This is a genomic window from Cryobacterium sp. TMT2-18-2 (assembly GCF_004402245.1).
GTDB classification, from domain to species: domain Bacteria; phylum Actinomycetota; class Actinomycetes; order Actinomycetales; family Microbacteriaceae; genus Cryobacterium; species Cryobacterium sandaracinum.
Genome location: NZ_SOFU01000042.1, coordinates 1 through 57,671 on the forward strand (window position 1 = coordinate 1; position 57,671 = coordinate 57,671).

The 57,671-nt window shown below is 68.7% G+C and carries 48 protein-coding genes (1 of these 48 running past the window's edge); 24 read left to right on the forward strand and 24 right to left on the reverse strand.

The annotated features are described in order from the left end of the window. The coding region (locus E3O22_RS14815) for an SbcC/MukB-like Walker B domain-containing protein (protein WP_304988790.1) at window positions 1-1,649 on the forward strand (1,649 nt) is incomplete at its 5' end. Between the two features lie 36 nt (window positions 1,650-1,685). Here E3O22_RS14815 and E3O22_RS16785 read toward each other — a convergent pair. Both E3O22_RS16785 and E3O22_RS16505 read right to left on the reverse strand, forming a co-directional pair. After that, window positions 1,686-1,817 (reverse strand): hypothetical protein, encoded by a 132-nt coding sequence (locus E3O22_RS16785; protein ID WP_347232329.1) that lies wholly within the window; start codon window positions 1,815-1,817, stop codon window positions 1,686-1,688. Continuing rightward, complete coding sequence (locus E3O22_RS16505; RefSeq protein WP_347232328.1) at window positions 1,796-2,170, reverse strand: HNH endonuclease family protein; 375 nt, start codon at window positions 2,168-2,170, stop codon at window positions 1,796-1,798. The genes E3O22_RS16785 and E3O22_RS16505 overlap by 22 nt, the downstream gene beginning before the upstream one ends. 267 nt (window positions 2,171-2,437) lie before the next feature. Here E3O22_RS16505 and E3O22_RS14825 point away from each other — a divergent pair, with 267 nt between their 5' ends. After that, entirely contained in the window at window positions 2,438-2,800 is a 363-nt protein-coding gene (locus E3O22_RS14825) for a DUF2834 domain-containing protein (RefSeq protein ID WP_134396477.1), read from the forward strand. 131 nt (window positions 2,801-2,931) lie between these two features. On the opposite strand, the gene E3O22_RS14830 is transcribed toward E3O22_RS14825, so the two are convergent. Then, complete coding sequence (locus tag E3O22_RS14830) at window positions 2,932-3,483, reverse strand: cupin domain-containing protein (RefSeq protein WP_134396475.1); 552 nt, start codon at window positions 3,481-3,483, stop codon at window positions 2,932-2,934. A gap of 232 nt (window positions 3,484-3,715) precedes the next feature. Here E3O22_RS14830 and E3O22_RS14835 point away from each other — a divergent pair, with 232 nt between their 5' ends. Both E3O22_RS14835 and E3O22_RS14840 read left to right on the forward strand, forming a co-directional pair. Continuing rightward, on the forward strand, window positions 3,716-4,807 hold the full coding sequence (locus E3O22_RS14835) for a TerC family protein (protein ID WP_134396473.1): 1,092 nt from the start codon (window positions 3,716-3,718) through the stop codon (window positions 4,805-4,807). Continuing rightward, window positions 4,804-5,160, forward strand: coding sequence for a winged helix-turn-helix domain-containing protein (locus tag E3O22_RS14840; RefSeq protein ID WP_134396471.1), 357 nt, complete (start codon window positions 4,804-4,806; stop codon window positions 5,158-5,160). Before E3O22_RS14835 ends, E3O22_RS14840 begins: the two co-directional genes overlap by 4 nt. 13 nt (window positions 5,161-5,173) lie before the next feature. Here E3O22_RS14840 and E3O22_RS14845 read toward each other — a convergent pair whose 3' ends face one another. After that, the gene (locus E3O22_RS14845; protein ID WP_134396469.1) at window positions 5,174-5,866 is read right to left on the reverse strand and encodes a Pr6Pr family membrane protein; all 693 of its coding nucleotides are present in this window, start codon (window positions 5,864-5,866) and stop codon (window positions 5,174-5,176) included. A gap of 168 nt (window positions 5,867-6,034) precedes the next feature. On the opposite strand from E3O22_RS14845, the gene E3O22_RS14850 reads away from it, so the two are divergent. Then, entirely contained in the window at window positions 6,035-7,063 is a 1,029-nt protein-coding gene (locus E3O22_RS14850; protein WP_134396468.1) for a TerC/Alx family metal homeostasis membrane protein, read from the forward strand. Between the two features lie 60 nt (window positions 7,064-7,123). On the opposite strand, the gene E3O22_RS14855 is transcribed toward E3O22_RS14850, so the two are convergent. Genes E3O22_RS14855 through E3O22_RS14865 form a run of 3 tightly spaced genes read right to left on the reverse strand, consistent with a single transcriptional unit; the run spans window position 7,124 to window position 9,419 of the window. After that, window positions 7,124-7,939 (reverse strand): amino acid ABC transporter ATP-binding protein, encoded by an 816-nt coding sequence (locus E3O22_RS14855; protein ID WP_134396466.1) that lies wholly within the window; start codon window positions 7,937-7,939, stop codon window positions 7,124-7,126. Next, a complete protein-coding gene (locus E3O22_RS14860) occupies window positions 7,926-8,594 on the reverse strand; it encodes an amino acid ABC transporter permease (RefSeq protein ID WP_134396464.1) in 669 nt (222 codons plus the stop codon). Before E3O22_RS14860 ends, E3O22_RS14855 begins: the two co-directional genes overlap by 14 nt. A 12-nt stretch (window positions 8,595-8,606) precedes the next feature. After that, window positions 8,607-9,419: an amino acid ABC transporter substrate-binding protein gene (locus E3O22_RS14865; RefSeq protein WP_134396462.1), complete on the reverse strand. Its 813-nt coding sequence runs from the start codon at window positions 9,417-9,419 to the stop codon at window positions 8,607-8,609. A gap of 259 nt (window positions 9,420-9,678) precedes the next feature. Between E3O22_RS14865 and E3O22_RS14870 the strand changes: the two genes are divergently transcribed. Next, entirely contained in the window at window positions 9,679-10,689 is a 1,011-nt protein-coding gene (locus tag E3O22_RS14870) for an ADP-ribosylglycohydrolase family protein (protein ID WP_134396460.1), read from the forward strand. Window positions 10,690-10,721: 32 nt separating this feature from the next. On the opposite strand, the gene E3O22_RS14875 is transcribed toward E3O22_RS14870, so the two are convergent. Then, on the reverse strand, window positions 10,722-12,869 hold the full coding sequence (locus tag E3O22_RS14875; protein WP_134396458.1) for a RecQ family ATP-dependent DNA helicase: 2,148 nt from the start codon (window positions 12,867-12,869) through the stop codon (window positions 10,722-10,724). A gap of 66 nt (window positions 12,870-12,935) precedes the next feature. Then, on the reverse strand, window positions 12,936-13,415 hold the full coding sequence (locus tag E3O22_RS14880; protein ID WP_134396456.1) for a PPOX class F420-dependent oxidoreductase: 480 nt from the start codon (window positions 13,413-13,415) through the stop codon (window positions 12,936-12,938). 81 nt (window positions 13,416-13,496) lie between these two features. Here E3O22_RS14880 and E3O22_RS14885 point away from each other — a divergent pair, with 81 nt between their 5' ends. Beyond that, window positions 13,497-14,219, forward strand: a complete 723-nt coding sequence (locus E3O22_RS14885) for a hypothetical protein (protein ID WP_104099656.1) — start codon at window positions 13,497-13,499, stop codon at window positions 14,217-14,219. Window positions 14,220-14,279: 60 nt separating this feature from the next. Here E3O22_RS14885 and E3O22_RS14890 read toward each other — a convergent pair whose 3' ends face one another. Genes E3O22_RS14890 through E3O22_RS14905 form a run of 4 tightly spaced genes read right to left on the reverse strand, consistent with a single transcriptional unit; the run spans window position 14,280 to window position 19,439 of the window. Further along, on the reverse strand, window positions 14,280-15,071 hold the full coding sequence (locus tag E3O22_RS14890; RefSeq protein ID WP_134396454.1) for a DUF6671 family protein: 792 nt from the start codon (window positions 15,069-15,071) through the stop codon (window positions 14,280-14,282). Between the two features lie 47 nt (window positions 15,072-15,118). Next, window positions 15,119-15,436: a DUF190 domain-containing protein gene (locus E3O22_RS14895; RefSeq protein ID WP_104099654.1), complete on the reverse strand. Its 318-nt coding sequence runs from the start codon at window positions 15,434-15,436 to the stop codon at window positions 15,119-15,121. Then, complete coding sequence (locus E3O22_RS14900; RefSeq protein WP_134396452.1) at window positions 15,433-17,916, reverse strand: DUF2309 domain-containing protein; 2,484 nt, start codon at window positions 17,914-17,916, stop codon at window positions 15,433-15,435. Before E3O22_RS14900 ends, E3O22_RS14895 begins: the two co-directional genes overlap by 4 nt. Then, complete coding sequence (locus E3O22_RS14905) at window positions 17,913-19,439, reverse strand: proton-conducting transporter membrane subunit (protein WP_134396451.1); 1,527 nt, start codon at window positions 19,437-19,439, stop codon at window positions 17,913-17,915. The genes E3O22_RS14900 and E3O22_RS14905 overlap by 4 nt, the downstream gene beginning before the upstream one ends. 106 nt (window positions 19,440-19,545) lie before the next feature. Here E3O22_RS14905 and E3O22_RS14910 point away from each other — a divergent pair, with 106 nt between their 5' ends. Further along, window positions 19,546-19,854: a winged helix-turn-helix domain-containing protein gene (locus E3O22_RS14910; RefSeq protein WP_134396449.1), complete on the forward strand. Its 309-nt coding sequence runs from the start codon at window positions 19,546-19,548 to the stop codon at window positions 19,852-19,854. 28 nt (window positions 19,855-19,882) lie between these two features. On the opposite strand, the gene E3O22_RS14915 is transcribed toward E3O22_RS14910, so the two are convergent. Continuing rightward, on the reverse strand, window positions 19,883-23,071 hold the full coding sequence (locus E3O22_RS14915; protein WP_134396448.1) for a beta-phosphoglucomutase family hydrolase: 3,189 nt from the start codon (window positions 23,069-23,071) through the stop codon (window positions 19,883-19,885). An 86-nt stretch (window positions 23,072-23,157) separates the two neighbouring features. On the opposite strand from E3O22_RS14915, the gene E3O22_RS14920 reads away from it, so the two are divergent. Further along, a complete protein-coding gene (locus E3O22_RS14920; protein ID WP_134396446.1) occupies window positions 23,158-24,432 on the forward strand; it encodes a M18 family aminopeptidase in 1,275 nt (424 codons plus the stop codon). Window positions 24,433-24,555: 123 nt separating this feature from the next. On the opposite strand, the gene E3O22_RS14925 is transcribed toward E3O22_RS14920, so the two are convergent. The 3 genes from E3O22_RS14925 to E3O22_RS14935 form a co-directional block, all read right to left on the reverse strand. Next, a complete protein-coding gene (locus E3O22_RS14925; RefSeq protein WP_134396444.1) occupies window positions 24,556-24,759 on the reverse strand; it encodes a hypothetical protein in 204 nt (67 codons plus the stop codon). Between the two features lie 71 nt (window positions 24,760-24,830). Further along, entirely contained in the window at window positions 24,831-25,562 is a 732-nt protein-coding gene (locus E3O22_RS14930) for an SGNH/GDSL hydrolase family protein (RefSeq protein ID WP_134396442.1), read from the reverse strand. A gap of 9 nt (window positions 25,563-25,571) precedes the next feature. Beyond that, complete coding sequence (locus E3O22_RS14935; RefSeq protein ID WP_134396440.1) at window positions 25,572-26,474, reverse strand: oxygenase MpaB family protein; 903 nt, start codon at window positions 26,472-26,474, stop codon at window positions 25,572-25,574. Between the two features lie 75 nt (window positions 26,475-26,549). Here E3O22_RS14935 and E3O22_RS14940 point away from each other — a divergent pair, with 75 nt between their 5' ends. Further along, window positions 26,550-28,013: a cryptochrome/photolyase family protein gene (locus tag E3O22_RS14940; RefSeq protein ID WP_134396438.1), complete on the forward strand. Its 1,464-nt coding sequence runs from the start codon at window positions 26,550-26,552 to the stop codon at window positions 28,011-28,013. Between the two features lie 344 nt (window positions 28,014-28,357). Here E3O22_RS14940 and E3O22_RS14945 read toward each other — a convergent pair whose 3' ends face one another. Next, window positions 28,358-28,648, reverse strand: coding sequence for a hypothetical protein (locus E3O22_RS14945; protein WP_134396437.1), 291 nt, complete (start codon window positions 28,646-28,648; stop codon window positions 28,358-28,360). 121 nt (window positions 28,649-28,769) lie between these two features. On the opposite strand from E3O22_RS14945, the gene E3O22_RS14950 reads away from it, so the two are divergent. Further along, window positions 28,770-29,792, forward strand: a complete 1,023-nt coding sequence (locus E3O22_RS14950) for a Pvc16 family protein (RefSeq protein WP_166784671.1) — start codon at window positions 28,770-28,772, stop codon at window positions 29,790-29,792. Window positions 29,793-30,003: 211 nt separating this feature from the next. Next, window positions 30,004-30,294 (forward strand): hypothetical protein, encoded by a 291-nt coding sequence (locus E3O22_RS14955; RefSeq protein ID WP_134396434.1) that lies wholly within the window; start codon window positions 30,004-30,006, stop codon window positions 30,292-30,294. Here E3O22_RS14955 and E3O22_RS14960 read toward each other — a convergent pair. Continuing rightward, on the reverse strand, window positions 30,266-31,129 hold the full coding sequence (locus tag E3O22_RS14960; RefSeq protein WP_134396432.1) for a DUF429 domain-containing protein: 864 nt from the start codon (window positions 31,127-31,129) through the stop codon (window positions 30,266-30,268). The two genes, E3O22_RS14955 and E3O22_RS14960, sit on opposite strands and share 29 nt — an antisense overlap. A gap of 107 nt (window positions 31,130-31,236) precedes the next feature. On the opposite strand from E3O22_RS14960, the gene E3O22_RS14965 reads away from it, so the two are divergent. Continuing rightward, on the forward strand, window positions 31,237-32,724 hold the full coding sequence (locus E3O22_RS14965; RefSeq protein WP_134396497.1) for a sugar porter family MFS transporter: 1,488 nt from the start codon (window positions 31,237-31,239) through the stop codon (window positions 32,722-32,724). Here E3O22_RS14965 and E3O22_RS16790 read toward each other — a convergent pair. Further along, complete coding sequence (locus tag E3O22_RS16790) at window positions 32,690-33,400, reverse strand: RNase H family protein (RefSeq protein ID WP_134396430.1); 711 nt, start codon at window positions 33,398-33,400, stop codon at window positions 32,690-32,692. The two genes, E3O22_RS14965 and E3O22_RS16790, sit on opposite strands and share 35 nt — an antisense overlap. A gap of 331 nt (window positions 33,401-33,731) precedes the next feature. After that, window positions 33,732-34,913 carry a MarP family serine protease gene (locus tag E3O22_RS14975; protein ID WP_134396428.1) on the reverse strand — a complete coding sequence of 394 codons (1,182 nt, stop codon included), beginning with the start codon at window positions 34,911-34,913 and terminating at the stop codon, window positions 33,732-33,734. Between the two features lie 162 nt (window positions 34,914-35,075). Between E3O22_RS14975 and E3O22_RS14980 the strand changes: the two genes are divergently transcribed. After that, a complete protein-coding gene (locus E3O22_RS14980) occupies window positions 35,076-36,272 on the forward strand; it encodes a DUF4192 domain-containing protein (RefSeq protein WP_134396427.1) in 1,197 nt (398 codons plus the stop codon). A 68-nt stretch (window positions 36,273-36,340) separates the two neighbouring features. On the opposite strand, the gene E3O22_RS14985 is transcribed toward E3O22_RS14980, so the two are convergent. Beyond that, window positions 36,341-37,846: an aspartate aminotransferase family protein gene (locus E3O22_RS14985; protein WP_134396425.1), complete on the reverse strand. Its 1,506-nt coding sequence runs from the start codon at window positions 37,844-37,846 to the stop codon at window positions 36,341-36,343. Window positions 37,847-37,850: 4 nt separating this feature from the next. Then, window positions 37,851-38,330, reverse strand: a complete 480-nt coding sequence (locus E3O22_RS14990; protein ID WP_134396423.1) for an Lrp/AsnC family transcriptional regulator — start codon at window positions 38,328-38,330, stop codon at window positions 37,851-37,853. A gap of 526 nt (window positions 38,331-38,856) precedes the next feature. Between E3O22_RS14990 and E3O22_RS14995 the strand changes: the two genes are divergently transcribed. The 10 genes from E3O22_RS14995 to E3O22_RS15040 all read left to right on the forward strand — a co-directional run bounded on the left by E3O22_RS14995 (window position 38,857) and on the right by E3O22_RS15040 (window position 57,209). Beyond that, entirely contained in the window at window positions 38,857-39,951 is a 1,095-nt protein-coding gene (locus E3O22_RS14995; RefSeq protein WP_166784672.1) for an FHA domain-containing protein, read from the forward strand. 28 nt (window positions 39,952-39,979) lie between these two features. Further along, on the forward strand, window positions 39,980-40,786 hold the full coding sequence (locus E3O22_RS15000; protein ID WP_134396419.1) for a PP2C family serine/threonine-protein phosphatase: 807 nt from the start codon (window positions 39,980-39,982) through the stop codon (window positions 40,784-40,786). Between the two features lie 118 nt (window positions 40,787-40,904). Beyond that, complete coding sequence (locus E3O22_RS15005) at window positions 40,905-42,359, forward strand: serine/threonine-protein kinase (RefSeq protein ID WP_134396417.1); 1,455 nt, start codon at window positions 40,905-40,907, stop codon at window positions 42,357-42,359. Further along, a complete protein-coding gene (locus E3O22_RS16000; protein WP_166784673.1) occupies window positions 42,356-48,286 on the forward strand; it encodes an Ig-like domain-containing protein in 5,931 nt (1,976 codons plus the stop codon). The genes E3O22_RS15005 and E3O22_RS16000 overlap by 4 nt, the downstream gene beginning before the upstream one ends. 21 nt (window positions 48,287-48,307) lie before the next feature. Next, a complete protein-coding gene (locus tag E3O22_RS15015) occupies window positions 48,308-49,279 on the forward strand; it encodes a MoxR family ATPase (protein ID WP_134396416.1) in 972 nt (323 codons plus the stop codon). Beyond that, window positions 49,276-50,649 (forward strand): DUF58 domain-containing protein, encoded by a 1,374-nt coding sequence (locus E3O22_RS15020; RefSeq protein WP_241976680.1) that lies wholly within the window; start codon window positions 49,276-49,278, stop codon window positions 50,647-50,649. Before E3O22_RS15015 ends, E3O22_RS15020 begins: the two co-directional genes overlap by 4 nt. Next, a complete protein-coding gene (locus tag E3O22_RS15025; protein ID WP_241976681.1) occupies window positions 50,646-53,042 on the forward strand; it encodes a transglutaminase domain-containing protein in 2,397 nt (798 codons plus the stop codon). Before E3O22_RS15020 ends, E3O22_RS15025 begins: the two co-directional genes overlap by 4 nt. Next, window positions 53,039-53,743, forward strand: a complete 705-nt coding sequence (locus E3O22_RS15030; RefSeq protein WP_134396414.1) for an FHA domain-containing protein — start codon at window positions 53,039-53,041, stop codon at window positions 53,741-53,743. The genes E3O22_RS15025 and E3O22_RS15030 overlap by 4 nt, the downstream gene beginning before the upstream one ends. Window positions 53,744-53,841: 98 nt before the next feature. Beyond that, the gene (locus tag E3O22_RS15035) at window positions 53,842-54,054 is read left to right on the forward strand and encodes a hypothetical protein (protein WP_134396412.1); all 213 of its coding nucleotides are present in this window, start codon (window positions 53,842-53,844) and stop codon (window positions 54,052-54,054) included. A 122-nt stretch (window positions 54,055-54,176) separates the two neighbouring features. Then, on the forward strand, window positions 54,177-57,209 hold the full coding sequence (locus tag E3O22_RS15040; RefSeq protein ID WP_134396410.1) for an FtsK/SpoIIIE domain-containing protein: 3,033 nt from the start codon (window positions 54,177-54,179) through the stop codon (window positions 57,207-57,209). Window positions 57,210-57,304: 95 nt separating this feature from the next. Here the strand turns inward: E3O22_RS15040 and ald are convergent, their stop codons facing one another. Then, window positions 57,305-57,671, reverse strand: the 3' end of a protein-coding gene (gene ald / locus E3O22_RS15045) for an alanine dehydrogenase (RefSeq protein WP_134396408.1). The gene runs 749 nt beyond the window's last position; the window shows 367 of its 1,116 coding nt (coding positions 750-1,116); its start codon lies beyond the right edge, outside the window; the stop codon is at window positions 57,305-57,307.

Sequence of the window (57,671 nt, forward strand, 5' to 3'; positions counted from 1 at the left end):
CGGAGCGGCTGCGGGCGGCCGAGGACGCGGCCGGCCAGGTGCGGCGTCTCGACGCGGAGCTGGAGGTGGCGCACCGGGCCGACGCGGCCGCCGCCGGCGAGAACGCGGCGGCGGCGGTGCGCTACCAGACCCTCGTGGACCGGCGGCTGGCCGGCCACGCCGTCGAGTTGGCCTCGCACCTCGTGGCGGGGGAGCCGTGCGAGGTATGCGGCTCGACCGCGCATCCGGCTCCCGCCACCGGCGACGATGAACCGGTCACCGAAGCCGACATCGTGGCGGCACGGGCACGCCTGAAGCAGGCGCAGACCCGACTCGATCAGACGCATTCCGCCGCAGGCACCGTGGCCACCGACCTGGCCCGGGCCCGGGCCCGGGCCGGGGAGCGCACCATCGACGAAATCGTCGCCGAGATGGCCGCGTCCGATGTGGCCCTGGCCGCGGCCGTGAACGCGGGCGTGCGGGCGGCAGCGCTCGGCCTCGACAAGAGCCGGCTGCGGGCCGAACTCGACGAGGCCGGCCGTGCCCTGGCAGACCTCTGCTCCGCCCGCGATGAGGCGGCCGCGCAGCTCGCCGAGCGCCGCAGCGCCCGACAGGCCATCGACGACCGAGTGTCCGCCCTGCGCGGCGACTTCGCCTCGGTGGGCTACCGGGTCGATCGGCTGCGGGCCGAGCTGGTCTCCGCGCGGGCCCTCGACGAGGCCCTCGACCACAGCCGTGAGCGCCGGAGCCTGCGAAACGCCGCCGGCGCATCCGTTCAGGCCCAGCTGGACCGCGAAGGTTTCGTCGACGAGCAGGACGTGGCCGCCGCCCACCGGGACGACGCCGACGTGCGGCAGCTGGAAGAGCTGATCCGCGGCCACGACGATTCGCGCGCGGCGGCGCGCTCGCTGCTGGCCGAACCAGCGCTCACGGGTCTTCCCGCCGGCCTGACCGATGTCGGTCCGGCCCGGGAAACCCTGGTGAGGGCGGCGGCGGAACGGGATGCGGCGCTGGCCGAACGCGGCTCTCTGGGGGAGCGGGTGGCTGTCATGACCGGCCTGGTCACGGATGCCCGCGTGCACTTCGACGCCGGCGCGGAGCTTCTGTCCACGCAGACGCAGGTTCGGGAGTTGGCGGCGGCCGTGCACGGTGACGAACCCAACACGAAACGGATGCGCCTGGAGACCTACGTTCTCGCCGCGCAGCTCGAGCAGATCATTGCGGCGGCCAACAACCGGCTACGCACCATGACCGGCGGCCGCTACACCCTCGAACACGACGACTCGGTGCAGTTCCGTGGTGGTCAGTCCGGGCTCGGGCTGATGATCCGGGACGCGCACACCGGGCGGGCTCGCCCCACCCAGTCGCTCTCCGGCGGCGAGACGTTCCTGGCGTCACTGGCCCTCGCCCTCGGGCTGGCGGAGATCGTGTCGAATCAGGCCGGTGGCATCGCCCTTGACACCCTGTTCGTCGACGAGGGCTTCGGGTCCCTCGACGGCGCCACCCTGGAGACGGCGATGAGCACCCTGGACGGCCTCCGCGCCGGCGGCCGCACCATCGGTCTGATCAGCCACGTCGACTCCATGAAGGAGCAGATCCCGGCCAAGCTGGTCATCACCGTCACCGACCAGGGCTTCAGCGAGATCGGTGAGGTCCTCGTGTCGGTGTAGCCGGGCTGTGCCGGTTCGTGCTGTGCCGGCGCGGAACTAGCCCAGACCGGGCGCGGCCGAGTAGGCAGGCTGGCCGGGGCAGGTCGCGAGCACGCGGGCCATGGCGTCGTGCTCGGCCGGGGCCACCCGCAGGCCGTAGGTGGCCTTCACGGAGATCTGGCGGGCCACATATTCAAAGCGGAACGACTTTCCGCGGGCAGCCAGGTGGCGGCGTCCCCGTCGCCCTTCTGCGAGTTGGAGACACCGTCGGAGGCCCGCAGGTTCAGCGGGTCGTTGGCCAGGGCTATCCGCTCCTCCCGGGTCAGTTGCGCGGCGCCGGTTTGCCAGGCGTTCGACAAAGCGACCAGGTGGTCGATCTGCACGAGCATCGAGGTGGTCTCGCCGCGCTCGAACGACACCGATTCGCCCGTGTACGGCGCCAGCAGCTCGCCGCTCAAGACCCGGCAGGACACCTCGGTCACGATCGCGGTCAGGTCACGGGCCAGGATATCGTTGCGGGTGTCGCAGCCGTTGTCGTCCACGTCGCGCCAGGCGGAGCCGAATTCGCCGGGGCCGGGGCCGCGGCCGCGGATCCGACCGAGAAGGGGACGGATGTCTCGCCCGGCGTGACGCCGGGCACGCCGACCACGATCGCCCAGATCAGAGCCAGGAGCGGCAGGACCACCATCAGGGCGGTGACGGGCCGTCGTCTGGAACGCCGGCTGCGGGTTGACGCAGGCGTGCGAGATGCGTGTGGCATGGTGCTCCCAGGGTCGGCTTTCGACCCTACCGGGCGGCAATAATGACGTATGACCAAAAACTGGACCCCGCTCGCCGCCGTCTACCTGGCGCTCAGCCTCGGCGGCCTCGGGGGCACCTGGACCTTCAACCTGCTGGCGATCGTGCAGCTACGCGACTTCGTCGGCGACTGGGTCAACAGCGGTCCGGCGGTGTCGTCACTGACCGTTGACCTGCTGGTGGTGGCGGTGGCCGGCAGCATCCTGATCATCGTCGAGGCCAGGCGGATCGGGATGAAGCGGGGCTGGCTCTACGTGGTGCTCTCGGGTCTGACAGCGTTCGCCTTCACCTTCCCGCTCTTCCTCGCGATGCGGGAACGCACCCTGCAGGCGCAGCGGGTGCGGGCGGCGAACGCCGGAGCCCGGACCCGCTAGGCGCCAGCCAGGCGGACCAGCCCGGCGGTCTCGAACCAATACGACGGAGATTTTGCTCACAACCGACCCCGAACATCCATTTCAGCCCGAAACGCTTAAAATCTCCCTCGCATTCGTTAGGCCGCACTCGGCTAGTTGGTGTCGGCGGACCGCGCCCTCGTCGAGGGGCGCTTCTTCGCCGGCTTGCGTGGTTTCTTCGCGGCGGGCTTGGCGGCCGTCTTCGACGTCGGCTTTGCCGTAGCCTGCGCGGCGGCCGGCTTCACCTGGCGTGATTTCTGCTTCTGCTTCGGCTCCGTGACGGTGCCGTCGAAGTGTTCCGCTGACGCCTGGGCGTCCGCCTTGGTCAGGTGCACGACGGCGTCCTGATGCTCCGGCGGCGCGTAGATCGTGGCGAGCCGCAGCACCTTGCCGCCCGTGTTGAGCACATTGTGCCGAGCGCCGGCCGGCACGACCATGGCCGAGTTCTTCCTGATCTTCGTCTTGGTGCCGTCGATCCAGATCTCGCCCTTGCCCTTCTCCACCCGAAAGTACTGGTCTCGATCCGGGTGCACCTCTTCTCCGATGTCCTCGCCCGGCTCCAGCGCCATCACGACCAGCTGCAGCCCCCGGGCGGTGTAAAGCACTTGGCGGAAATTCGAGTTGCGGATGGCCGCGTCCTCGATGTTGTCGACAAAACCCTTCATGGGATCCTCCATTGTTCCAGTGCACGGTAGTCGCGGCGGCGGAAGTGCTCAACCGCCTCAGTCAACCCCGCGGTTTGCCCCAAAGGGTGAAGTATGCTTCACTTGTTTTCGGAGGGGAGTAATCCCCAGCGTGTGGTCGTCATTACGGTTCCGTCATCGGAGCCCGGCCGCAGGAACCCGATCCGGGTTGGACCAGACCTCCAGTCGCAGCACTGACTGGAAGGCATCATCCATGAACGTTCCCCTCTACGCCTGGCTGGCGGTGTTCGGTGTGATCGCCGTCATGCTGGCTGTCGACCTGTTCGCTCACCGCAAGGCCCATGTGATCGGGGTACGCGAGGCCGCGATCTGGTCCGTGGTCTGGGTGGTGATCGGCATCGCCTTCGGCGTCGTGATCTGGATCACGGCCGGCGCCGAGTTCGGGCAGCAGTACTACGCCGGCTACCTGATCGAGAAGTCGCTCGCGGTCGACAACGTCTTCGTCTGGGCGATTATCTTCGCCGCCTTCGCCGTGCCGCGCCAGTACCAGCACCGGGTGCTGTTCCTCGGTGTGCTTGGCGCGCTCGTGCTGCGCGGTATCTTCATCGCCGCGGGCGCCGTGCTGATCGAGAACTTCTCCTGGATCCTCTACGTCTTCGCCGCGTTTCTGATCTTCACCGGCTACCGCATGATCCGCACCCGCAACGAACACGCGCACCCCGAGAAATCCCAAGTGCTGCGCCTCTTCCGCCGCTTCATCCCGATGACCGAGACGTTCCACGGCCAGCGCTTACTCGTGCGCAAGAACGGCATTCTGCTCGCCACACCGCTGCTGGCGGTTCTCGTGCTCGTCGAGGTGACGGATGTCGTGTTCGCCGTGGACTCCATCCCGGCCATCTTCGCGGTCACCAGTGAACCGTTCATCGTCTTCACCGCCAACGCCTTTGCAATCCTCGGCCTCCGGGCGATGTACTTCCTGCTCGCCGACCTCATGCACCGATTCGTCTACCTGAAGATCGGTCTCTCGCTGGTGCTGATCTGGGTGGGCGTCAAGATGCTGCTGCTCGACGTCTTCTACATCCCGACGACCCTTTCCCTCTCTGTGATCGCGCTGATCATCGCGGTGTCGGTCATGCTCAGCCTCCGGGCCACGCGGGGCCAGGGGCGGCGCGAGTTCGAGGCCGCTCCCGTCGGCTCGTTCCGCGAGGCCACCCCTGAGGAACTCGCCCAGATGGAGCCGGTCTGGCGCCGATCGGCCCGCACGCCCGAGCAGAAGGCACAGAAAGCCGTGCAGAAGGCCGAACAGAAGGCCGAGCAGAAGAAGGTGAACGAGACCCTCCGATGACCGAGATGCTGCCCGAACCGCTGCCCGTTCCGCCGCCTGGACCGACGGATGCCCCCGGCAAGCCGTGGACGTTCCTCACCCACCACGCGCACCTGCTCCTGGCCATCGCGGGGAACCCCGATGCGCGGGTGCAGGAGCTCGCCGACACGGTGGGGGTGTCGTCCCGGGCGGCGCTGAGCATCATGGCGGACCTGGTCAAGGCCGGCTACATCCGGCGCGAACGGGTGGGGCGGCGCAATCACTACAGCATCGAGCGGAACCGGCCGTTCCGGCATCCGTCGACCGCGGCGCACAGCGTCGACGAGATGATCGCCGCGTTCAGCACATTCGCGCCGCCGCCGCGATCGGTCTGACCGCGAGAGCGGATCAGGCCACGGGTTCGGTCGTCAGAACCTGTGGCCGGAGGCGGCTCGCGGCGATTGCGGCCGCGGCGAGACCGGTGATGAAGGTCGCGATGCCGAGCACGTAGAAGATCACGGTCACGTAGCCGCCCGGCTGGGCAGGTTCGAGGAAGGGATAGGTGTAGAAGCCGGTCAGGGTGCCCCGCACCACGGCGTATGCCACCCAAGCCAGCGGGTAGATCAGGGCCACACCGAGGCGCTTCCAGGCCAGGGCCGGGCGCCCCGGCGAGAGGATCCAGTCCAGCGCGATGAAGATCGGCGCCCAGACGTGCAAGACCTCGTTGGGCCAGCCGACACCGATGAAGCCATCGGAGACGACGTTGCGCAGCAGCGCGTTGTAGACGACCCCGGTGACGACCGCGTAGGTGAGTACCGACATTCGCACCCCGGTGAGGAGCTGGGAATCCGTGCCTCGGCGCAGGGCGAGGGAACCTCCCACGAGCAACACGACCACGTTCATCAGGCTCGACTGGATGGTGAAGTAGCCGAAGTACTCGGTCGCCACGAAGGCGTCGTTCCAGAGCTGGTCGGTGATCTGCGTAATGATGCTCGCGAAGAGCAGCAGTCCTATGCCGATCCGCAGCAGACCGGAAAGACGCCGGAAGGTGGAGGGCGATGCTGAGTCGGAGGCCACCGGAGAAATCGCTGTTGAAGTCACTGGAAAAGAATAGTGCTGACGAGCTGGGGATTCAGCAGGGCAGGCCGCTTGCCCGGAAGGGGGTCAGCAGCAGAGGCAGGATACTGTTGACGTTCATGCTTATTTGGTTCCTCTTATGAGTAGGCTTACGCTGAAATTCTCGCTGAGGACACGACAGGAAGGTCACAGTTGCTGGAAGTAACTGCGCTCCGCTGGACGCTCACCATCGCCGTCATTCTGGGTCTGCTCGCGTTGGACCTGGGGTTGGCCATCGCTCGGCCGCACGTCGTTAAGTTTCGGGAGGCCGCACTCTCGTCGGTGCTGTACATCGCGGTCGCGATCCTGTTCGGCCTCGTTTTCGCGGCGCAGGTGGGCTGGGGGTTCGGCGCGGAATACTTCGCCGGGTACATCGTTGAGAAGAGCCTGTCCATCGACAACCTCTTCGTTTTCGTGATCATCATGTCGACCTTCGCGGTCCCGGAGAAATACCAGCAGAAAGTTCTCATCTTCGGGATCCTGCTGGCACTCATTCTGCGGGCGATCTTCATTGCACTGGGTTCCGCCCTGCTTTCGCTGTTCTCCTTCATGTTCCTGATCTTCGGTCTGGTGCTGATCTTCACAGCCGTACAGCTCTTCCGGCACCGTAACGTCGACCCTGACGTGCAAGACAACGTACTGGTTCGGGTGGCCCGTCGGGGCCTGACCGTTACCGACGACTATGTCGACGGTCGAATGTTCACGCGGAGCGCCGGCCGCCGCGCGGTGACACCGCTGTTTATCGTTCTGATTGCGATCGGCAGCACCGATCTTCTGTTCGCACTCGATTCGATCCCGGCGATCTTCGGAATCACCGATGAGGCGTACATCGTCTTCACCGCCAACGCCTTCGCACTGCTCGGGCTCCGGGCGCTCTTCTTCCTCGTCAAGGGGCTCCTCGACCGGCTGGTCTACCTGTCGACCGGCCTGTCCCTCATCCTGGCCTTCATCGGTGTGAAACTCGTTCTGCATTGGGCGCACGGCCTTGATGGCCGAGTGCCGGAGATCAGCACGAATCTCAGCCTGATCGTCATCGGTGTGGTCTTGACCGTGACCACGGTTGCCAGCCTGATCAAGACACGCCAGGATCCCACGGTGCGAGCTCATGCCGGCTCACTCCGGGCAGCGGATCATTCCGAGACTGAACCAGCGGATCAGCCCGACTCCGGGCGCAAGAGTTGACGGGCGGGTGAGGGGCTGAGCCGCTGCCCGGCGAGGTCGGCCCCACGCCTGGAGGTGCACCTAGAAGGGGAACAGCAGCCGGTGCAGGAACTGCCGGGTGCGTTCCTCCTTTGGGTGGCGCAGCATTTGATTCGGGTCGCCGTGCTCGACGATCCGGCCACCGTCGACGAAGGCCACCTCGGTGGCTACCTCGCGCGCGAATTCGAGTTCGTGGGTCACGATCACCATGCTCCAGCCCTCCACCGCCAGTTCCTTGATCAGGCGCAGAACATCGCCCACGAGTTCCGGGTCGAGGGACGACGTGGGCTCGTCGAAGAGCAGCAGCTGCGGGCGCAGGGCAAGCGCGCGCACGATGCCCACACGCTGCTGCTGGCCGCCGGAGAGCTCGAACGGGTAGCTGTCCTTCTTGGCGCTGAGGCCCACGCGGTCGAGCAACGCGAGCGCCTCCGCTTCGACCTCCGCCTTCGGGCGGCGCTGCACCACCACGGGCCCCTCCAGCACGTTCTCCAGTACGGTCTTGTGCGGGAACAGGTTGTAGTGCTGGAAGACCATGGCCGACCGGTCGCGCAGAGCCGCACGCTGATTCTTCCCCGGTATGGCTGCGAAGTCGACCGACAGTTCGTCGTTCACGTCGATCGTTCCGCCGTCGGCCAGTTCCAGGCCGTTCAGGCAGCGCAGGATGGTGGTCTTGCCGGAACCGGAGGGTCCGATCAGGGCGAGCACGTGGCCGCGATTCACCGTCAGGTCGATGGATTGCAACACCTGGTTGGCGCCGAAACTCTTCTGGAGCCCGCGCACGCGGAGCAGGGCGTCGGAGGTCGCCGCGGCATTCGGGGCCGTCGGTTCGGTCGGATCAATCGGATCAGTGGGGGACATAGCGGTCCAATCGCTTCTCGAGAACGCTCTGCACCGAGGACAGGCCCAGGCAGATCACCCAGTAGACCAGGGCGGCCTCGAGGTAGAGCAGCATGAATTCCTGGCTGAAGGCGGCCACCTGCTGTGCTTCGCGGAACAGCTCCGTGACCAGGATCAGCGAGGCAAGGGAGGTGTCCTTGACCAGGCTGATGAAAGTGTTCGACAGGGGCGGGACCGAGACACGGGCGGCCTGCGGCAGGATGATCCGGGTCAGCGCGCGACGGTGCGACATGCCGATCATGTAGGCCGCCTCCCATTGCCCCTTGGGCACCGAGAGGATGGCCGCCCGAATCACTTCGGCGGCGTAGCCGCCGACGTTGAGTGAGAACGCCACCACGGCGCTCGGCCACGGATCGATCAGGATGCCCAGCGACGGCAGGCCGTAGAAGATCACGAACAACTGGACCAACAGTGGGGTACCGCGCACGATCGAGATGTAGACCCGGGCGAAGCCGGACACCCACCGGCGCCGGGAGAGGCGCATCAACGCCAGCCCGAGCGCGAGCGCCAGACCGATCGTGAACGAGGCGAGCGCCAGCGGAATGGTGCCGAGGATCGCCCCCTGCACGATGGGACCGAGCGAGGTCCAGAACAGGTCCCAGGCGGATTGGTTCATGGCTGGACGGGGTTACTGGGAAACGTCGGACCCGAAGTACTTCTCCGAGATCGACGTCAGGGTGCCGGCGGCCGCGAGCTTTTCGAGGGCCGCGTCGACGGCATCCGTCAGCTCCGTGCTGCCCTTGACGAAGGCGAACGAGGTCGCGGACTCCTCGTCGGTGTTCGCGGCGACCTTGAGCCCGGTGGCGCCGGTCTGCTTCTGGTAGTCGAGGAAGGTGAGATTGTCGTTCACGGTCGCGTCGACGCGGCCCTGTTCGACCAGGGCGACCGACTGAGCCCAGCCCTCGACGGCCTGCACACGTGCGCCGCTCTCGGTGGCGAGGGTGTTCCAGTTGCTGGTGAGCGACTGGGCCGTGGTCTTGCCGGCCAGGGTCTCGAAGGAGGTGATCGAGGTGTTGTCGCTCTTGACCACGATCACGCCGGTCGAGAACGTGTAGGGGGTCGAAAAGTTGTACTTGGCAACGCGTTCCGGGGTGGCCGTGACCTGGTTGGCGATGACGTCGAAGCGGCCGGCCTCGAGGCCGGCGAAGATGCCGTCCCACTGGGTTTCCTCGAACTTGGCCTTGACTCCGAGCTCGGCTGCGACGGCCTCGATGATCTCGACGTCGTAACCGGTCAGTGCGCCGGAGCCACCCTCGTGGAAGGTGAACGGGCGGTACGTGCCCTCGGTGCCGATGGTGAGCACGCCCGCGTCTGTGACGGAGGACAGCGAGGTGTCGGCGCCGGTGGTGGCTGAATCGTCGGTGTCGGTGCTCGCGGAGCAGCCGGCCAGCGACACGGTGAGCGCTGTGAGTAATACCGCCGACAGGATCTTGAGCTTCATTTTTTCTGACCTAACCGAGGTTGCAGGTGCGCATTCATCGCCGAAAAGCGACGTCCGAAGACTAACAAGGAGTGCGCCCCGGTAAGTATTCCCGTGACGCGCCGCGTCACACACCGGTTAGGCCCCGGTCAATGGCCTTGCCGGGGATTTTCGGCCGGAATAGGCTACGTTCGCCCCGCACATCCGGCGTTCATTCTCGGATGTGCAGGTACTCCGGTCCTTACCCGACCCGAATCGGCCCGACCCGAAGGAGCCTGCAATGAAGCTGACTGCCGACCAACACGACCGATCAGCAGCGGTGCTGCTGGGCATGGCCTGCGGGGACGCGCTCGGGGCCGGCTACGAGTTCGCCGGGCCGCTACCGAAAACCACCCCGGTCAGCATGCGCGGCGGCGGCGGCTTCCACTGGGCACCCGGCGAGTGGACCGACTACACGGCCATGGCGGTGCCGCTCGCGATGGCCGCGGCGGAGGGCGGGGATCTCAGAGACGACTCGGTCCTCGACATCGTCGTGGCCCATTGGGCGGCCTGGGCGAAATCGGCACCGTACGCGGGTGTGCAGCTGGGGGCGGTGCTCTCGGGCAGCGAGCCGAACGCCGAGTCCGTTCGTCGCGGGGCGAGGGAGCAGCATGACCGCAGCGGGCGCAGCGCCGGCAACGGATCGCTCCTGAGAACCGCGCCGGTGGCGCTGGCGTTCCTCGGCGATCCGGTCGCCCTGGCCGAGGCCGCGCGCCTGGTCAGCGAGCTGACGCACCGTGAAACCGAGGCAGGCGATGCCTGCGTGCTGTTCGGGCTCGCTTTGCGGCACGCCGTGCTCGAGGGCGAACTCGACATTCGGGTGGGCCTGTCCGCCCTGCCGAGCGAGCGCCGCGCGGACTGGTCGGCCCGGTTTGACGATGCCGAGCGTGAACGGTCCGCGGATTTTCCGGGTAACGGCTGGGTCGTGCAGACCCTGCAGGCCGCCTGGTCGGCGATCACGTACGCCCGGGGAACGGATGCCGGCCAGGTGCGTCGCGCCATCGAAGTCGCTGCGCGCGGCGGCGGCGACACCGACGCCGTAGCAGGTCTCGCTGGCGCGCTGACCGCCGCCCGCTGGGGGCTGGGAGCTGTGCCAACAACCTGGCGCCACCTGGTGCAGGGTTGGCCCGGGTTGCGCGGCGTTGACCTGGTGCGCCTGTCCATGCAGTCAGCCCACTGCGGAGCGGTCGGGGGAGTCCAGGCCGACGAGGTCGGCTTGCAGCGCACGGTCAAGCTGCGCGCGCTGCGTTGACGTCAGGGCGAAAGCTTCAGTTCTCCGGCAGCTCAGGACTTCAACGCCAACGCGAACGGCAGCACGGCCGCCACCCCCTGGCGACGCAGTAGGCGGCCCGCGACCGTGAGCGTCCAGCGGCTGTCGGCGAGGTCGTCGACGAGCAGGATCGGTCGGCCCTGCACCGTGTCGAGGGCCGCGGCCAGCTTCGGTCCCACCGCGAAACGGTCCCAGACGTTGGAGAGCCGGTAGGCGCTGTTGCCGCCCGCCGTGCCGGTGGGGCCGCCGTTCACGAGGTCGAGCGAGCCGAGCCAGGGCAGGCGGCCGGCCTCGGCGAACGCCTGAGCCACCGATCCGACCAGCAACGGATGCCGCCGCGAGGGCACGCTCACCACCGCGGCCGGCCGTTCGTCCCAGCCCCACTCCGCCAGCACGCGGATGCAGGCCTGGATCAGGGCCGGGCTCGCCGGGGCATCCGTGGACGGCGCGTCGGAGGACTGGTTGGCGAACAGGTCGCGTAGCGGGCCGCCCCAGCCCAGATCGGTGAGGCGGGCGAGGGCGCGGCCGGGCAGCATCCGTTCGCCGGTCGGGATGTTGCCGCGCACGTTCACGCCCAGGCTCGCCACCCCGGTGGGCCACTGCGCGCGCGGCTCGAGAGCCACGCCGACCCGGTCGAGGGATCGGGCGGCGGCCGAGGCCATCTCGGGCTGCACGTCGCCGGGGAACCAGGCCGTGGTGCAGTTGTCGCAGCGGCCGCAGGCCACCGCGGTGTCGTCGTCGAGCGCGCGCTGCAGGAATTCCATCCGGCAGCCGGTGGTGCGCTCATAGTCCAGCATCGCCTGCTGCTCGCTCACCCGGGCGGCGGCGATGCGTTCGTAGCGTTCCCGGTCGTAGAACCAGGGACGGCCGGTGGACACCCAGCCGCCGGTGACGCGGCGCACGGCGCCGTCGACGTCGAGCACTTTCAGCAGCAGCTCGAGCGGGCTGCGCTTGAGGTCGACACGGGCCTCGAGCGCCGGTGTGGACAGCGGGGCCAATCCATGCTCCGTGAGCGCCCCGATCACGGCTTCCGCCTTGTGCTGGCTGGGCATCGAGGAGGTGGCGAAGTACTGCCAGATGTCTTCGTCCTCGACTCCGGGCAGCAGCAGCACGTCGGCGTTCTCGGTGGCGCGGCCGGCGCGGCCGACCTGCTGGTAGTAGGCCACGGGGGAGGACGGGGCACCCAGGTGCAACACGAAGCCGAGGTCGGGCTTGTCGAACCCCATGCCCAGGGCGCTGGTGGCGACGAGGGCCTTGACCGTGTTGCGCTTGAGCATGCCCTCGGACTCCTCCCGTTCCGCGGTGTCGGTCTGCCCGGTGTAGGCACGCACCGGGTGCCCGGCCTCCCGCAGCAGACGTGCGGTGTCTTCCGCCGCCGAGACGGTGAGGGTGTAGATGATGCCGCTACCGGGCAACTCGTCGATGTGGCTGAGCAGCCAGGCCAGCCGGGTGCGCGAGTCGGGCAGGCGCAGTACGCCGAGGCGCAGGGATGCCCGGGCGAGCGGGCCGCGGATGGTGACCACCTCAGCGCCTGCCACGGTGGTCGGGCCGGTCGAAACCAGCTGTGCCGCGACATCCGTCACCACGCGGCTGTTCGCCGTGGCCGTGGTCGCCAGCACCGGCACCCCGGCGGGCATCTGGGCGATCAGGTCGCGCAGGCGCCGATAGTCGGGCCGGAAATCGTGGCCCCAGTCGGAGATGCAGTGGGCCTCGTCGACGACGAGCAGGCCCACCCGGGCGAGGAGCGCGGGGAGCTGCTCGTCGCGGAACTTCGGGTTGTTAAGCCGCTCCGGCGACACCAGCAGCACATCGACCTCGTCGTCGATCAGCTGCTGCTGCACCTCTGCCCACTCGTGCGGGTTGGAGGAGTTGATCGATACGGCGCGCACCCCGGCCCGGGCTGCCGCGGCCACCTGGTCGCGCATCAGGGCGAGCAGCGGCGACACCAGGATGGTGGGGCCGGCTCCCTGGCGGCGCAGCAGCAGCGTGGCGACGAAGTAGACGGCCGATTTGCCCCACCCGGTGCGCTGCACGACCAGGGCCCGTCGGCGCTGGTCGACGAGGGTCTCGATCGCCTCGAACTGTCCCTCGTGGAAGTCGGCGTCGTCACGGCCGACCAGGTTGCGCAGAATCTCGAGAGCGGCGGCGCGGGTGTCGGTCATCCGTCCAGCTTCGCAGATGCTGGTGACAGTGCGCCGGGCGCCACGACGCCGATCCTGCGAGCGCGGCTACAGTGCGTCGAGCCGGGCGGCGACGTCGGCCGGGAAGCCGCCCGTGCCGATCGGGCTCCACCGGCTGGGGGTGATGCGGATCAGGGACTTGTCCTGAAGCGCCATCGCCGCCCGGTACTCGGCCCAGTCGGAGTGCTCGCCGGAGATGCAGCGGAAGTACTCGACCAGCCCGTCGCCGGCCTCGGGCATGTGCAGCACCTCGGCGTCGCCGTCGACCTGGATCCAGCCTCCGTCCCAGTCGTCCGAGAGCACCAGTACGGAGGCAAGCACATTTCGCTCCGCGTTGCGGGTTTTCGCCCGGGCGGGATAGGAGGAGATCACGATTCGGCCGGAGGGGTCGACCCCGCCGGTCACGGGCGAGATCTGCGGGCGGCCGTCGGTGCGGGTGGTGGCCAGCAGCATCCGGTGCCTCGGGCGCACGAAAGCGAGCATCGCGGCGAGGTCGACTGTGGTGGTGGTTGCAATGTCTCTGGCCATGATCCAAGGCTACGGCAGAGCGGATACCCGACACGATCGGTCGCATCAGGCTCCGCGGCCACTCCTCGCTATGCTCGCACAGTGAAGGTCGTCCAGGAACTCGAAACACGCATGCACCCCGACTCCGTCGCCGGGTTCCGCCTGGTGCTCGCGGAGGCACGGGTGACCGATTCCATTCTGCTGCCGGTACGGGCGATGGAGCGCATGGTGGCACCCGTGCAGTGGATGCTGCGCCGTGTCGGTGAGCACGGCATCCGTCTGACCCAGGCCGGCTACCTCCCGCCCGCGGTGGTCGTGGAAGCCTCGACCCAGCTCGACTGGGGCTGGCCCGTCACGGCGAGCCGGGAGAGCCACTTCCTGCCTCTGCTGGAGTTGCGCGCACACCTGCGCAGCGTGGGCCTGCTCCGAGTGAGCAAGGGGATGCTGCTGCAGACCAGTCGCGGCCGGGCGCTCGTCGAGGCGCCGCGCGATCTGTGGTGGCATCTGGCCAGAACCGCGCACCAAAGCCGCGACCCGGCCGAGTCCGACGCCACCAGGCTGCTGCTCCTACTCATCGCGCGGCGGGGTTTTGACGAGGCCGAACTGTTCAAACAGCTGCTGGCCCTCAGTTTGGAGACCATCGGTTGGGTGCGGGCCGACGGTGCCCCGCTCTCCAGTGACGCGGCGTTCAACCTGGTGCTGCCGAAGTGGCGCTTGCTGCGCCGACTCGGTGTGTTCGATGCCGGCACGAGCAGTTACACGCGCTGGATCGTCACGCCCGGTGGTGCCGCGTTCGCCCGGGCGGCCCTGCAGTCCGAGGTCTGAGGCGCGCCGCGGACCACCATGCATGAGGCCGACGGGGAGCACGAATAACGCCTGACTTCACTACGGGTTGCAATAGTCGCACCATTGCGGGTCGGCGGTGGCCTGGCCACGCGGTATCCGGGTCCTGTGGGTACAGCGTCCGCAGCCGTGGAGGTCCGCGGCGATCAATGCGGTCGCTGATCTACAGTCGGAACAGGGAACGCCGCGTTCGATGTCTACCTGACCGAACCCAGGTGCTTGACACAGGGAGCAGGGTGTAGCGAGGCGACGAGCCATCTGATAACTCAGCCTGCGAATGGTCTCTGCCCGCGCTGGCGATTTGTGCGCTCGGTAGTCCGGCAGAATCGTGACGGAGGACTGGTCCGTCAGAAGCATGTCGACGGTTTCCTCGAGGTCGCTGAGTTGCGTGAAGTTCTTGTAGACAGTCAGGTGATTATCGTTTGTGCTCTGCACGATCACTCCCTGTTCGGGGAATCCCGCGGCTGACGCGAACGCTAGAGCGCTGTCGGCGTTGTCGACGCGTCTGCCTCCGGGCAGCGCGGAGATATTCACGGCGCCCTCGACGAGTTCCAACCCCAGGGTTTTGTCGATGAACAGGAGAATCTCCATGTTTTCAACGAGAGGACCGAATCCGGAGCTGAAGCTGCCTTCGGAGGCAAGTCCAAGAGTGGTGCCGGCGATTTGCATACCCAGCCGCGCTTTGGCGCGGGCTGCCGAGCGGGGGCTGAGGGTGCGAGGGATATCGCCGGCGAAGGTCCCGAACTGGTCAGTGTTCAGGCCCCCCGAAGCGCTGACTGTCGCGCCGAGAATGTCGTGGAATGCCTGTTGAGCGAGGTGCTCCTTGCCGTGCATGGTGGCGAAGGTGATCAGGCGCCCAGCATAGTAGGAGTGGGAGGAAGTCATTGAAAGTAGTCGGGCCTTGAGACGTAGGTCTCGGCGACGAACATGACGCCGCTGGAGGTGTTAAGCAGCTCGCGCACGGCGTTGATGAGTTCGTCGGCCTTGTCGGGGGGCAACACGGTGATGAGCATGGTGAGGGTGTCGTACTCGTTGAAGAGCAGGGATCCAGAGTGTTGTCCGTGGTGTCCGATGCCGGAGACACCGGAGACGGAGGTGTACCCGGTGGCGCCGGCGGAGGAAACCAGCTCGCGGATGGCGGGGGCGTCGCGGGCAGGCACGACGATCTCCAGTCGGGTCATCTTGGTGAGATTGTTCATGTGTGTGGTCCTTCCATCGGGGTGGCAGTGGCGGCGGGAGTAGCGGTTGCGGTCGCTGTGAAGCCGTAGGCGGTATAGCGGTGCCAGAGGGCAGTGGGGTGATCTCGTGCGGTGAGGGTGATCCAGTCATTGTCGAAAAGATCTCGCAGGACTTGGTTGCGCGAGATGATCTCTCCGATGCGGGCCAGCGGTGCTTCGACAACGACAGTGAGGCGCATCGGCTCATGGAACAGCTCCGTGCCCAGACCCACGGATTGCCACGGCAGGCCGCGGCGAAGGTCGCCGCTGTGGCCCGAGATCACGCCGAGTGTGCCGATGGCGTTGTGGATGGTTTTCGTTCCGGCGCCGAGAGTGTCGGGGTTCAGGGCTGTGAAGTAGTACTGGTGGTTGATCCACTGCGCCACGACGAGGGGGGCGGTCATGATCGTCTCCAGGGCGGCCCCGGTGGGATCCAGTTCGGTGCGGTAGGAGTGCAGGAACACCCGCCGGCCCAAATCAACGTTCCTGGTCATGTCGCGGGGTCCGATGATCATGGTGGCGTTTCCCGCCAACCCGAGCTCTGGATACACCTCAGCCCAGTCGTGGGCACGTCCGCGCAGTCGTGCGGGGGAATGCCGGGGGGATGCTCCCGGTAGTTGCCGGGCGCGTTCGGTCACCAATTTGTCCGCCGCGGTGCGCTGAAGCTGCTCGAAGCGGTCTGCCGAACTCGTGTGGCTGTCGGGGATCAGGTGGCGGTCGAGCACGGTGACCATGTCGCTGACGGTGTTGTGTTCGGCGGCCACGAAGAACGTGTCGAAGGGAATCGGCAGCCCGCGGTCGGCGAGCAGCAGTCGCACCTCGGGGTCGTTGAAGATGGCGGCGGCGGCGCGGGCGTTGGCGTGCCCCGGATTTCCGCCGCACGCGCCGCAGTCCAGTGCGGACTGGTAGAGGTTGTTCTCCGATTCGGAGCCGTGACCTGCCAAAACGACCAGCGGGGCGAACTGGGCCAGGCCCATCATCCGCAAGGCCGTTTCGGCCAACGTGGCACGTTCGTCCAGGGTGAACGCGTCCGCGATCGTCACGTCACTGCGCAGGTCCCGGGACGAGAGGGAGAGGGCGCGCACGATCCGTGCGTGGATGCGCGGGGTGAGGGTGCGCAGGATGCTGATGCCGCCGTAGAACCATCCCGCCGTCTCCGCGAACGCGAACGGTGTCGCCGCTGTCGAGTCCGCCGTATGCACGGCATGCCGCAGGGCGTCTCGGAATTTTCCAGCGGCAACGACTCTGTGTGCTTGTTCGTGGTCGACGGGGATCTCGGTGATGTGGTGGCGCGCGCTCAGCAGTGCCGGGAGCGAGTCGATTGCTCCGCGCGCCTGGTAGCGGGCGAACCGGATGGGGACGCCGAAGAAGCCAGCGAAACCGAACGTCTCGACTGAGGAGCTTTCTTCGAGGTGGCGGCGCAACCCCTCGGACCGGGGGTCGATGCACATCACCAACTGCACGTTGCGGCCGTCCCGGGTCTCGACGGTGGAGCGGAGTGCCCCGATCAGGGCGGTGCGGTAGTTCAGTTCGTAGGCTTTCTGCCAGGTGTACCGCTGGTCGGTTATCGGATGCGTGGACAGGACCCGAGCGACCGCGGCGACGTCCTCGCGGCTCGGCCGTGCGGCGGTGAGCGCCTGCGCAACCCGTTCGGCCCGCAACCAGAACGGTGCCGAGGTCAGCGTGGTGTGGTCGGGCTGTGCCGTCTGTGTTGTCTGGTCGGCCGCTGGGGTAATTCCGAGCGCAACCTGGACCGTGAATCGGACGGCCAGGTACGAGGTCAGGTCGATGTCGCCGACCTTCTCGGCCCGCCATTTGATGTGCCCGACCCACCCGGGCAGGTGCCCGAGTGCGGTCCGAAGGGCACGTGGGACGTCGGCCGCCGCGATGCCGAGGCATTGCAGGGCGTGCGCCAGCGCCGCGTCCGGTTCGGGCGAAAGTGTGGTGAGGGTGCGCCGAACCGTGCGGGGGAGGGACGGATCGAGGCAGGCCAGGGTTCGCCAGGCCCGGTAGAACCCGTCGGCATGGTGTGGCATGGGCCACGCCGGGTCCGGGCACAGATAGCCGGCAACCCAGACGGCCAGGTATTCATCGAGCCACGTCAGCTCCGCCACCGCAACCGGTTCGGGGGCAGGTGCGGCTGCGACCAGGCGCATATCGAGTTCGGCAACCCGGACCGCGGACACGGCTGCGGTGCCGATCCGCAAGCGTCGGTCGGCCAGCTGGGGGATGCGTTCGAGGAGTGCTGCGTCGATGTCATCACGGGTGATTCGACCGCGCTGATAGTCAGCCAGGTAGGCGCTCCCGGGGCGGGTGGTTGCCGCTTCCGCGGTTGTTTCGGTCTCGAATGGGTAAGATTCGCGGCCGGCCAGCGGGTTCACGGCGATGAAGGAGTCCAACGGCCAGGCCGGAACGATGTCGTGGGCGGCGGCAGCGACCTGCGCGCGTAGGATCAGACTCACAGGGGTGCTCCAGTTCTGATGGGGTTACGGGGCAGGGATGCGGCAAGTGCGGACGTGTAGACACGATCGCGCAGCCAGACCGCACCGGTGCTGCTTCGAGCCAGCAGCTCGACGGCGATCAGGCCGACCGCGGGCAGAACGAGCAGCCAGCCAGGGGCCCCCTGGACCGGCACCCCGGGTTCCAGTGCTCCCGTGAACAGGTGCAGGAAGGCTACGTAGCCGATTCCGACGGCCGCCGTCACCGTGGTGCCGACCACCAGCGTGCGGATCGAGAAGTGGGTTGCCAGTGCCACGGCCAGGGTGACGCCGGCGGTCAGGGCGACGAACGCCAACAGGCCGATGCTGGAGGGCGACACGGCGGGGGAGAGCACCAGTTTGGCTGCCACGAGTACGGCAACCGTCACGGTCACGGAGATGGCCACCGCGAGGCCCGCCACCAGGCGCGACGGGGCTGTGCGGGTAGGAAGGTCGCGGTCGGTGGCATGCTGACGCACTCCGGTTCCCGCGCCGAGGAAGAGTGTCGATTTGTACAGGGAGTGGGCAACCAGGTGGAAGATCGCAGCCGCGAACAGGCCCAACCCGCAGGCCATGATCATGAACCCCATCTGCGCCATCGTGGAGAATACCAGTCGGCCCTTCACGTCCGGGCGTGCCAGGCGCACCGCCGACGCGAACACCAGGGTGGCCGCGCCCACCACGCAGACGACGATCATCACGGACCGGTGAGGGGCGATCGCCGGCGCGAACCGCAGAAGCAGGATGGCGCCCGCGTTGACCACCCCGGCATGCAACAGAGCAGAGACCGGTGTCGGGGCGCCGAGAGTGAACGGCAACCAGCCCTGGAATGGGATCTGGCTGGATCGGGCCAGGGCGGCGAGGACCAACAGCACCGCGAGGGTGAGCTGGGCCGGCGCGCTCAGGCCGGACGCACCGGCACCGAGCTGATCGAAGGACAGGTCCCCGCCGGCACCAACGAGCAGCACTGCCACCGCGAGGAGGAACGCGGTGTCGGCGGCACCAAAGCGAACCACGGTGCGCCACACACCCTCCCGCGCCTGTGCCAGCGGCCAGTAGGTGGCCAGAAGCAACACAAGTGCGGCGCCGGCGCCGACCCAGGCGCACGCGAACAGGGCCACGGACCCTGCACACACCATCAGCACGGTGAACCCGGTGAGCAGGTTCGCGGTCACCACGAACCAGATTTGACGAGGATCCCCGCGCAGGTAGCGCACGGCGAACCCCTGAATGAGGGAGGACAGCCCCAGAACAAGCATCGACATGATCAGTGCCAGGGTATCGAGTTGCAGGCTTGTCTCCCCGAAGCCCACCTGGATGGAACCCGTCCACAGGGTCGACACGGCAACGGCGACGGCTGCCGTAAAGACGAACCCCAGACTGACGACCGCTGCGGCGATGCGAGCAACCAGTTCACCGCTCCGGCCGAGACGCCCGGCGATCGCTGAGGCGAGCACGGCAACCCACGGTCCCGCCAGGACCATTGCCACCGTAACATTCTCGTTCAAAAATGCTCCTTTTCTCACGATTCATAAAACACGAAAAACATAGCACGTATTGAGTGTCGGGATTCACGTGTGAGGAAACAATGGTCAGTTGGGTGAGAATAGGAGAATGGCGCAGTGGACGTTATTAACCAATCACGCGCACGTGCTGTTGTGCGTGGCGGAGAACCCGAATGTGCGATTGCGCGACGTCGCGGCCCAGGTGGGCATCACGGAGCGGGCGGCTCAACGCATCGTCACCGAACTCGAAGACGCCGGTTATCTCGAGCGCGAACGGGAGGGACGGCGCAACATCTATCGCCTTAACACGGGGATGCCGCTTCGCCACCCTCTGGATCGTGGTCACCGCATTGGGGAATTGCTGGCCGCCTTCGCCAACCCCGAGGCTGCCCCGAGCGGCGTTGGCCCACAGGGATAGTGGTTTCAGGAGTCCGGGACGACCGACGCTAACCGAGCGGGAAATCGCGGGTCTCGCCGGGCGCAAGCACGGCCTCCCGGCCCTCGACCCGCACCCGGATCGGAGCGGCGCCGCCTGCCTGCAGCTGTAGGCGCACGTTGCCGGGCGTCAGTTTCAGCCGGATCGGCTGTTCCCGGTAGTTGATGGCGAAGGTGACCTCCGCGAGCTCCTTCGGCAGTACGGGATGCAGCCAGAGCATGTTCTCCCGGATCTCCAGCCCGGTGTAGCAGCGCACGACCATGTCGACCGATCCGGCCATCGCGCCAAGGTGGATGCCCTCGTGGGTGGAGCCGCCGAGGATGTCGCCAAGGTCGCTGTCGAGGGCCCGGGTCAGGTAGTCCCACGACCGTTCCCGGTCGCGCCGGGCGTCCAGCCAGGAGTGCACCACGTTGCTGAGCGTGGAGCCGTGCGTGGAGCGTGCCGAGTAGAACTCGACCGTTCGCACAATCGCCTCCGGCGGCAGTTCGTAGCCCATGGTCTCGAGCAGTTCGCGCAGCTCCTCGGCGGAGAGCAGGTAGAGCAGCATGAGCACATCGGCCTGCTTGGAGAGCCGGTAGTTGTTCGTGCTGTCGCCCTCGGCGTTGAGGATCAGGTCGAGGCGGGCGATCGAGGGATACCGGGCCCGGTAGGCGTCCCAGTCGAACTCGGGCAGGCCCTCGTAGCCCTCGAACTGGCTGATCACGCCGTCGGCGTGGAACGGCACCCGCAGCCGCAGGCTGATCCGGACCCACTGGTCGACCTCGTCCGGCCGCAGTCGCAGCCGGTTCCAGAGGGGCCGGCAGTACCGGTTCTGCAACAGAGCCACGGTGTCGACCGCGCGGCGCAGCACCCACGCGGTCATCACGTTCGTGTACGCGTTGTTGCGGAGGCCGTGGCCCGACGCCCCGGGGTACCCGTCGTGGAACTCGTCCGGCCCCATCACCCCGTCAATGTCGTAGCGGTCGTCCACCTCGTCGTAGCGGGCCAGGCTGGCGAAGAAACGAGCCACTTCGAGCAGCATCTCGGCACCCTGCTGAATCAGGAATTCGGTGTTGCCGGTGGACTGGTAATACTCCCAGACGCTGTAGGCCACGGCGAGGCCCACATGCCGCTGGTTTTGCGAATTGTCGGGCATCCACTGCTGGTTCAGCGGGTTGAAGAGGTTCGTCGGGGTCTCCTCACGCCCGTCGATGCCGCTCTGCCAGGGGAACATCGCGCCCTCGCGGCCGATGCCCCGTGCGGCCGCGCGGGCCTCGCCCAGGCGCCGGTACCGGTAGCCGAGCAGGGCGCGGCTCAGGTCGGGGCGGCGCAGGGTGAGAATCGGGTAGACGAACAGCTCGTCCCAGAAGACGTGCCCGCGGTACCCCTCGCCGTGCAGCCCTCGGGCCGGCATGCTCGCGTCGAGGTCGGCGTCGACGGCCGCCACCGTCTGCAGCACGTGGAAGGTGTTCAGGTTGAGTGCGAGCGACTGGTGATCGCTCGCGCGCATGTCCACCGCGAACTCGTCCCAGAGCACCTGCCAGGCCCGTTCGTGCGCCTCCAACAGGTCCGCCGGGTGCGGCAGGCGCCGCATCCAGAGGGCAACCGCCCGCGCCGGCGAGGCGATGGCCCGGTCGCGGGAGGTGCTGACGACGACCGTCTTCTCCACCCTGACCGGATGCCCCGGCTCCAGATCCAGGGTGAATTCGTGCGCCACCCAGCCGGCGTCGTCGGTGAGCAGGTGCCGCGGGGACTCGACCGGCTGCTCGTCCCTCTGCACCCGGGTGCGGGCCGCCAGGGCGATGTGGATGCCGGACTGCGTGGTCTCCATCTCGAGCAGCACGGTCTCGGCGTCGATTTGCGTGCCGGTGTGGGGAATCAGGTGAGCGTTGGTGAGAAGCCGGTCGGCGGCAACATTGCGGTTGAAGACCCGGCCCTCGAGGGCCGAGCGCACGGTCACCGGGCCGGTCCAGTCCTCCGCCTCGAACGTGGTGTCGAGCACGGCCACATGCGGGGCGGCCTGGGACACGAACCGCCGGGAGGTCACCCGGGTGGTGCGCCCCGCTTCGTCGCGCAAACGGATGACCCGGGTCAGCACGCCGCGCCGCAGGTCCAGCTCCTGCAGATAGGTGACCAGCTCGGTGTGGCCGACGTCGAACCAGTCCCCGTCGGCCACCCTGAATCCCAGCGGCAGCCAGCTGGGGGCGTTGACCAGGTGCTCGTCTTCGACGGTGCGCTCGCCGAGGGTCGTCTGCACCCGGTTGTAGACGCCGGCGAGGTAGGTTCCGGGGTAGTGCACGCCGTCGTCGGTGGACTCGGCCGCCGCGCCGCGAGTGCCCCAGTAGCCGTTTCCGAGTGTGCAGAGCGCCTCCCGCAGCCCCTCGGTTGCGGGGTCATAGCCGATGTAGCGCAGCAACCACGGGTCGCTGCCGGTCTCGCCTCCGGCCCAGCCGCGGTTTTTCCCGGTCAGAGCGGGGTCCAGGCCGGCCAGGTCCAGGTCGGCGAGGTCGGTGAGCACCAGATCGGCGCCGGCCGAGCGCAGCCGGTTGTCGCCCGTACGCTCCATGCCGATGACCAGGGCGAATCCGCCGCGCGCCGCGGCCTGCACCCCGGCCTCGGAGTCTTCGACGACCACTGTGCGGTCCGGCGTCACGTGCAGTCGCCGGGCCGCCTCGAGGAACAGGGCCGGGTCGGGTTTGCCGGCCAGGCGCATCCGCACGGCGTCGGTGCCGTCGACCGTGACGTCGAATAGGCCCGTGAGGCGCGCCGCGGTCAGCACGGCGGCGCTGTTGCGGCTCGCTGTCACGAGGGCCACCGGCAGCCCCTGCTCTTTCAACCGGCGCAACAGCGCCAGCGTGCCGGGGAACGCCTGCACCCCGCCGACGGCGAGCTCGCGGGTGAACAGCTCCTGCTTGCGGCCGGCGAGAGCGTCGATGGTCGCCCGGCCATGCGCCGGTTCGATCCCGCGCGAGGCTAGGAACGCACGGATGCCGTCCTCCCGCGCCCGCCCGTCGACGTACCGCCGGTAGTCGCTCTCGATTTCGAACGAAGGCACCGGCGACTTCGTCAGCCCCGGCAGTGCCTCGTCGAACAGGGCCTTCCACGCCCGGGCGTGCACGGCGGCCGTGTCGGTGACCACGCCGTCGAGGTCAAAGATCACGGCGTCGAAGGCGGCGCGGGCCGGGTGCGGCGGCTGGCTCGGCTGGCTCGGCTGGTTCATGGGCGCTCCTCTGGGCCGTGAATGCCGGGCCGTGACTGCTCGGCCCTGAATGTGGACATAGTACGCAGGGTGGTTGGATATGACCCATGACATCCACACCGGACTACATCGACGATTTCGCCGAGTTCATCACCGCCTCCCCGTCGTCGTACCACGCTGCCGCGGAGGTTGCCCGCCGCCTGGACACCGCCGGCTTCGACCGGGTGAGCGAAACCGAGGAGTGGTCCGGTGCGCCCGGACGGCGCTACCTCGTGCGCGACGGCGCGGTCGTCGCCTGGGTGCAGCCGGACGGGGCCGGCCCGACGACACCGTTTCGCATTCTGGGGGCGCACACCGACTCGCCCGGTTTCAAGCTGAAGCCGAAGCCGACCATCGGCGCCCACGGCTGGCTGCAGGCCGGGGTCGAGGTTTACGGCGGTCCTCTGCTCAACTCCTGGCTCGACCGCGAACTCGAACTCGCCGGCCGGCTCACCACCATCGACGGCACCGAGCACCTCGTGCGCACGGGCCCGTTCTGCCGCATCCCGCAGCTGGCCATCCACCTGGACCGGGACGCCAACACCGGCCTCACTCTCGACCGTCAGCGGCACCTGACCCCGGTGTTCGGGGTGGGGGAAACGAGTCAGGCCGACCTGGTCGGGCACCTGGCGGGCCTGGCCGGGCTGGCGGGAGAGGAGGTCGCCGGCTACGACATCCTCACGGCCGACACGGCCCATCCGGCCCGGTTCGGCCTCGGCTGCGAGCTCTTCGCCGCGGGGCGCATGGACAACCTCTCCTCGGTGCACGCCGGCCTGGTCGCCCTGATCGGAGCCCCGGCACCGGCCGGTCAGATCCTGGTGCTCGCGGCCTTCGATCACGAGGAACTCGGTTCCGAGACCCGAACGGGTGCGAGCGGGCCGCTGCTGGACGACATTCTGACCCGGATCGGGGCAGGACTCGGGGCATCCGTCAGTGATCGCCTGCGCGCCTACGCCGGCTCGTGGTGCGTGTCGGCCGACGCGGGTCACTCGGTGCACCCGAACTACCCGGAGAAGCACGACCCGGCGAACATGGTCGTCGCCGGGGGCGGCCCGCTGCTGAAAATCAACGCCACGCAGCGCTACGCGACAGATGCGGCGGGTGCGGCCCTTTGGGCCCGAATCTGCGCGCAGGCCGGCGTGGAATACCAGGAATTCGTGTCGAACAACACGGTGCCGTGCGGCTCCACCATCGGCCCGCTGACCGCCACGCGGCTCGGCATCCGCACGGTCGACGTGGGCATCCCGCTGCTCTCGATGCATTCCGCCCGCGAATTGTGCCACGTGAGCGACCCGGTGGCCCTGAGCGCTGCGATCGGCGCGTTCTTCGCCTCGGAGCGGTAACGACCGGCGGGCGCCGTCGGCGCGGCTTCACCCTGTGCAGCACTGCAGATGGCCGGGCAGTCGATCGTTCGCCCGGACGTGCTCGTGCTTTCTCTGGCGATAATCCTGCCGGGGGTGAGCCCGTCAGCGCGCGTAAGCCGACTGGCGGACTCCATGCGCGGGATGCCCGGAGCGGGACTCCACGAGGTCCTTGTCATCGGCGAGTTCGCAGTCGCCCTCGTGCACGATCACCGGCCAGACGATGCGCCGGTCGGTTCCGACTTGGGCTGTGCCGCCGATCCCGCACTCCCGGCAGTGGACGGTGAGTACCCAGTCGTTTTGTCTCATGCTTGGAGGTTTCCTCACGGAGAGGAAATCATCAAGGGGGTGTACTTTCGCCCCGCGATATGCGACGCAGTTCAGCGTATGCTGATGCGGCCTAGAAGGTGCTCGGCAATCGCTCGGTAGCCTGCGTCGTTGGGGTGGAAACGATCGCTCGTGCCGCCGAAGACATCCCGTCCGGCGGGGCCGCGATTGGCCTCGATCGGATAGAGGTCGTAGAGACTGACGAAGGCGCCGCCTTCTCGGGCGCACTCGTGGTCGATGATGTCGTTGTACGCGTCGGTCTCATCCGCGGTTCCCCAGGTGCCAACGCAGACGAGGGGGACGCCCGGAGACTCGGTGTGCACGCGGTTCAGGAGTGCCCGATAGCTGAGCGCGAACTTGTCGGGCGCGGTCTGGTCGAGCACGTCGTTGGTGCCCAGTTCGACCACGGCCAGGTCGAGGTTCTCCGGCACATCGACCAGCCTGGATACCGTGCGGGTGGTGGCACCGGCCCGATTCTTGTGGAATTCCTGAACCGGGCCGTCCTCTGCGAGCGCATCGACCATCAGTGGACGGAAGCCCAGGTCCTGCAGTTGCGCGTTGAGGCCGTAGCTGATCGAATCGCCCACGAACAGCACGCGCAGGGGGCGACCTTCGGGGCGGGTCACCTGCACGTCCCCGTCGGTCTCCGAAAGGTCGGGGTTGACGGCTGCGAAGATTCCCAGTGAGGTCAGAACGAGGGCAGCCAGCCCGATCACCAGCAGTCGGAAGGGGAAGCGGCGAGAGCGAGTCGCGCCCGTGCGCGAGCGGTCAGGGCGCGGAGGCATCCGATCAGTTTAGGCGGGGTTCTCGGCGGAGAGACGCGCGATACGGGCCCGGGCGGCATCCTCTGAGGTCGACGACCGGCCGAGCAGCAGGCGCACCAGGCGGAGAACGGCGCCGGTGCCCCAGACCGCCGGGAGCAGGGAGCGCCGCAGGCCGAGCAGCTCGCGGTATTCGCGGGGGATCGAGGCGACGGCGCCGGCGAACATGACCCGGTAGAAGGGCATCATGGCGGGCCGGAGCGGGGGATTGCGAATGAAGCGCACAGCCTCGGCCACGCGCTCGTCGCTCTTGAGGATGCCGGCATCCTTGAACGCATCCAGCTGTGCCTGCAGTTCGGACGCGGAGCGCGGCGGATTGTGCACGCCGACGAGTTCTCCGGCCTTGGCCCATTCGCGCACGTAGCCGTCGGCCCCGCCAGGGATGGGGTCACCCCAGATCGTGTGCGAGGCCAGGAAGGCGTCGGTGAAAACGATGTGCACCCAGGCGAGCAGTTCGGGGTCCCCGGCGGCATAGGGGCGCTCGATGCCCTGGGCGTCGCGGTAGGTGCCGGTGACCCGGTCGTGGAAGCGCCCCACGCGGGACGACTCGTGCTCGGCCAGGGTCGTGTCGGCGAAGGTCACGGTGACGAGCCACTGAATGGTGCCGGAGAGCCGCCCGAGCGGGTCTTCCCGATAGCGCGACCAATCGTGTACGCCGGCCATCGCGCCGGGATGAAGGGTCTGCATCAGCAGGGCACGGATGCCGGCGACCATCGTTGCCATCCCACCGTGCACGGCCCAGGAGGCGGAGCCCGGACCGAAGAAGCCGATATCGTCGCCCTCTTCGATTTTTTCGACCCACTGCGGGCGACCTGACCCGTTCCCCGAAAAGGTCACCAGAAGGTGCGACCGCCAACTGTCCACGAACCTGCCCATGGACCGAGGCTAACCCGTCGCGGCTGAGCATCGGCCTCGAACCTCGCGTGCGGCACGGCATCTAGACTCGAAGCCATGGCAGTGCCTCGCTTTCTCTTCGCCGACCAGCTCGGCCCCCATTTCGATGACGGCGGACCGATCCTGATGGTGGAGTCGGTCGGCGTTCTCGGTCGGCGCCCCTACCACCGAGCCAAAGCGCACCTCATTCTCACCGCCCTCAGGCACCGGGCCAGGGAGCTCGGTGATCGAGTCGAGTACCTGCGCGCCGAGCACTACCGGGATGTGCTGGCCGGCCGTGACCTCGAGGTGGTCAACCCCACCTCGTGGGGTTCCCGCGCGTTGGTTCACGAGCTCGGCGCGCGGGTGCTGCCCAGCCGCGGCTTCGTGACCAGTGAGGCCGACTTCGCCGTCTGGGTCGCGGGGAGACCGCCATCCCGGCTGATCATGGACCAGTTCTATCGCCATGCCCGCACGGAAACCGGGCTGCTCATGCGCGGGCCCGATCCCGAGGGCGGCCGGTTCAACTTCGACCACGACAACCGTCAGCCGCCGCCGAAGGGAGCGGTGGGCCTGGGGCTGCCGGACCCCTTCCATCCGGTGGAGGACGACATCGACGAGCAGGTGCGCGCCGACCTCGACCGGTGGCAGGCCGAGGGGCGCATTCGGCTGATCGGCGAGGACGGACCCCGCCGGTTCGCCGCCACCCGGGCGGAAGCACTCATGGCGCTCGCCGATTTCGTCGAGACGCGTTTGAGCGACTTCGGCCCCTTCGAGGATGCCTCGCTGCTCGGGGACGAGACGATGGCCCATGCCAGGCTGAGCGTTCCCCTTAATTTGGGGCTGCTACATCCGCGGGAGGTGATCGACGCCGTCGTCGCCGCGTACGAGGCCGGGGGAGCCCCGCTGCAGAGCGTGGAGGCCGTGGTGCGCCAAATCATGGGCTGGCGGGACTGGGTCTGGCACCTGTACTGGCACCTGGGTGAGGACTACGTGCGGCGCAGCAACCACCTCGAGGCGCAGGTGGCCCTGCCGCGGGAGTTCCTCGAGCTCGACGGCAGTTCCGTGCGGGCGAAGTGCCTCAGCCACGTGCTCGACGAAGTGCGCCGCACGGGCTATGCGCACCACATTCAGCGGCTGATGGTGCTCGGCAACTGGGCGCTGCAGCGCGGTTACCAACCGGCCGAGCTCACCGAATGGTTCACGAACGCCTTCGTCGACGGCGCCCCGTGGGTGATGCCCGCCAATGTGGTCGGGATGTCCCAGCACGCCGACGGCGGGATCGTCGCCACGAAGCCGTACGCCTCCGGGGGCGCCTACATCTCGAAGATGAGCGACTTCTGCGGCGCGTGCACGTTCAACCCGAAGAAACGGTTGGGCGAGGACGCATGCCCGTTCACCGCCGGGTACTGGGCCTTCCTCGACCGGGTGGAGCCACGCATCCGAGGCAATCACCGTATGGCGCAGCCGCTCGCCGGACTGCGCCGCCTGGTCGACCGGGAAGAGGTCGTCGAGCAGGAGCGTGCACGCACCGAGTGGTGAGCGTCGCCCGTGGGGCGCCTCGTGAGTCCGACGCGGCCCTTCTGGGCCATGAACCGTTTTCCCAGACCACCGAACCACGCCCAAGAAACGACACACCCCACAAAACGACCCGAAGGACACCCCACCAGGCAACCGGCTCTCTACCGTGCGCCGGCCTCCATAAGGTGCGCCGCGACGCGTGCAGGGGTCTCGCCGCGGAGGGCACGCGGGAGGGAGACCTCGGGAGCGCGTCATCGGGACGCGGTCGTCGCACCGAGGTTCGCTGCGGCTTGATCCGCATCGGGAAGGGGGGAGGAGTGCAGCGGCGGGTGAGGGTCTACCTGGGCCGGTTGCCGCGCACGCGGCTACCTGACCTCGGTCGGCCAATCGGTCACACCGGCGAGGGCAGCCTGCACTGACAGTGCCGAAGCCCGGGCCTGCGCGGCCCCGTGGGGGTTGAAGACATCGATCGCGAGCGGCGGGCCCTCGCCGAACTTGGGAATCTCCACTTCGACGCGACCGCCGCCGACGAGCGGCACGAACGGATGTGCCGTCCCGGCATCCCGCACGGTCGACCCGGCCGCCTCCGCGATCAGCCGCAGTGCGTCGGGCTTGGTGACGTGGGCCTGGGCCACGATCGTTGCCGAGTAGTCCATGGAACTCCTTCACTGCGGCGGATACCGCGAGGAACACATCTATCGAAGCAGGCTACGGCATTCACGGGACCGGCACCGGGCCGGTTCCGCCGTGGCGCAGCCGAACTCCTCGACCTGGTTGGTGAGCCGGAGTACCGTGGCTCTGGCTGCTCACTTTCGCATCCAGAAGCTCTCAGAAGCCGGGGTCCCCATGTCGTCGCTCACCAACTACGGCCAGGCCATCGCCTCGACGACCGTCGCGCTCCAACGACTGCTGTCTTCCCCGCCGATCGGGTTGCAGGTCACGGCCTACGCGCTCGGCGCACCCCGCACCGGTGTCGCCGGCCCCTCCATCAACCTGTTCCTCTACTACGACAGCCTGATCAGTTATCGGGAGGAGACCCAGCGGGGACCCAGCCGAGTGATTTCGGAGCTGCACTACCTGGTGAGTGCTTTTCCCGGCGACGACGTCGACACGGATGCCGGCAGCCACCGTGCCTTCGGTGCAGCGCGCGCCGCCATCGAACGCCATCCCGTGCTGAACGTCCCGATCGGCTCGGCAGACAACCTGCAGGTCTGGCTCTCACCCTCGCCGCTGACCAACGAGGTGCTGACCTCCCTCTGGCTGGCATCCAACGCGCCGCTGCGACTGTCCTTCGGCGTGATGGCCTCCTTCACCCTGGACGCAGCCGAGCGCACGGCAGTGGTCGGCACCGTCCGTGATGTCGTGAAGCTGGCCGGGGCAGGTGCGCTCGCCGTGTTCACGGGAGCGGATGCCGTGGCGAAGGCCGAGGCCGCGGCATCCGTCGCGAACGAACTGGGCAAGTCTCTTGTGACGGTACCCCTGAACGAGGTCGTGGGAGCCAGCGCCGCCGCCACTGAGGACAACCTCGGCCGCATCTTCGACCAGGCCGAACACCGCGGCGCCGTGCTGATGATCGCCGCGTCCGACCGTCTGTTCGGGGTGCGGCCGGAGGTGCTCGATGTCGACGACCCCTACTCCGGGTTGGAGATCGGATCCATCCTCGACCTGCTCGGCCAGGCACCGAGCGTCGTGATCATTGAGTTGACTCATCCAGCCGGGGACGAGCTGGCGGACCGGACACCGGTCGAGGTGCGCTTTCCGGAGCCGGAGCCGGATTCCGCGTCGGCCACCGGGGACTGAGCGCGTCGGGGCCGAACTCCGGGTCAGACCTCCCGACCAGGAGGTGAGTGTCAGGAACGCGGGCGGTGCCAGAAGTGGGGCGCGCCAGATCATGGTGGGCCTCGACTCTGTCGGGACGTCGGGCGTGCCTTGACCTGAGGACACCTGCGACCAATGGACAGCTGCGATCAGTGTGGACACCTGTTCGTGCGTACCCGCCTACGCTGACTGGATGCCGTCTTTCCGTATCACCCTGATCATCGGTGCTCTCCATTCGGGCATCGCCCCGGACTCCGTCCTGCCGCACCTGACGGCTGCCGCCGCGGAGCTGACGACCGTGGAGGCATCCGATCTCGCCGTGGTGGCCGGTTCTCCGCGCGCGATCGTGCGGTTCACGGCGGATGATGCCGCGATGGCCCTCCTGGTCGGCGACCGAGTGCTCGCCACGGCTCGCACCCGCGTGGAGCCGGTGTCGTGGCAGGTGACCGAGCGGGTCAGGACGCGCTGGTACCCGGTGCGGTGACGAGCCGCGCCCCCTCGTCGCCGCGGCGCTGCTCCGGCCGGGCCGGCGCGATGATGGTCGGTCGGTGACCGAGCTCCGACACGGTGTCCGAGGCGCCGAGAACCTGGCAGCGCTCCGTGCCCCGGTGCCACCAGAGCGAGGCCGTCCAGGCGCAGAGCAGGGCGTCGATCAGGTCTTCGCGGTGTTTGTAGGCTCGGTCGACCAACGGTGAATGCTCCGTTACCAGGGCGTCCGAGACGGGATGGGAGCCCAGGTCGAGCGGCGGCGACGCTCGGGTGAGCCCCCAGATCCGCTGGATGAGGTCATCGCAGACCATGGCCCGCTTCGTCCGGCGTTCGTCCGGCGGAAGGGAGGTGCCCATGCGCTTGTAGCGGGGTCGCTTGTCGAGGTAACCGAACTCCGCCGCGCCCACGAGCGTCGTGTAGGGGTAGCACTCGAAGAAGCTGGGGGTGGCCTTATCCACCGGCGCGAGGCCGTCGGTGTAGGTCCAGCCGGAGGCTTCCAATCGGCGTCGGATCGTCACCCCGCCTGCCCAGGGGCGGCCGAGGTTCGAGGCGTTCGCGGAGACATGCCAGCGGCCGTAGCGACTGCCGGTTTCCCGCTCGCACAGGCGCATGCCGGTGGGGTTGTTCACCACCAGGGGCGCGTCGACCGCCAGCACGGCGCCGGGTTCCCACAGGGAGTCGATCCAGCGCATCACGGCATCCGTGCCGCGGGCCCAACCGGCGTCGAGCACCCGGCCGGTCTCGTCGATGCACGCCAGGCCGGATTCATTGGCCGGTTTCGACGTGCTGCCTTCGGCCCAGGCCAGGTCAACTCCGAGGAATCGAGTCATGGGTCATGGATAGCACAGGGAGCTGACGGGCGCAGGTTCCGCCGAGGTTCGGCACCCTGTCGTTGGGGCGTAGGCTTTTTGGATTGTTCAACAATGAGACAGAGGCCTTGACGATGACCGAGACTGAGAAACCATCCACGAACGGAAAGGTCATCGCGCTGGCGGTGGCGGGAGCCTTCGGCGGGTTCCTTTTCGGGTTCGACGCGTCCGTGATCAACGGCGCGGTGAATGCCATTCAAGACGAGTACGCGCTCACGGCGACCCTCACCGGATTCGCGGTCGCGAGCGCGCTACTGGGTGCCGCAGCCGGGGCCTACCTGGGCGGCCGGGTCGGCGATCGCTACGGTCGAATCCCGGTGATGCTTCTGGGCTCGATCATGTTCTTCGTCAGTTCGGTCGGTTCCGCCTTCGCCTTCAGCATCTACGACCTCGTGCTCTGGCGCATCGTCGGCGGTCTCGGCATCGGGCTCGCATCCGTGGTGGCCCCGGCGTACATCGCCGAGATCTCACCGCGAGCCATTCGGGGACGCCTCGGATCGCTCCAGCAACTCGCCATCACGATCGGTATTTTCTCCGCTCTACTGTCCGACGCCGTGTTCGCCAACACCGCGGGAGGCGCGGGTGAGCCCTCCCTGTTCGGGATCGACGCCTGGCGCTTGATGTTCCTGGCCTGCGCGCTGCCCGCCGCCGTGTACTTCGTGATCGCGAAGATCCTTCCGGAGTCCCCCCGGTTCCTGGTGCTGAAAGACCGTGAGACGGAGGCCCGCGCGGTCTTCCAGAAGGTGTGGCCCAACGGCGATGTGGACCGCGAGATCCGCGACATCCGTGCCTCGATCAAGGCCGACACTCTGGGTCAGCGTTCCGGGTCACTGCGCGGCACGGCCTTCGGCCTGCGCCCGATCGTCTGGATCGGCATCCTCTTGTCGATGTTCCAGCAGTTCGTCGGCATCAACGTGATCTTCTTCTACTCGACCACCCTGTGGAAGGCGGTCGGCTTCGAGGAGTCGAGCTCGCTCACCATCTCGGTGTTCACCGGCCTGACCAACATCGCGGTTACCTTCATCGCCATCGCCCTGATCGACCGGATCGGACGTCGGCCGATCCTGATGACCGGTTCCATCGGTATGACGCTGTCGCTGGCTACGATGGCGATCGCCTTCAGCCAGGCGGTCACCGTGAACGGCGAGATCAGCCTGCCCGGTGCGTGGGGTGGGATCGCCCTGGTCGCGGCCAACGTGTTCGTGGTCTTCTTCGGTGCGTCCTGGGGCCCGGTGGTCTGGGTGCTGCTCGGCGAGATGTTCCCTAACACCATCCGGGTGAAGGCGCTCGGCATCGCCGCAGCGGCCCAGTGGATCGCGAACTTCCTGATCGCCGTCACGTTCCCGCCGCTGGCGGCAGTCTCGCTGCCCATGACCTACGGCCTGTACACGCTGTTCGCGGCGCTGTCATTCGTGTTCGTGCTGACCAAGATTCCGGAGACCAACGGCATGTCCCTCGACGAGGCGAACACCCTTCTGCCGCCGAAGAACGCGGCGAAGAACGTGGCGAAGCAGACCGAGGTCAGATCAGGCCGTGAAGAAGTTCTTCGACGCTGACGCCGAGCCTGGCGGCACGTTCGGTCAGACGCGCGTGCTCGTCGGCGGAGAGTTCCAGTGACACGGTGTGGGAGGCATCCAGCTCGTCGAACGCGAACAGCTTCGGATGCGACGGGCCGGCCGGCAGCTTCAGGGTGGCGGTAGGCGAAGCGACGGTCCGTGCTTTCGTGGCCGAGGTCAGCGCGGAGCGCCGAACGGGTGCGGCATCGCCCTCCCGCACCCAGCCGGGGCCGGCTTTGATCGGCGCGTTCCGCTGGTACGCCTCCGACACGGCTCGGGCCCTGCTGTCCGCGGCCTCGTTGAGCGGGTGGTTAGCGTGGCCCTTGACCCATTCGAACCGGTAGCGGCGTCCGGCCAGAGCTTCGTCGAGCTCCTGGAGCAGGTCCAGGTTCATCACGGGCTTGCCGTCCGCCTTGCGCCAGCCCTTGGCCTTCCAACCGCGCATCCACTTGGTGATGGAGTTGATCACATACTGGCTGTCGCACAGCACGAGCAGGTCGTCGTCGAGGTGGGCGGTTGCCCGGAACAGTTCGAGCACGGCCTTCAGTTCGCCCTGATTGTTCGTGGCGTGCTTCCAGCCGCCGGCGGCCCAGCAGGAATCGTTGACGAACCAGGCCCATCCGGCGGGGCCGGGATTGCCCAGGGCCGAACCGTCGGCGGCGGCGATGATCGTCATACGGTGGGACCTTTCCTGTGGTCCCGCTGGTTCAGGACCTGTCTAGTCTGCCATCGCGGACCAGATGGGTGAGTGCTCATGGCCGCCGGCGCTGAGAGTTCGCGGACGGGGGTTTGCGACTGGCTCTTCCGCCCACCCCGAACGAATCCGACGGAGATTCTGCCGGAAACCACGGGTCACCCCACTCCGAAAGAGCAGTCTTACGCGAGAACCTCCGTCGAATTGGTTCGGTACCCGGTGCGGCGTTCCGCTTTGGAGCACCAGAGTCCACCGGGCACAGTCAGTTTTGACCGTAGGCAGCGACACAGTCAGTCGACGCGGACTCACTCAGTTAGCCGCTGATGCAGGTGCCGGACGAGACCGGGGAGCCGAGCGTGGCGGCCTGCTCTGCGACCGGGTCGACTTCCTCCATGGCGAGGGCGTAGCCGAGGTTCTCGGTGGTGGTCGACTTCGCGAAGATGACGCCCGTCACGATGCCGGCCTCGCTGAGCAGGGGGCCGCCCGATTCGCCGTGGTCGACGTCGGCAGCCAGCGTGTAGATCTGCCGGGAGGACGGGTCCTGCCCGTAGATGTCGGCGACCAGGGCTGGGGCCACGGCGACGACCTCGGCCGGCGCCGATTCGAATGGCCCGCCGAAGGGATAGCCGCTGCTCACCGCGAGGCTGCCCGGCGGAAGATTGTCGCCAAGGGAGAGCGGGGGAGCCTCGAGCCCCGGCACTGCGATCACGGCGAGGTCCACGATCGGGTCGAAGTAGACGATCTGACCAGAACGGGACCTGCCGTCGGGCGTGACGACGACGGGCTCCTCCACCCCGGCGACGACGTGAGCGTTGGTGAGAACCCGATCCGGAGCGATCACGAAACCGCTGCCGGACTGGTTCTGTCCGCACGCATAGGCGGTGCCGTTGATCTTCATCACCGACGCGCTCGCCGCGCGCAGGGCGTCACTGTCGGTGCCTACGCTCGGCACGACCGGGGCCTCGCCGTTGAAGGCCTCCACGACACGCGGGATGCCCTCGGTTACAACGATGGAGCGCAGTTGGGCCAGGAAGCTCTTCACCTGATCGGGGGTCAGGGAGTCGATCGAGCGGATCACGCTCGACGAGCTCACCGCCGACGACACCACCGGGACCCCGAGGGCACCGATGCTGAAGGCGATCATCGAGACCACGAGGGCCGACACCGCGACAGCTGCGCCGGCGCCGAGCACGCGGTCGACGACCCGGAGCTTGTTGCGAGTGCCCTGGGGAGTCAGGATCCTGCCGATGGAGCGTCCGAGCGAGAGGCCGCCGATCAGCAAAACAGCTGCGGCCGCGAGGGTCGCGGCCGTGCGCCACTCCGCGGCGGGAACCCAGGTGCCCACGAGCGGCACCAGAAAGTAGGCCGCGACGGCACCCGCTGCGAGTCCGGCGATTCCGGCGATGCTGCCGATGAGGCCGCTGCGGTATCCGGAAATCAGGTAGCCGAACAACACGACCAGCAGCAACACATCCAGAAAGGTTGAAAATGCCATCCGTGCACCTCGTTCTGTTGTCGGTGTCGTGCGCTTGCCCACCGGCCGCATCCGTCTGTTCCAGAGTACGTGGCCAGTCCTCCCCAGAATGTGAATCCGCCGAGTCGTGCACCGACCCGACCCGGATCGGGAGGTGGAGGCGGTTCTGGAGAGGGTGGACCCATGAACAGGACAATCGTCAAGACCAGGGAAGCACATGACTTCCTCGCGCTCGTGCCGCAGCTCGCCGGGTTCTTGCCCGAGAAGAGCCTGGTGCTCGTCGCCTTCCGCGGCAACCGCACCTGCGGGGCGATGCGGTTCAACCTGCCCGACCCTGCGGCACCGGAGAAGGTGCTCAAGCGCATCGCCACCACGCTCGTGGGAACGCTCTGCAAGATCCCGGACGTCGACGCGCTGGTGCCCGTCGTCTACAGCGACGAGAACATCGTGGCTGTGGCCGGCCTGCCGCAGGAACGCTTCGTCGAGGTGCTGTGCGCTCGCGCCCGGCTCTCCGGGTTCCTGCTTCGCGACGCCCTGTGCGTGGCCGCCGACGGGTGGGGCTCGTACTTCGACCCGGACTGCCCGGCCGGCGGGCATCCGCTCCGCGCGATCGCCGCCTCCGAGGTGCACCGGGCCATCCCCGAAGAGGTTCGCCGCGACCTCGCGACGCTGCAGAGTCGCGCGGACCTGCCGGCGGTCGACCCGTCGATGAGAGAGCGGCTCGGCCGCCGGCTGGCGCGCTATCAACGCCTCGGTGGCCAGGCCGGCACGGTGCCGGAACTGCTTGAGTTGGCCGGCGACATCCTCGACCCGGTGGTGGCCGCGGAGGCGGCGCTCGATTGTGACCCGCAGAACCTGGCGCTTGACGACGCGGCCGCGTTGCTGTTCCTGATGCAGGGGCCGGCCTGCCGGGACCAGATGATGCTGCAATTCGCCTTCGGAGAGACGGTCGGCCGCAACACGCACTGCCTCAACCTGCGGTATGCCATCCTGCAGCGATCCACGGGGCGGAGCCTGGACGACATCATCGCTGAGGAGCAGTCCGACGGACTCGACAGCCCGCACTCCCGGGTCACGAGCGACCTTATGCTCGGGCTCGGCCGGGAGCGCCCCGACCCCGAACGCATCGAGCCGGCGATCCGACTGCTGAAGGTGCTGGTCGCTCTGGCGCCGCGCACGGCCAGACCGGCGCCGCTGTGCATGCTGGCCTGGCTGTCGTGGGCGATGGGGCGCGGGTCGGTCGCCGGAATCTTCGTCGACCAGGCACTCGCCATTGACCGGCACTACGGCATGGCTGAGCTGCTCCACACCGTTTTCGGTTCGGGGCATTTACCAGACTGGGCGTTCGCGGTCCCTCCGGACGAAACCGAAAACGCCTGAGCCGAATGCCACAATCGGACTTCCGGCGGCAGGTGACCGGCTTCAGGCATCCGGTTGGCCGGTAGCGGCTACAGGTACTTGGGCGCCTCCGACAGCACGCCGTACAGGATGTCGCCGATCTCACTGAATTCGGCCGGGCCGATCGTCAGCGGGGGAGCGAGCTGCACGACGGGGTCGCCGCGGTCGTCGGCACGGCAGTACAGCCCGGCCTCGAACAGCGCCTTGGAGAGGTAGCCGCGCAGCAGGCGCTCAGACTCGGCGTCGTTGAAGGTCTCCTTGGTGACCTTGTCCTTCACCAGCTCGATTCCGAAGAAGTAGCCCTCGCCGCGCACGTCGCCGACGATCGGCAGGGCGAGCAGCTTCTCCAGCTCGGCCCGGAAAAGCGGCGAGTTCTCACGCACGTTCTCGTTGAGCTTTTCCTCCTCGAAGATATCGAGGTTGGCCATGGCCACGGCCGCGGAAACCGGGTGGCCACCGAATGTGTAACCGTGATAAAAGGTCGTGTCACCGTGCTTGAAGGGCTCGTAGATGCGGTCGCTGATAATGGTGGCGCCGATCGGGGAGTAGCCGCTGGTCATGCCCTTCGCGCAGGTGATCATGTCCGGCTCGATCCCGAAGGTCGTGGACGCGAACATGTTGCCGATGCGTCCGAAAGCGGTGATGACCTCGTCGGCCACCAGCAGCACGTCGTACTGGTCGCAGATCTCGCGCACCCGCTTGAAGTAGCCGGGAGGCGGCGGGAAGCAGCCGCCAGAGTTCTGCACGGGTTCCAGGAACACCGCGGCCACGGTCTCCGGGCCCTCGAACTGAATCATCTCTTCGATGCGGTTGGCGGCCCACAGGCCGAACTTCTCCACGTCGTCGCCGAACCCGGAACCCAGCTCGTCGGCGCGATAGAAGTTGGTGTTCGGGACGCGGAATCCGCCGGGGGTGACCGGTTCGAACATTTCCTTCATGGCCGGGATGCCCGTAATGGCCAAGGCGCCCTGCGGGGTGCCGTGGTAGGCCACGTTGCGGGAGATGACCTTGTGCTTGGTGGGGCGGCCCTGCAGCTTCCAGTAGTACTTGGCCAGCTTGAAGGCGGTCTCCACGGCCTCGCCGCCTCCGGTCGAGTAGAAGACCCGGTTGAGGTCGCCGGGCGCGTTTGCGGCCAGACGATCGGCTAGCTCGATGGCGCTCGGGTGGGCGTAGGACCAGATTGGGAAGAACGCGAGTTCCTCGGCCTGCTTCGCCGCCACCTGGGCGAGCCGCTTGCGGCCGTGGCCGGCGTTGACGGTGAACAGCCCGCTCAGGCCGTCGATGTACTTCTTGCCATTCGAGTCCCAGATGTGGTGGCCGACACCCTTGGTGATGATCGGCACGCCGTGGCCGGATTCGAGCACGGACTGGCGCGAGAAGTGCATCCAGAGGTGGTCTTTCGCCTTCTGCTGCAGGGTGGCGTTCTCTGCATCCGTGTAGACGCGGGGGGTGGCCGACGCCTCGGCTGTGGTGTCGCCGGTGCTGTCGGTGGCAACTTCGGCGGCGACTGCGGTGTCGGACGCGGCGGAGTCGGTGGTGGCTGATGTGATTGTCATTTTCTTACCGTGTTCCCCAGTTGTAGAACTGCTTGTGGAGTTTGAGATAAACGAAGGTCTCGGTGGAGCTGACGCCCTCGAGACCACGGATCTGTGAATTAAGTAGGTCGATCAGCTCGTCGTCGTCCTCGCAGACAACTTCGACCAGCAGGTCGAAGGATCCGGCCGTCAGGACGACGTAGTCGACGGCCGGAATGGCGGACAGTCGGTCCGCGAGCAGTCGAGTGTCCCCGGTCGCGCGGATGCCGATCATGGCCTGGCGGAAGAAGCCCAGCTGCATCGGGTCGGTGACGGCGACGACCTGCATGACGCCGGCATCCGTCAATTTCTGCACGCGCTGTCGCACTGCGGCCTCACTCAGGCCCACCGCCTTGCCGATTTCGGCATACGAGCGTCGGCCGTCGTTCTGGAGCTGCTCGATGATCTTCTTCGAGACCTCATCCAGTGGGGCCGGCCTGCCCGCATTGCGCCCGTTTACGCTCATCCAGCGAGTATGCCAGCGGGAGTGACCTCAGGCAAGCGATTCCGCAGCAATTCACGCCAAACACAACGGAATCCTTGGAAGATTGCCTGGTTCAGGCTCGTTTCCCGCCGCTGGGATGGTCGCTGATGGGGAGGTTCCGAGGGCCATCGAACCACTCGGGAGTCCCGTGAGCGCTCGCGACCTTCGCAATGTCGTCAACGGCGGGCACCGTCGAATTCGTTCGGGACGGAGTTGATCCTCGGCTCGGCTCGGCTCGGCTCGGATCGACGTGGTGGCCGGAACGGACGTTCATCCCGCGCCGCGGTTCTCTGCTCGATTGCGGCGGCGGCGGGAGCAGTCGCCTGGTCGCGGAGATGCCGCACGGCGGATTCACGCACTCCGGCTACGGTAAAGACGTGTCGATGTACGTGCTCGAGGACTACACGCGAATCACGCGCGCCCTGTCACTTATTGACCACCGACCTGAACGGCCACTGAATCGGCGTCCGAATATTGATCGTCAACGTAACGGAAAGGCACCATTCCCGTGGGGCGCGTCGGATACGAAACCGGTCTCGGCACCGAAGCCGCCTGGACCTTCGTCGTGGGGCGCGGCTTCATCGCCGCACTGCCCGCCGGCACCCCGTCGGGCATCACCCTGACCCTGGCCGCGCTCGTGACGGCACCCCACGTCGAAGCCGAAGAGCTCGTCGCCCTGTTGCCGCTCGGTGGCGAGCACGCCGTCGAGCATTTTGCGGTGATCATTCAGCGCGCTCCCACGGACGAGGACGGCATCCCGGTCTCCGTGGTCGTTCGCGGCGAGGTCGCGGTCGACGTGTACTCGGTCGGTGGGTCGCGCCGGTTCTCGGACGTCAGCATCCGCCCCTGGCTGCTGGCCGACTTCCGGGCCGTGACCGGTTTCACGGTGGGTTCCACCGGGCGACCCGTAGCCTCCTCGCGCGCCCTCGACTCCGGCCGGCCATTCGGGCTCGGATCCGTGTTCGCGAACACGCTGTTCTGGTCGCTGGCAGAGCACAGCCAGGCCGAGGCAGCGCAGGCCGACGTAGCGCAGGCCGACGCTGCGCTGACTGACGCCGGGCTGACCGACGACTCATCTGCCGACGATGCCACGATCGTGCGCTCCGGCGCCCCGGGCCGCGCGGCGGGCGCCGACACCGTTCTCACCGGCCCGGCCGGGACCGACACCCTGATCACCGACGTGCGGGCGCCCGGGCAGCCCGCGTCCGGGCCTGCGGCCGGCGCACGGGCCCGGGCCGCCGAGGCTCGCTTCGCGTTCCGGCTGCCGAACGGGGAGGAGATCCCGCTGGACCTTCCCTGCCGGCTCGGACGCCGACCGCGAGCGCCGCGCATCAGTGGCGACGCGCCGGTGCGGCTGATCGAGGTTGCCTCGCCCACCTCCGCCGTCTCCGGCACCCACGTGGAAATACGACAGGAGGGCGGCTCTGTCGTCGTCACCGACCTCGGTTCCACGAACGGCACCGTGGTGGCTCCGCCACGCGGGCGCAGGCAACGGCTTCATTCCGGCCAGTCGCTCGCAGTGCTGCCCGGTACGACGGTGCACTTAGGGGACGGTAATATCATCGAGATCCTCCCCGCAGCCGGCAACACGCCCGGTCAGTAATCGCACGGCAATTTCGGAAGGCACAACCGTGACCCAGATTGGTCAAGGCTCAACCGGTTCCATCGTCGTACTTCCGTCGGTGCAGAAGACCGTGACGCTGGCCTGGGCGGCGATCACCGACACCGGGCACCGCCGCCAGATCAACGAAGACAGCCTCGTCGCCGAAATTCCCGTCTTCGCGGTTGCCGACGGCATGGGCGGTCACTCCGCCGGCGACGTCGCCAGCGCCGCCGTCGTGACCCGACTGGCCGAGCTCGCCGGAACGGACCACGTCGAAGCGGAGGCGATCAACGAAGCGCTCAGCCGTTCCGTCGTCGACATGGCCTCGGGCGAGGGTGTTACCGACCTCGGCACCGGAACGACCGTGACGGGGGCCGCGCTGGCCGTCGTCTCCGGCGAGCCGCAGTGGATCGTGTTCAACATCGGCGACTCCCGGGTGTACCAGCTCACCTCCGGCGTGCTGGAGCAGGTCACCACCGACCACTCCGTGGTCCAGGAGCTTGTGGACGCGGGCCGGATCACCAGGGACGAAGCGGATGTGCACCCGCACGGCAACATCGTCACCCGCGCCGTGGGCTTCCACGAACCGCCCGTGCCCGACTATCGCATCCGCCCCCTGCAGGCCGGAATGCGGCTCCTGATCTGCTCCGACGGCCTGACCAAGGAGCTGACGGCGTACGGCATCCGTCATTTCTTGATCTCCAACCCGCGGGCGGATGACGCGGCCAGGGCTCTCCTGGAAGCCGCGCTCGACAACGGCGGCCGCGACAACGTCACGGTGATCGTGCTCGACGTGGTCGCCGTCGACGATGTCGTACCCCCAGAGTTGGGGTAGTTTTCTAGCGTCCGTCCGGCAGCGAGACACCTAAAATTAGGGGACGCCTGTCGAGTCACCCGGTCGATTTGCGCCTACTCACGCACGACCCGCACTAATGTTGACACCGGGAGGCGACATGGCACGGCGCTTACCCTCCACGCCGCCGAACCTACCGGGATTCTCCTATCTCCGTCCGCTCGGATCCGGCGGTTTCGCCGACGTGTTCCTCTACGAGCAGAACATGCCCAGGCGCCAGGTCGCCGTCAAGGTACTGCTGTCCGAGATCGTCAACGATCACGTGCGCCAGCTGTTCCAGGCCGAGGCCAACCTGATGGCCCAGCTAAGCTCGCATCCGTCGATTCTCACGGTTTTCCAGGCGAGCGTCTCCGCGGACGGTCGACCGTATCTCGTCATGGAGTACTGCTCCTCGACCCTCAGCCAGCGCTACCGTAATGAACCGCTCTCCGTGCCGGATACCCTGCGGATCGGTGTGAAGATAGCGAGCGCCGTCGAGACCGCGCACCGGTCCGGGGTGCTCCACCGGGACCTGAAGCCGTCCAACATCCTGGTCACCGCGTATGGGCACCCGGTGCTGTCGGACTTCGGGATCGCCGCAACCCTCGGCGAGGCCGAGAGGAGCGACGCCATCGGGCTCTCCATTCCGTGGTCGGCCCCTGAGGTGCTGCTCGGCGAGATCTCCGGGTCGGTCGCCTCGGAGGTGTGGTCGCTCGGCGCCACCCTCTACTCGCTCCTGGCCGGTAGGTCCCCGTTCGAGGTGGCCGGTACCGAGAACGGTTCGGCCCAGATGATGGCCCGCATCAACAAGGCCCGCGTGCCGCCGCTCGACCGCGCCGACGTGCCGGCCCGGCTCGGCGCCATCCTGAATCGCTCGATGTCGCGGCGGCCGGAACTGCGGCAGCCGAGCGTGCTGGAACTCATCCGAGAGCTTCAATCGGTGGAGGCCGAACTCGGTCTCGCGCAGACGCCTCTCGAGGTGGAGCAGGACAGCTGGGCCGTCGCTGCCCTCGCCGACCAGGAGGACCGGACCCGGATCACGGGCATCAACTCAGTCGACGCCTACGCCGGCCGCCGCCGCCGGAAGGCGTCGCCAACCGGCCTCGGCGCGCGCTCGGCGACCTCGGCACTGCTGAGTACCGGGCAGCTGACCACCGGCCCGCAGGGGGACACTGTGACCACCCGGCCCAAGAAGCGGAGGCGCACGCTCACGGTATGGGGACTCGTGTCAGCGGCGGTGATCATCGTGGGACTGGCGACCACGGCGGCGACCGTGCTGGTGACCCAGGCCGGCACCGACATCCCTCTGGTCAGTGATGTGGATGGCGCGCTCCGCTCCGGAACCATCGTGTTCAGCTGGGCCGACCCCGGGGTCCGGGACGGCGACACGTTCGTGGTGACCCTGCGCAGCGGTCAGAGCAGCATCCAGCGGGGAACGGAATTCCGGGTCGACCCACAGGGACAATCTCGGGTCTGTGCGACCGTCACGGTCAACCGGGACGGCAAGCTCGGTGCTCCGAGCGGGGAAAAATGCGTCGATACCGGCCTTCCGGGCGCGTCCGGCGGCGCCGGGTGATCCGTCGCTGGCTCACCCGCCACCGCTCGCTCTTCGCCACCGCGCTCAGCGGCACCGTGGTCGTGGCCGTCATTGCCACCGTGGCCATCGTCTCCGGTGGGTACACCGCGCAGCGCCTCGACCTCGGAGACGCGGCCGTCTGGGTGAGTAACGAGGCCCGCCAGGTCGTCGGGCGAGCCAATACGGCCGTCTTCGAACTGAACACGGTGATCAGCGCCGGAAGCACCAGCCTCGACGTGGTGCAACGGGGCGCCACCGTACTGGTGCTGGACCGTGGCAACAGCGCCCTCGACATCCTCGACCCCGCGACCGCGGAGGTGGCCGACAGCGTCGCCCTGCCGCCGGACGCTGCCTCGGTCTTCCTGGCCGGCGACCGGGCGGTGGTCACCGCGAACGGCGACGTCTGGAGCGTGGCCGCGAGCCAGCTCTCCGAGTTCGACAGCACCACTGAGCCGACGCTGGCCTTCGGTGCCGGCTCCGTGGTCAGCGTCGACGAGGCCGGCGTGCTGTTCGCCTTCACGCCGGCGACGGGGGAACTCTCCCAGGTCGACCTGCTCACCGCGGACACCATTACCAGCACGGTCACGCTCACGGCCGGCGAAACGGATGACAGCTACCAGCTGACCAGCGTCGACGGCCGGTGGGCGCTGCTCAACGCGTCGAGCCGGCGACTGTTCCAGGCGGAGGGGGTTGAAGACCTCTCCGGGAGCATCCGTTCCGGGGATGAGCCGGTCCTGTCGGAGCCGAGCGTGACGGGCGACCGCGTTCTCATCGCCCACCGTGAGGGGCTCATTGCGGTGCCCCGTGCCGGCGGCCGCCTGACCCCGCTCGTCACCGGCCGGAGCGGAGACGCCGCCGCGCCCGTCGAGGACGCCTCCTGCGCCCATGCCGCCTGGTCGGACGGCACCGTCTGGCGCGACTGCGCGGCGGACGGCGCGGACGGCGCGGAAGGCGGCACCGGAAGCGACGGCGCCACCGCCACCCTGTCCGGCTTCGCCGGGGACGCCCGGCTGGCCTTCCGGCGGAACGGAACCGGACTCGTGCTGAACGACGCCCGCAACGGCACGACCTGGGCAGTGCAGCGGGACAACGAACTGATCGACAACTGGGCCGAACTGATCGACACCGACCCCGATCAGCAGCAGGTCGAGCAGGCGGCTGACGACACCCCGCCGGAGTTCGAGAAGTCCCAGGTGCCACCCGTCGCTGTCGACGACGCTTTCGGCGGCCGGCCGGGACGCACCGTCACCCTGCCCGTGCTGCTCAACGACTTCGACCCCAACGGCGACGTGCTTGTGATCTCGGCGCTCACCCCCGTGCCCGAGTCGGCCGGGCGGCTCGAGCTCGTGGCGGACACTCAGCAGGTGCAGCTGACCCTCACGCCGGAGGCATCCGGATCACTGAGCTTCGACTACACCATCGACGACGGGCGCGGCGGGAGCGCCTCGGCCACGGTCACGGTCGCGGTGCGCTCCCCTGAGGAGAACGCCGCACCCGTGCAGGCCCGCACGACGAACACCACGGTGCGCGCCAGTGGGCGGGTGACCACGGCGGTGCTCGGCGACTGGGTCGACCCGGACGGCGACCCGTTCTATCTGGCGGCGGCGACCGCTCCCGCACCGGACCAGGTCAGCTTCACGCCGGCCGGGTCCGTCGTCTACACGGATGCCGGCGCGGGCGGGGGCGCGAAAACGGTGGGCCTCACCGTCTCCGACGGCCGTGCCGGCGGGGCCGGCGCGCTCTCGGTGATGGTGCGGCCGAGCGGCTCGGTGCCCATCGTCGCCGAGGCGTTCGTGGTGCTTGCGACCGCCGGCAGCGAGGTGACCGTGTTGCCGCTGGAGCATGTGCGCGGCGGATCGGCGCCGCTGCGTCTGAGCAGCGTGCCGGCCAAACCCGAGGTGAACATCACCGCGGACTTCGACGCCGGCACCTTCCGGTTGCAGAGCAGCGTGGTGGGGGTGCACGAGATCGAGTACGCGGTGACGGATGGCGAACTCACCGCCACCGGACGCATCCGCGTGAACGTGACGGCCGCGCCCGACGCCAGCAGCGCCCCCGTCACCGTGCCGCACACCGCCTTCATCCGTGGCCAGCAGGCCACCCTCGTGGACGTGCTCGCCACGGACTCCGATCCGGCCGGTGGGGTGCTTTTAGTGACGGGCATCACGGATGTCCCCGCCGACAGCGGGCTTCGAATCGAGATCCTCGACCAGCGCATCCTGCGCGTGACCCTGACCAAACCCCTCGAGGGCGGAACGGCCGTGTTCGGCTACCGGGTCAGCAACGGCCTCGCCGACGCCGCGGGCACGGTGACCGTGATCGAGATCCCGCCGCCGGCCCAGAAGCAGGCCCCGATCGCCGTGCCGGACTCGATCTCCGTGCGCGTCGGCGACGCCATCGACATCCCCGTGCTCGCGAACGACGAGCATCCCGAGGGTGACACCCTCACCCTGGCGCCGGAGCTCGCGACCGAACTGCCCGCCGGCGGCGGTCTGCTCTTCGTCTCGGGCCGGGTGCTGCGGTTCCTGGCGCCGGACACGGCCGGCAACGTCACCGCCGTCTACCGAGTGAACGCCCCGGACGGCCAGTTCGCGAACGCCGAGGTCAGCATCGCGGTGCGGGAAGCCGATCCCACCTCGAACAGCGCCCCCGTGCCGAAAACCGTGACGGCCCGCGTGCTCGCCGGGGACACGGTGAGCATCCCGATCCCGCTGTCCGGCATCGACCCCGACGGCGACTCCGTGCAACTGGTCGGCCAGGAGACCAGTCCGGAGAAGGGGTCGGTCACGGTCACAGGCGTGGACTCGCTCGACTACACGGCCGGGGAGTACTCGGCCGGCACGGACACGTTCAGTTACTCGGTGGTCGACGCGCTCGGGGCCCGGGCCGTCGGCACCGTGCGGGTGGGGATCAGCCCGCGCCTCGACGGCGCCCGCAACCCGGTCGCCGCTCCGGACGAGGTCGTGGTGCGCCCCGGCAGCACGGTTGCCGTGCGGGTGCTCGGCAACGACTCCGACCCCGACGGCGGCACCCTGAGCATCACCGGCGTGGAGGCGAGCGGCCAGGCCGACCCCGGCACCGCCGTCGTCGACGGCGACACCGTGGCCGTGACCTCACCCGTGACACCGGGTCGCTACGGCTTCATCTATGAAATCCAGAACGTGCGGGGCGGAACGAGTTCCACCTTCCTCACGGTCGTGGTCCGCGAGGACGCCCCGCGCTCGCGTCCGGATGCACGCGACACCCACGTGCCGCTGTCCGACGTGCTCGAGGCCCGGACCGTCGACGTCGACGTGCTGGCCAACGTCTTCTTCGCGGAAGGGCCGGCCGCCGCATTGGCTCTGACGGTGCCCGAGCGTTTCTCGGGAATCGCCGAGGTGACGCCGGCCCGGCGCATCCGGGTCACAGTGGGCCCGACCAGCCAGATCATCCCGTTCGCGGTGGCCCACCCGGAGGACGCGAGCATCGTGTCCTACGCGTTCATCTGGGTTCCCGGGACCGACGACGCCCTACCCCAGGTGCGCCGCGGTGCCCCACCGCTGACCGTGCAGAGCGAGGCGCTGCTCTCCATCGACATCAACGACTACGTCGTCGCGGTCGGCGGAAAAAAGGTGCGCCTCACCGACCGCAGCCTCGTGCGGGCGACGCATTCGGATGGGGCCGACCTGGCCCGGAACGACACCGGCCTCGCGTTCACGAGCACTGACAAATACTTCGGGCCGGCGTCCATTTCGTTCGAGGTCACCGACGGTTCGGGGCCTGAAGACCCGGATGGGCGTACGGCGACCATCGTGCTGCCCATCGAGGTCACGCCCCGCGAGAACCAGCCGCCCGGCTTCAGTGGAGCGGTGCTCGAGTTCGAGCCCGATCAGGAGAAGGTCATCGACCTGCCCCGACTCACCAGTTACCCGTACCCGAACGACCAGCCTGAGCTGGCGTACACCGTGCTCGACCCGCTCCCGACCGGTTTCAGCTACGCGCTCGACGGTCAGACGCTCACCCTGCGCGCCACGGAATCCACCCCGAAGGGCGCGCGGAGCACGATCACGATCGGCGTGCGCGACGGCGTTCAGGAGGGCCGAGCCGGCCGGATCGACCTGCGCGTGGTCGCGTCAACGCGACCCGTCGCCATCCCCGTGACGGATGCCGCGGTCGCTCCCCGCGGTCGCACGACCGTCGTCGACGTGCTCGCGAACGACGGCGCCACCAATCCGTTCCCGTCCGTGCCGCTGCGCGTGCTCGCGGTGCGCGGCCTGGACGGCGGCGCCGTTCCGGCCGGGGTGAGCATCACGCCCAGCACGGACCGAAGTCGGCTGTCGGTCCGGGTGGCCTCGGACGCCGCGCCGACCGACCTGACCCTGCAGTACCAGGTGGCCGACGCGACGAACGACCCTGCCCGCTACGCCTGGGGCACCGTGCGCATCTCGGTGCAGGACAAACCCGATCCGGTGTCCAGCCTGCGCGTCACCGGCTTCTTCGATCGGGGCCTGTCCCTCTCGTTCAACGCCGGGGCCTTCAACAACTCGGCGATCACGGGGTATCAGATTTCTCTCCTCGACGCCGCGTCGGGGGCCGTGCTGTCCACCTCACTCTGCTCAGCGACGTCCTGCCAGGTCGCAACGCCCGGCAACGGCCAGGGCAATGCTCTGCGAGTGTCGGTCGCCGCGCAGAATGGGATCGGGCTGTCCGAGGCGACCGTGCTGTCCGATCGGGTCTGGTCCGACTCGGTGCCGACCGCGCCGACCGGCCTGGTTGCGGAGCCGCTCGACGGCGGGCTGCGCCTGCGCTGGAACATCGTTGCCCCGGTGGGCGGCGGGACGGCGATTCGCGGCTACGTGGTGACCCGGAACGGCGCCGTCCAGGAGGAGGTCAGCGCTTCCGGATCGAGTTGCGCGGCGGGAACCTGCTCCGTCGACGTGATGGGCCTCGTCAACGGCGTGAACACCCCCTTCACGGTCAGCGCCCGCAACGACGCCTACCCGGCTCTGGCCGGTTGGAACAGCGCGGCCGGGAGCGCGACGCCGTTCGGCCCGGCCCGCGCCGGCGCGATCACGGCCAGCGCGGCCGACTCCGCCGGAGCGGTGACCGTGACGTGGGACGGGTTCGACGGCCGCGGCGCCCTCATCGGCGGCTACTTCGTGCAGCGGCTGCGCGAAGATCAGGTTCCCACGGGTGCGCAGGCGTGCACGGTGTCCGCGTCGGGGGAGCTTCGGCCACCGACAGAGGGCGGCATCGTCGCCCAGCAGAGGACGCTCGGCGGCGACGCGACCAGCACCGTGTTCGACAGCCTCCTCGCGGACAACGGCCGCTACTACTTCGCCGTCTGGGGGTACAACAAGGCCGGCTGCGCCCCGACGGCGGTGGCGAGCGTACTCGTGCGCCCGGCGCCCGGACCGGTCACCGATGTGCAGAGCACCATGGCGGCGCGGGGCGATGCCTGGGATCTGCGCGTCGACGGGATCAACCCGAGTTCGGGCATCCGGGACTACCGGCTGCGCGCGGTCGACGGCTCCGGCGGGGTCGTTCCGAGATCCGAGGTCGTCTTCGGCGGGGCCGGCTGGCCGCGCGAGCTTCTGGGTCTCCCGTTCGGTGAGATCGTGCGTTATCAGGTTTCGGCCTGTACCGACTGGGGCTCGTGCGGGCCGTGGTCGGGCACGCTGACCGCGCTCGAGGCCTCCGTCAGCTTCACCGTGACCGGGCTTGCCTACGACCCGGCCACCGGAGTCATCAGCTGGACCAACGGGCCTCAGAACAACGGCCTTCCCGCCGCCTACAGCTGCTCGGTGCCCGGCGACGCCACGGTGACCCCGCGGGATGCCGACTCCCCGAACACCTGCAGGTTCGGCACCGACGCGCCGCCCCCGCCGGCCGGCGCCGTGCTTCTGGCGGTGACCGTGAATAATCAGACCTATACCTATGCGCCGTGAACCAACGAAAGTGATCACCCCATGACGATGACCGCGGAGCAGGCGACCCAGTTCGCCGACGTTTTCGACCGACTGGTGATCGGGGTCGAGCAGGTGCTGCTGGGCAAGCACCACGTCATCCGGATGTCGTTCACCGCGCTTCTCAGCGGCGGACACCTGCTGCTCGAAGATGTGCCCGGTACCGGCAAGACCTCGCTGGCGCGCGCCATCGCACAGAGCGTGCGCGGTACCAGCAACCGGGTGCAGTTCACCCCCGACCTGCTGCCGGGTGACATCACCGGGGTGAGCATTTACGACCAGCGCAGCGGGGCGTTCGAATTCCACCGCGGGCCGGTCTTCGCCAACATCGTGCTGGCCGACGAGATCAACCGGGCCAGCCCGAAGACCCAGGCCGCGTTGCTCGAGGTGATGGAGGAGGGTCAGATCACCGCCGACGGCGTCACCCACCCGGTGGCGGCCCCGTTCATGGTGATCGCCACCCAGAACCCGATCGAGCAGGCCGGCACATACCGGCTACCCGAGGCGCAGTTGGACCGATTCATCATGAAGGCCTCCATCGGCTACCCGGACCACGCCTCGACCATTCGCATCCTCGAAGGTGCCGGGCAGCGCGCGCACGAGGCGACCGTGCCCCCGGTGGTGTCCGCGGCGACCGTCGTCGAACTCGCCGCCCTGGCCCGCACCGTCTACGTCGACGCCACCATCAACGACTACGTGGCGCGACTGATCGACGGCACCCGCACGAGCTCCGAGGTGCGGCTGGGCGTCAGCGTGCGCGGGGCGCTCGCGCTGATCCGCACCGCGAAGACGCTCGCCGCCGCGAACGGCCGCCACTACGTGGTGCCCGACGACATCAAGGAGCTGGCTGACGCCGTGCTCGCGCACCGGCTCGTGCTCGACCCCGAGTCCGAATTCGACGGCGTCACCGCCTCCAGTGTGATCGCCCGGGTACTGATCGAGACTCCGCCGCCCAGCGACAGGCAGGCTGCGTGACGCAGATCGCGCCGGGTCCGGGCGCAGGCACAGCTACCGTGCCTGCGCTGCTCGTGCCCGCGCCGTCCGCTGCTCTGCCGGTCAAAGTCTCCGGTGACGGTCGGCTGGCCGACTTCGTCGCGGCGGGAGTCCGGTTCGGGCGGGAATGCGGCGCTCGTGTCGCCGGCACCCTGCGTGCCGTCTTGTCCGTGGTCACCCCGCTCGGCTGGGCCGTCCTGGCGGTCGTGGGGGTCTCGTTCCTGTTCGGCTATGCGCTGGGCTGGACCGAGCTGATCGTGGTCGGCTGGACCGGGCTCGTGCTCCTGGTGGCGGCATCCTGTTTCCTGATCGGTCGGAACGCGTTCGAGATCCACCTGCACCTGACCGTGGATCGGGTGGTCGTGGGGGAGCGGGTGCCCGGCCAGGTGAGCGTGCGGAACCCGACCCGCCGGAGGCTGCCGGGCGTGGGCGTCGAGGTGCCGGTCGGCTCCGGGCTGGCCGAATTCTCGATGCCGAGCCTCGCCCGCGGCGAGGACTTCTCGGACGTCTTCATCGTGCCGACCCGCAGACGCGGCGTGATCCCGATCGGTCCGGTGCGGACGGCGCGCGCCGACCCGATCGGGCTGCTGCGCCGGGAGATCGTCTGGGCCGAACAGGTCTCGCTGTTCGTGCACCCGCGTACGGTCTCGATCCCGAGCATGAGCACGGGCTTCATCCGTGACCTTGAGGGCAATCCCACCCGCGACCTGACCAACAGCGACGTCTCGTTCCACGCGCTGCGCGAATACGTGCCTGGCGATGAGCGGCGCACCATCCACTGGAAGAGCACCGCGAAGACCGGCCGCTATATGGTGCGCCAGTTCGAGGAATCCCGCCGCAGCCACCTCATGGTCGCTCTCAGCCTGGCGGAGTCCGACTATGCCGGCGAGGACGAATTCGAGATGGCCGTCAGCGTCGCCGGCAGCCTGGGGGTGCGGGCCATCCGCGACGCGCGCACGGTCTCCGTTGTCGCCAGTGCGGTGCCGCCGGACTCCAGCCGACAACGGATGCCGGGACTCCGTCCGCTGAGCACCCTCACCCGCACCCGGCTGCTCGACGATCTGAGCGGCGTGGAGCGCTCCCTGGCCGCCCTGCCGGTCGGCGAGCTGGCCAGGGCCGCAGCGGACACCGTGGCCGGCATCTCGGTGGCCTTCCTGGTGTGCGGGTCGGCCACCACCCTCACCCAGGTGCGCACGGCCGCCAGCCGTTTCCCGGCCGGTGTCGACGTGGTCGCCGTGATCTGCGCCCCGGAGACCGTCCCCAGCCTCCGCCGCGTGGCCGAGCTGAGTGTGCTCACCATCGGCTACCTCGACGACCTCCAGCACAGTCTCGCCCGAACGAAGGCGGCATGAGCGCACGGGGGGTGAGGAGGGGCGGCGCGCGCCGAGACGGGATGGCGGTCCGCAGCATCCGCCTGGACTGGCGCTTCATCGTCGGCAACACCGTCGGGCTGCTCCTGGCGACCCTGATCGCGAGCGCCTCGCTCTGGCCGGTTTATCAGAGCCGCGAGTTCATCGTGTTGGTCGGCGTCACCTTCGGGCTGGGTACCGTCGTCGCCATACTGGGGGCGCTGTTCCGCTGGGGCACCTGGCTGGTGGCGCTTTCCACCGTGGGGGTCTACCTTCTCGCCGGGGTGCCACTGGCCGTTCCCGGTCGGGCGGTGCGCGGCATCCTGCCCACCCCGGACGGCCTGCTCGACCTGCTCGCCGCGACCGCGCTGAGCTGGAAACAGCTCGTCACCATCGTGCTTCCGGTCGGTTCCTATCAGGCGCTGCTCGTGCCAGCCTTCATCCTGGTGCTACTCAGCACCGTGATCGGGCTGTCGGTCGCCCTCCGCGCCCCGGTCGGCGAGCTCGGCACACTGGCCCCCGCCACCCTGTTCGTCAGCGGCATCGTGCTGGGGCCGACGGTCGCGACCATGCCGATCGGAACCGGTCTCGGCCTCTTCGTCGTGCTCCTGCTCTGGCTGCTCTGGTTTCGCTGGATGCGCCGCCGTTCCGGCGTGCGGCTCGCCCTGCAGCAATCCCGCCGCAGCACGGCGTCGTCGTCCGACCGGCGGCTCGCGGCGGCCCGCGGGCTGGTCAGCGCCGCCGTGATCGTGGCGGTGGCGATCGCCGCCGGAACCGGGGCCGCGGTCGTGCTGCCGGTCGACGTGCCGCGCGACGTGCTGCGCGCTCGGGTGCAGCAGCCGTTCGACCCTCGGGCCTACCCGAGCCCGCTGAGCGAGTTCCGCGGTTACCTGCAGGCCGGGCGGGCGGATGCGGTGCTCCTCGAGGTGACCGGCCTCCCGAGCGGCGGCCGCCTCCGCCTGGCCACCCTGGACAGCTACGACGGGATCGTCTACTCGGTCGGCAGCGACCAGGTCAGCAGCGCGTCCGGCTCCTTCACCCGGTTGCCGGACCGTCTCGACCAGTCCCTGGTCGACGGCGACCCGGCCACCCTCATGGTGACCGTCGAGGGCTACACCGGCGTCTGGGTGCCCGGCGCCGGCCAGCTCGAACGCATCACGTTCACCGGCCCCACCCGGATCCTGCGCTCCGACTCCTTCTACTACAACGACAACAGCGGCACGGCCGCGGTGCTCACCGGGCTGGTCCGGGGCGATAATTACCGGAGCGTGGGCGTCATCCCGCGGTCAGCGGACAGCCTGGCCGACCTGCGCCCCGGCAGCGCCGTGCTGCCTGCGCCCGCCGTTCTGCCGGACGAGGTCGATCAGGCGCTCGCCCGCTACGTGCAAGCCGGCGACCCGCCCGGTGTGCAGCTGCAGGCCATGCTCGACGGCCTGAAAACGGATGGTTACATCAGCCACGGTATCCTCCCGGACGAACCGGCGAGCCGGTCCGGGCACGGCGCCGACCGCATCAGCGAGCTGTTCACCGACCAGCCCATGCTCGGCGACGCCGAGCAGTACGCCGTGGCCGCGGCCCTAATGGCGCGCCGGCTCGGCTTCCCGGCCCGGGTCGTCATCGGCTTCGTGCCGCAGGCGGCCGCCGAGGCCGAGGCGGTCCCCGTCGTCGGTTCCGACATCTCGGCGTGGATTGAGGTTTCCTCCACCGAGGGCTGGGCCACGATCGATCCGAATCCGGCCGTGCGGGACATCCCGGCTCGGGCCCCCGATGACCCGTCGGTGGTTTCCCGGCCACAGTCGGTTGTGCCCCCGGCCCTCCCCGACCCGGTGGAACTGCGCGAGCCAGCCCCGCCGGAGAGCACCAGCAACGACCCGCCGGAACCGCCCAACCCGCTGCTGGTCTTCCTGCTCGCCGCGGCGACCGTCGCCGCCTGGACACTCCTCGGTCTCGGCGTGCTGATCTCACCCCTCCTGCTGATCGCCCTGGCCAAGGCACGCAGGCGTTACCTGCGCCGCACCCGGTCCACACCGCTCGACCGGATTCGGGGCGGCTGGCGAGAATTCGCCGACGCCGCCGTGGACCACGGCATCGATGTTCCGGTGGGGGCGACCCGCACGGAACTGGCCGCGCTGGTGCCGGGAGCGGAACCTCTGACTCTGGCGGTCGCCGTTGACCGTGCCGTGTTCTCCCCGGAACGGCCGGGCAATGCCGCCGCCGAGGACGTGTGGACCGCGGTCACCGACCTGCGCCGCTCGCTCAACGCGGGGAGCAGGCGCACCGACCGGCTTCGGGCCCTCGTGTCGTTGCGTTCGCTGGGTCGGTACGCTGGAGGGGCATCCGTTCACCGAACAGCCCCGCGCGGGAGCGGCCCTGCACCGGGAGGAGCCCACCCATGAACTGTCTGATCTGCGGTGCGCAGCTTCCCGTCGGCGCCATGTTCTGCGGCGAATGCGGCAGCTCGAGCACAGCCACCCCGCTAACCCGGAAGCGACCGGACCCTCGGCCCAGCGACACAACGGTCATCCTGCCGCTCCGTCGGCGCTCCGTGATCTCGGTGCCGGTCGTGTCGGTGCCGGTCGTGTCGGTGCCGGTCGTGGTGCCGGTCGTGTCCGCCCCGGTCGAGTTCCCGGTTGTCTCGGCTCCGGTTGACGTCCCGGCTGATATTCCAGTCGTCGCCGTTCCGGTGGAGGCTTCCGCCCCCGTGCCGCTCCAGGCTCCGGAACCCGCCGCCGTGCCGCTCCAGGCTCCGGAACCCGCCGCCGCCCCTTCCGCGTCCCTGTTCGTGCTCCAGTTCAGCACGGGGGAGACGATCTCGGCCCTCGGCACCGGCCTGATCGGACGCCGGCCGCTGCCCCAGCCGACCGAACGCGTCGACATCCTGGTGCAGATCAACGACCTCGGCCGTTCGGTGTCGAAGAGCCACCTCGAGTTCGGCCAGCACGACGGCGAGTTCTGGGTCAGTGACCGGTTCTCGGGCAATGGCACCATCATCCGTCGCCCGGATGCGGTGGCGGTGCGCTGCGAACCCGGCCGGCGCTACCTGGTGCCGCGTGGTTCCCGGATCGAGATCGCGGACCAGTTCTTCATCCTCAACTAGTCCCTCACCAACTGACCCTTCCCGGCCAGATCAGTGCGCCCAATGACCGTGGGCGCTGAAGGTCCGCGGATTGGGGTGTTCCAAGGCGGTTATGCCCGGTGCCGGTGCCGGTGCCGGTGCCGCACCGAGCCGCCGCCGCTGCGGACGCAGTCGACCCGAACGAATTCGACCCCAACGAATTCGACCCCAACGAATTCGACCCCAACGAATTCGACCCCAACGAATTCGACGGAGATTTCGCCCAAACAACGGAAATACTCCGCAGAAGCAGTTCAGACGAAATTATCCGTCGAATTGGTTCGACGCTGTGAGCGACGCAACCGATCGATCCGGACTCACTGCGCCGGCTCCTCCCCAACCCTACCGGCCGTCATCCCGGTACGGATGCCGGCGCGTGCGGTTGTGCCTGCCCCCGGAGTGATGGGCTGACGCGGTGATCCGAGCCGATGTCCCGCTGACCCTCCCCACCCGTCCGGCCGACCTGCCGCCGCCTGGCTTCCCGCTGATCGCGAGCGTGGCGCCGCTGGCCGCGGCCGGGGCGATCTGGCTGATCACGGGCTCGGCCCTCGTGCTGATCTTCGCGGTACTCGGCCCGGTCATCGCCGTGGCCGGCATGCTCGACGCGCGGCGCACGGGCCGCCGCGTCCGGCGCACCAACGCCCTCGACCAGGAGCGGGCACTGGCGACACTGCGGGCCGAGGTGGCCCTGCGCCACGAGGAGCTGCTTCGCGCGCACTGGCGGCGCACGCCCTCGGCCAACAGCATCGTCGCCGCCCCGCACGCCGCCATCCGTTGGACCGATTCGGGAGCAGACGTGAGCCTGGGCTCCGGTGCGGTGCCCAGCGGGCTACGCCTCGACGGTGGTGCCGCTCCCGACGAGCATCGCGACGTGCGCGACTGGGCGGCCACGCTCACCGAGGCACCGATCGATGCCGATGCCGGCGGTGGTATCGGCATCGTCGGACCGCTGTCGCTCGGGCAGGCGCTGGCCCGCGGCCTGTTGGTGCAGCTGGCCTGCTCCCTGGCCCCAGACCAGGTCGGACTCACCGTGCCTGATCGCGGTTGGGAATGGTCGGTCGCCCTCCCGCACGACACCGGGCCGTCCTGCGCCCGCCGCCTCGTGATCTGCCAGGCGCCGTCGGGCGGGGCGGCGTCGGGCGGGACGCCGTCGGGCGGGGCACCCTGGGGGCCACCCCCGGTGTCGGGGTTGGTCGTCGCCCTGGCCGGCACTCTCGCTGAATTGCCGTGGGGCTGCGACACCATCGTGCGGGTGCAGGGTCCCGGCCGGGCCGAGGTGCTGCGCTCCAGCGTGCACGCCTGGGGGAGTGGCTTCCGGCCCGAGCTGATCACCGTCGAACAGGCGATCGTGGTCGCCCGCGTGCTACGAGCCCGGGCCGCGGCGGCTGGACTGGTCCAGAATGCGCGGCGAGTCCCCGCATCCGTTGCCCTTGGCGAGCTCTCCGGCTTCCAGCCCGGGTATCGGGCACCGCATGGGCAGACCCAATCGCGGAACCTCCGCTGCGTCATCGGGGTGGGAGAAGCGGGGGAGGTGTCGCTCGACCTGGTCGGGGCAGGGCCGCACGCAGTCGTCGGCGGCACGACCGGCAGCGGCAAGAGCGAACTGCTGGTGACCTGGGTGGCGGCGATGGCTGCGGTGGCCGGCCCCGACGAAGTGACGTTCCTGCTGGTTGATTTCAAGGGTGGGGCCGCGTTCGGCCCGCTCTGCGCCCTTCCCCACTGCGTGGGTCTGATCACCGACCTGGACGTGCACCAGGCCGCCCGGGCGCTGACCAGCCTGGCCGCCGAGCTGCGGTATCGCGAACGCGTACTCGGGCGTGCCGGCGCGCGTGACATCGTGGACCTGCGGATGCAGGATGCCGGCGGGGTGCTTCCGCGGCTCGTGATCGTGGTTGACGAATTCGCGACCATGCTCACCGCATTCCCCGACCTGCACGCTCTGTTCGTCGACATAGCCGCGCGGGGCCGGTCGCTGGGCGTGCACCTGATCCTCTGCACCCAGCGGCCCACCGGTGTGGTGCGTGACGCCCTGCTCGCCAACTGCACGCTTCGGGTGTCGCTGCGGGTGAACAACCGCGCCGACAGCGTGGCGGTGCTGGGCACGGATGCCGCAGCGGCCCTCGGCGCGGACCAAGCCGGCCGCTGCCTGATCGCCGCGGACGCCTCGGGGCCCGTGCTCTGCCAGGTGGCGACGACCTCGCCGCGCGAGATCCGCTCCCTCGCAGCGGCGGACGCCGAGGCGCCGAACCCTCGGCGCCCCTGGCTCGACCTGCTACCTCAGACGGTGAGCCGCGAGGACCTCCTCGCCCTCGTCGCGGGCGGAACGGCGGTCGACGAGAGCGCGTTCGGCGGCGCCGCGGTGGCGGCCGGGCACGACCGTGCTGCTTCCGACGCTCGTGCCGCGCCCGGTGGTCTGCTGGGCTTGCTCGACGAGCCGGAACTGCAGCGTTACCGGGTGGCCCGCTACGAGCCGATCGCCGAGGGCAGCCTGCTCGTGCTCGGCGGTCCCCGCTCGGGCAAGTCAACGGCGCTGGCGTCGGTCGCGGCGGGGTTTGCGACCGTTGGCGATGCCGTGCTGCTCGGGGCGGACGTCGAGGCGGTGTGGGACTGCCTCGTCAAGGCGCGCCGATGCCTCGACGCCGGCGGGAGTCCGGCTGCCCGGCTGCTGCTACTCGACGACTTCGATAGCGTGCACGCCCGCTGGGACCAGGAGCACCGTTCGGCGGCCCTCGAACTGCTCGCCGGGCTGATCCGCGACGGCGCGGAGGGCGGCCTGCGGATCGTCATCGCCGCGCAAAGGCTCACCGGCTCGCTGCAGTCCCTGCCTGCCCTGTGCCAGAGACGGTTGGTGTTGCGCCTGTCCGATGTCGCCGAGCACGTCGCGGCCGGAGGAGTGGCTGCCCTGTTCGACGACCGCCTTCCGCCCGGCGGCGGGAGCTGGCAGGACCATCGCATCCAGCTCCTCGCGCCGGAGCAGAGCGGTGCAATCCCGGATGTCGCGGCGCAACGGGACATCGAGCCACTCGCGGATGCCGCCGCGCTCCTGGGGCGGCCCGGGCAGACCCTTCTCGTCGTGTCGGGCTCGCCGTCCCGCTCGGCCGCAGTGCTGGGAACGGTTCCCGGCGCGCGGGTCGTCGACCTCGCCGCGGTGTCCCACGACGAGTTGGCGGAGGCCGCGCAGGCAGGCCCGCCGCTCCGGCTGAGCGGGTCACAATCAGGCACCGCCTTCGTCGGCGACGTGGACGCGTGGCAGGCGCAGTGGTCCCTGCTGGGTGCCCTGCGCCCGCACGCGGACCTGGTCTTCGACGGCTGCAGCCTGGCCGACTACCGGGCCATCAGCCGACGCCGGGACCTGCCTCCGCCGTTGGCACCCAACCAAGGTCGGGTGTGGATATTGCGCCCGGACGGCGCCGTGCACAGGGCCACGCTGCGGGCCCCCGTCGTGTAGCCGCCGGTCGTGTAGCCGCCGGCCGCGAAGCCCCGCAGCACGGTCCCGCAGCACGGTCCCGCAGCACAGTTCCGCGGTGTCGGCCCCGCCGTGGATCAGGCCAGCGCGTCCACCAGACCGCGGAGTGGCAGCGAGTGCGCACTCGCGACCGGGCCGCTGGTGATGAGGCCGCCGACCGTGGACAGGCCGAGGGCGAGCGCGGCATCCGTGCGGAGCGCGTCCTTCCAGCCTCGGTTCGCGATCAGCCGAACATAGGGAAGCGTGGCGTTGGTGAGCGCATAGGTGGAGGTGCTCGGCACGGCCCCGGGCATGTTCGCCACGCAGTAGAACAGGGACTGATGCACGGTGAACGTCGGATCGGCGTGCGTCGTCGGGTGGGAGTCGGCGAAGCATCCGCCCTGATCCACAGCGATGTCCACGAGCACGCTGCCCGGCTTCATCCGGGACACGAGCTCGTTGCTG

What these genes read in the sequence shown, in the direction of transcription:
- E3O22_RS14860 (WP_134396464.1), bottom strand. Translation starts at nt 8,594, where the DNA reads ATGAACCAATCCGCCTGGGACCTGTTCTGGACCTCGCTCGGTCCCATC.
- E3O22_RS14935 (WP_134396440.1), bottom strand. Translation starts at nt 26,474, where the DNA reads ATGGGCAGGTTCGTGGACAGTTGGCGGTCGCACCTTCTGGTGACCTTT.
- E3O22_RS14830 (WP_134396475.1), bottom strand. Translation starts at nt 3,483, where the DNA reads ATGAAGGGTTTTGTCGACAACATCGAGGACGCGGCCATCCGCAACTCG.
- E3O22_RS15005 (WP_134396417.1), top strand. Translation starts at nt 40,905, where the DNA reads ATGGCACGGCGCTTACCCTCCACGCCGCCGAACCTACCGGGATTCTCC.
- E3O22_RS14960 (WP_134396432.1), bottom strand. Translation starts at nt 31,129, where the DNA reads ATGACTCGATTCCTCGGAGTTGACCTGGCCTGGGCCGAAGGCAGCACG.
- E3O22_RS16790 (WP_134396430.1), bottom strand. Translation starts at nt 33,400, where the DNA reads ATGACGATCATCGCCGCCGCCGACGGTTCGGCCCTGGGCAATCCCGGC.
- E3O22_RS14990 (WP_134396423.1), bottom strand. Translation starts at nt 38,330, where the DNA reads ATGAGCGTAAACGGGCGCAATGCGGGCAGGCCGGCCCCACTGGATGAG.
- E3O22_RS14890 (WP_134396454.1), bottom strand. Translation starts at nt 15,071, where the DNA reads ATGCACGGCAAGGAGCACCTCGCTCAACAGGCATTCCACGACATTCTC.
- E3O22_RS14880 (WP_134396456.1), bottom strand. Translation starts at nt 13,415, where the DNA reads ATGGCCAGAGACATTGCAACCACCACCACAGTCGACCTCGCCGCGATG.
- E3O22_RS14840 (WP_134396471.1), top strand. Translation starts at nt 4,804, where the DNA reads ATGACCGAGATGCTGCCCGAACCGCTGCCCGTTCCGCCGCCTGGACCG.
- E3O22_RS14930 (WP_134396442.1), bottom strand. Translation starts at nt 25,562, where the DNA reads ATGCCTCCGCGCCCTGACCGCTCGCGCACGGGCGCGACTCGCTCTCGC.
- E3O22_RS14955 (WP_134396434.1), top strand. Translation starts at nt 30,004, where the DNA reads ATGCCGTCTTTCCGTATCACCCTGATCATCGGTGCTCTCCATTCGGGC.
- E3O22_RS14915 (WP_134396448.1), bottom strand. Translation starts at nt 23,071, where the DNA reads ATGAACCAGCCGAGCCAGCCGAGCCAGCCGCCGCACCCGGCCCGCGCC.
- E3O22_RS15015 (WP_134396416.1), top strand. Translation starts at nt 48,308, where the DNA reads ATGACGATGACCGCGGAGCAGGCGACCCAGTTCGCCGACGTTTTCGAC.
- E3O22_RS15025 (WP_241976681.1), top strand. Translation starts at nt 50,646, where the DNA reads ATGAGCGCACGGGGGGTGAGGAGGGGCGGCGCGCGCCGAGACGGGATG.
- E3O22_RS14975 (WP_134396428.1), bottom strand. Translation starts at nt 34,913, where the DNA reads ATGGCATTTTCAACCTTTCTGGATGTGTTGCTGCTGGTCGTGTTGTTC.
- E3O22_RS15030 (WP_134396414.1), top strand. Translation starts at nt 53,039, where the DNA reads ATGAACTGTCTGATCTGCGGTGCGCAGCTTCCCGTCGGCGCCATGTTC.
- E3O22_RS14895 (WP_104099654.1), bottom strand. Translation starts at nt 15,436, where the DNA reads ATGAACAATCTCACCAAGATGACCCGACTGGAGATCGTCGTGCCTGCC.
- E3O22_RS14920 (WP_134396446.1), top strand. Translation starts at nt 23,158, where the DNA reads ATGACATCCACACCGGACTACATCGACGATTTCGCCGAGTTCATCACC.
- E3O22_RS14985 (WP_134396425.1), bottom strand. Translation starts at nt 37,846, where the DNA reads ATGACAATCACATCAGCCACCACCGACTCCGCCGCGTCCGACACCGCA.
- E3O22_RS14940 (WP_134396438.1), top strand. Translation starts at nt 26,550, where the DNA reads ATGGCAGTGCCTCGCTTTCTCTTCGCCGACCAGCTCGGCCCCCATTTC.
- E3O22_RS14875 (WP_134396458.1), bottom strand. Translation starts at nt 12,869, where the DNA reads ATGACCGACACCCGCGCCGCCGCTCTCGAGATTCTGCGCAACCTGGTC.
- E3O22_RS14980 (WP_134396427.1), top strand. Translation starts at nt 35,076, where the DNA reads ATGAACAGGACAATCGTCAAGACCAGGGAAGCACATGACTTCCTCGCG.
- E3O22_RS14855 (WP_134396466.1), bottom strand. Translation starts at nt 7,939, where the DNA reads ATGTCCCCCACTGATCCGATTGATCCGACCGAACCGACGGCCCCGAAT.
- E3O22_RS14870 (WP_134396460.1), top strand. Translation starts at nt 9,679, where the DNA reads ATGAAGCTGACTGCCGACCAACACGACCGATCAGCAGCGGTGCTGCTG.
- E3O22_RS14910 (WP_134396449.1), top strand. Translation starts at nt 19,546, where the DNA reads ATGGCGCAGTGGACGTTATTAACCAATCACGCGCACGTGCTGTTGTGC.
- E3O22_RS14865 (WP_134396462.1), bottom strand. Translation starts at nt 9,419, where the DNA reads ATGAAGCTCAAGATCCTGTCGGCGGTATTACTCACAGCGCTCACCGTG.
- E3O22_RS14825 (WP_134396477.1), top strand. Translation starts at nt 2,438, where the DNA reads ATGACCAAAAACTGGACCCCGCTCGCCGCCGTCTACCTGGCGCTCAGC.
- E3O22_RS14925 (WP_134396444.1), bottom strand. Translation starts at nt 24,759, where the DNA reads ATGAGACAAAACGACTGGGTACTCACCGTCCACTGCCGGGAGTGCGGG.
- E3O22_RS14945 (WP_134396437.1), bottom strand. Translation starts at nt 28,648, where the DNA reads ATGGACTACTCGGCAACGATCGTGGCCCAGGCCCACGTCACCAAGCCC.
- E3O22_RS14835 (WP_134396473.1), top strand. Translation starts at nt 3,716, where the DNA reads ATGAACGTTCCCCTCTACGCCTGGCTGGCGGTGTTCGGTGTGATCGCC.